The organism is Frankia casuarinae (genome assembly GCF_000013345.1).
GTDB classification, from domain to species: domain Bacteria; phylum Actinomycetota; class Actinomycetes; order Frankiales; family Frankiaceae; genus Frankia; species Frankia casuarinae.
Window position 1 is genome coordinate 2,065,155 of the sequence record NC_007777.1, and the last position, 57,079, is coordinate 2,122,233.

55 protein-coding genes and 3 pseudogenes (2 of these 58 only partly in view) are annotated in these 57,079 nt (G+C 68.7%); 13 read left to right on the top strand and 45 right to left on the bottom strand.

Annotation, left to right across the window (positions count from 1 at the left end):
* From FRANCCI3_RS28690 to FRANCCI3_RS26785, 12 genes are all read right to left on the bottom strand, one after another.
* Positions 1 to 1,753, bottom strand: the 5' portion of a protein-coding gene (locus FRANCCI3_RS28690; protein WP_011436168.1) for a BTAD domain-containing putative transcriptional regulator. It extends 1,214 nt beyond the left edge of the window; 1,753 of the gene's 2,967 nt are visible here — the first part of the coding sequence; its start codon is at positions 1,751 to 1,753; the stop codon falls past the left edge of the window.
* Positions 1,750 to 2,136, bottom strand: coding sequence for a pilus assembly protein TadG-related protein (locus FRANCCI3_RS08725; protein WP_108913816.1), 387 nt, complete (start codon positions 2,134 to 2,136; stop codon positions 1,750 to 1,752). Before FRANCCI3_RS08725 ends, FRANCCI3_RS28690 begins: the two co-directional genes overlap by 4 nt.
* Before the next feature lie 41 nt (positions 2,137 to 2,177).
* On the bottom strand, positions 2,178 to 2,624 hold the full coding sequence (locus FRANCCI3_RS08730) for a TadE/TadG family type IV pilus assembly protein (protein WP_011436170.1): 447 nt from the start codon (positions 2,622 to 2,624) through the stop codon (positions 2,178 to 2,180).
* The gene (locus tag FRANCCI3_RS08735) at positions 2,621 to 2,977 is read right to left on the bottom strand and encodes a TadE family protein (protein ID WP_258165191.1); all 357 of its coding nucleotides are present in this window, start codon (positions 2,975 to 2,977) and stop codon (positions 2,621 to 2,623) included. The genes FRANCCI3_RS08730 and FRANCCI3_RS08735 overlap by 4 nt, the downstream gene beginning before the upstream one ends.
* A gap of 587 nt (positions 2,978 to 3,564) precedes the next feature.
* On the bottom strand, positions 3,565 to 3,759 hold the full coding sequence (locus FRANCCI3_RS08740; RefSeq protein ID WP_035958833.1) for a hypothetical protein: 195 nt from the start codon (positions 3,757 to 3,759) through the stop codon (positions 3,565 to 3,567).
* Between the two features lie 23 nt (positions 3,760 to 3,782).
* Positions 3,783 to 4,688: a type II secretion system F family protein gene (locus FRANCCI3_RS08745; protein ID WP_011436172.1), complete on the bottom strand. Its 906-nt coding sequence runs from the start codon at positions 4,686 to 4,688 to the stop codon at positions 3,783 to 3,785.
* Positions 4,685 to 5,593 (bottom strand): type II secretion system F family protein, encoded by a 909-nt coding sequence (locus tag FRANCCI3_RS08750; RefSeq protein ID WP_011436173.1) that lies wholly within the window; start codon positions 5,591 to 5,593, stop codon positions 4,685 to 4,687. The genes FRANCCI3_RS08745 and FRANCCI3_RS08750 overlap by 4 nt, the downstream gene beginning before the upstream one ends.
* On the bottom strand, positions 5,590 to 7,035 hold the full coding sequence (locus tag FRANCCI3_RS08755) for a CpaF family protein (RefSeq protein ID WP_011436174.1): 1,446 nt from the start codon (positions 7,033 to 7,035) through the stop codon (positions 5,590 to 5,592). Before FRANCCI3_RS08755 ends, FRANCCI3_RS08750 begins: the two co-directional genes overlap by 4 nt.
* On the bottom strand, positions 7,032 to 7,853 hold the full coding sequence (locus FRANCCI3_RS08760; RefSeq protein ID WP_011436175.1) for a MinD/ParA family ATP-binding protein: 822 nt from the start codon (positions 7,851 to 7,853) through the stop codon (positions 7,032 to 7,034). The genes FRANCCI3_RS08755 and FRANCCI3_RS08760 overlap by 4 nt, the downstream gene beginning before the upstream one ends.
* Positions 7,854 to 7,857: 4 nt before the next feature.
* Positions 7,858 to 8,547 (bottom strand): SAF domain-containing protein, encoded by a 690-nt coding sequence (locus tag FRANCCI3_RS08765; RefSeq protein WP_108913817.1) that lies wholly within the window; start codon positions 8,545 to 8,547, stop codon positions 7,858 to 7,860.
* Positions 8,548 to 8,626: 79 nt separating this feature from the next.
* Complete coding sequence (locus FRANCCI3_RS26045) at positions 8,627 to 9,385, bottom strand: ATP/GTP-binding protein (protein ID WP_236701512.1); 759 nt, start codon at positions 9,383 to 9,385, stop codon at positions 8,627 to 8,629.
* A 260-nt stretch (positions 9,386 to 9,645) separates the two neighbouring features.
* Positions 9,646 to 10,182, bottom strand: coding sequence for a hypothetical protein (locus FRANCCI3_RS26785; RefSeq protein ID WP_236701513.1), 537 nt, complete (start codon positions 10,180 to 10,182; stop codon positions 9,646 to 9,648).
* 527 nt (positions 10,183 to 10,709) lie between these two features.
* Here FRANCCI3_RS26785 and FRANCCI3_RS08780 point away from each other — a divergent pair.
* Both FRANCCI3_RS08780 and FRANCCI3_RS08785 read left to right on the top strand, forming a co-directional pair.
* A complete protein-coding gene (locus tag FRANCCI3_RS08780) occupies positions 10,710 to 10,934 on the top strand; it encodes a hypothetical protein (RefSeq protein WP_035958835.1) in 225 nt (74 codons plus the stop codon).
* Positions 10,931 to 11,581, top strand: coding sequence for a 2'-5' RNA ligase family protein (locus FRANCCI3_RS08785; protein WP_011436180.1), 651 nt, complete (start codon positions 10,931 to 10,933; stop codon positions 11,579 to 11,581). Before FRANCCI3_RS08780 ends, FRANCCI3_RS08785 begins: the two co-directional genes overlap by 4 nt.
* A 72-nt stretch (positions 11,582 to 11,653) precedes the next feature.
* On the opposite strand, the gene FRANCCI3_RS23310 is transcribed toward FRANCCI3_RS08785, so the two are convergent.
* The 21 genes and pseudogenes from FRANCCI3_RS23310 to FRANCCI3_RS08880 all read right to left on the bottom strand — a co-directional run bounded on the left by FRANCCI3_RS23310 (position 11,654) and on the right by FRANCCI3_RS08880 (position 29,563).
* Positions 11,654 to 12,346 (bottom strand): hypothetical protein, encoded by a 693-nt coding sequence (locus tag FRANCCI3_RS23310; protein WP_051569483.1) that lies wholly within the window; start codon positions 12,344 to 12,346, stop codon positions 11,654 to 11,656.
* A gap of 2 nt (positions 12,347 to 12,348) precedes the next feature.
* Positions 12,349 to 13,080 carry a hypothetical protein gene (locus tag FRANCCI3_RS08795; RefSeq protein ID WP_011436182.1) on the bottom strand — a complete coding sequence of 244 codons (732 nt, stop codon included), beginning with the start codon at positions 13,078 to 13,080 and terminating at the stop codon, positions 12,349 to 12,351.
* Positions 13,081 to 13,193: 113 nt separating this feature from the next.
* Positions 13,194 to 13,679, bottom strand: coding sequence for an SAM-dependent methyltransferase (locus FRANCCI3_RS08800; protein WP_236701514.1), 486 nt, complete (start codon positions 13,677 to 13,679; stop codon positions 13,194 to 13,196).
* Complete coding sequence (locus tag FRANCCI3_RS27900; protein ID WP_157858574.1) at positions 13,640 to 14,017, bottom strand: transposase; 378 nt, start codon at positions 14,015 to 14,017, stop codon at positions 13,640 to 13,642. Before FRANCCI3_RS27900 ends, FRANCCI3_RS08800 begins: the two co-directional genes overlap by 40 nt.
* A gap of 77 nt (positions 14,018 to 14,094) precedes the next feature.
* A complete protein-coding gene (locus tag FRANCCI3_RS24315; protein WP_201783650.1) occupies positions 14,095 to 14,526 on the bottom strand; it encodes a helix-turn-helix domain-containing protein in 432 nt (143 codons plus the stop codon).
* Positions 14,527 to 14,698: 172 nt separating this feature from the next.
* On the bottom strand, positions 14,699 to 15,430 hold the full coding sequence (locus FRANCCI3_RS08810; protein ID WP_011436185.1) for an HAD family hydrolase: 732 nt from the start codon (positions 15,428 to 15,430) through the stop codon (positions 14,699 to 14,701).
* Complete coding sequence (gene folE, locus FRANCCI3_RS08815) at positions 15,427 to 16,005, bottom strand: GTP cyclohydrolase I (RefSeq protein WP_011436186.1); 579 nt, start codon at positions 16,003 to 16,005, stop codon at positions 15,427 to 15,429. The genes FRANCCI3_RS08810 and folE overlap by 4 nt, the downstream gene beginning before the upstream one ends.
* Positions 15,996 to 16,559 carry an NUDIX hydrolase gene (locus FRANCCI3_RS08820; RefSeq protein ID WP_308726845.1) on the bottom strand — a complete coding sequence of 188 codons (564 nt, stop codon included), beginning with the start codon at positions 16,557 to 16,559 and terminating at the stop codon, positions 15,996 to 15,998. The genes folE and FRANCCI3_RS08820 overlap by 10 nt, the downstream gene beginning before the upstream one ends.
* 20 nt (positions 16,560 to 16,579) lie before the next feature.
* Complete coding sequence (locus FRANCCI3_RS27905; protein WP_011436188.1) at positions 16,580 to 17,842, bottom strand: UbiD family decarboxylase; 1,263 nt, start codon at positions 17,840 to 17,842, stop codon at positions 16,580 to 16,582.
* Complete coding sequence (locus FRANCCI3_RS23315; RefSeq protein WP_011436189.1) at positions 17,839 to 18,375, bottom strand: phosphoribosyltransferase; 537 nt, start codon at positions 18,373 to 18,375, stop codon at positions 17,839 to 17,841. Before FRANCCI3_RS23315 ends, FRANCCI3_RS27905 begins: the two co-directional genes overlap by 4 nt.
* A complete protein-coding gene (locus FRANCCI3_RS08835) occupies positions 18,372 to 19,529 on the bottom strand; it encodes an IMP dehydrogenase (protein WP_011436190.1) in 1,158 nt (385 codons plus the stop codon). The genes FRANCCI3_RS23315 and FRANCCI3_RS08835 overlap by 4 nt, the downstream gene beginning before the upstream one ends.
* A gap of 36 nt (positions 19,530 to 19,565) precedes the next feature.
* Positions 19,566 to 20,321, bottom strand: coding sequence for a 7-carboxy-7-deazaguanine synthase QueE (locus FRANCCI3_RS08840; protein WP_011436191.1), 756 nt, complete (start codon positions 20,319 to 20,321; stop codon positions 19,566 to 19,568).
* Positions 20,318 to 21,265: a carbohydrate kinase family protein gene (locus tag FRANCCI3_RS23320; RefSeq protein WP_011436192.1), complete on the bottom strand. Its 948-nt coding sequence runs from the start codon at positions 21,263 to 21,265 to the stop codon at positions 20,318 to 20,320. The genes FRANCCI3_RS08840 and FRANCCI3_RS23320 overlap by 4 nt, the downstream gene beginning before the upstream one ends.
* 1 nt (position 21,266) lies before the next feature.
* Entirely contained in the window at positions 21,267 to 21,638 is a 372-nt protein-coding gene (locus FRANCCI3_RS08850; protein ID WP_035958845.1) for a 6-pyruvoyl trahydropterin synthase family protein, read from the bottom strand.
* A 337-nt stretch (positions 21,639 to 21,975) separates the two neighbouring features.
* Entirely contained in the window at positions 21,976 to 23,400 is a 1,425-nt protein-coding gene (locus FRANCCI3_RS08855) for a sulfatase-like hydrolase/transferase (protein WP_011436194.1), read from the bottom strand.
* 288 nt (positions 23,401 to 23,688) lie between these two features.
* Positions 23,689 to 23,965, bottom strand: a pseudogene (locus FRANCCI3_RS28985) (ATP-binding protein); the annotation flags it as partial.
* A gap of 302 nt (positions 23,966 to 24,267) precedes the next feature.
* A pseudogene (locus FRANCCI3_RS26790) lies at positions 24,268 to 24,639 on the bottom strand (IS21 family transposase); the annotation flags it as partial.
* A gap of 159 nt (positions 24,640 to 24,798) precedes the next feature.
* Positions 24,799 to 25,548, bottom strand: coding sequence for a dimethylarginine dimethylaminohydrolase family protein (locus FRANCCI3_RS08865; RefSeq protein WP_201783652.1), 750 nt, complete (start codon positions 25,546 to 25,548; stop codon positions 24,799 to 24,801).
* Positions 25,549 to 25,735: 187 nt separating this feature from the next.
* Positions 25,736 to 27,115 carry a sulfotransferase family protein gene (locus FRANCCI3_RS08870; RefSeq protein ID WP_201783653.1) on the bottom strand — a complete coding sequence of 460 codons (1,380 nt, stop codon included), beginning with the start codon at positions 27,113 to 27,115 and terminating at the stop codon, positions 25,736 to 25,738.
* Positions 27,073 to 29,079: a methyltransferase domain-containing protein gene (locus FRANCCI3_RS08875; protein WP_202795707.1), complete on the bottom strand. Its 2,007-nt coding sequence runs from the start codon at positions 29,077 to 29,079 to the stop codon at positions 27,073 to 27,075. The genes FRANCCI3_RS08870 and FRANCCI3_RS08875 overlap by 43 nt, the downstream gene beginning before the upstream one ends.
* Positions 29,080 to 29,089: 10 nt before the next feature.
* A complete protein-coding gene (locus FRANCCI3_RS08880) occupies positions 29,090 to 29,563 on the bottom strand; it encodes a rubrerythrin family protein (protein WP_011436200.1) in 474 nt (157 codons plus the stop codon).
* A 1,309-nt stretch (positions 29,564 to 30,872) separates the two neighbouring features.
* Between FRANCCI3_RS08880 and FRANCCI3_RS08885 the strand changes: the two genes are divergently transcribed.
* Positions 30,873 to 32,138, top strand: a complete 1,266-nt coding sequence (locus tag FRANCCI3_RS08885; RefSeq protein WP_373420612.1) for an IS701 family transposase — start codon at positions 30,873 to 30,875, stop codon at positions 32,136 to 32,138.
* Positions 32,139 to 32,638: 500 nt separating this feature from the next.
* Here the strand turns inward: FRANCCI3_RS08885 and FRANCCI3_RS08890 are convergent, their stop codons facing one another.
* Complete coding sequence (locus FRANCCI3_RS08890; RefSeq protein ID WP_235463413.1) at positions 32,639 to 33,952, bottom strand: IS701 family transposase; 1,314 nt, start codon at positions 33,950 to 33,952, stop codon at positions 32,639 to 32,641.
* 481 nt (positions 33,953 to 34,433) lie between these two features.
* Here FRANCCI3_RS08890 and FRANCCI3_RS08895 point away from each other — a divergent pair, with 481 nt between their 5' ends.
* The 6 genes from FRANCCI3_RS08895 (at position 34,434) to add (ending at position 41,545) form a co-directional block, all read left to right on the top strand.
* Positions 34,434 to 35,621, top strand: a complete 1,188-nt coding sequence (locus FRANCCI3_RS08895) for a sulfatase (RefSeq protein ID WP_011436203.1) — start codon at positions 34,434 to 34,436, stop codon at positions 35,619 to 35,621.
* Positions 35,611 to 36,024, top strand: coding sequence for a DUF6027 family protein (locus FRANCCI3_RS08900; protein ID WP_011436204.1), 414 nt, complete (start codon positions 35,611 to 35,613; stop codon positions 36,022 to 36,024). Before FRANCCI3_RS08895 ends, FRANCCI3_RS08900 begins: the two co-directional genes overlap by 11 nt.
* A 461-nt stretch (positions 36,025 to 36,485) precedes the next feature.
* The gene (locus FRANCCI3_RS08905; protein ID WP_011436205.1) at positions 36,486 to 37,598 is read left to right on the top strand and encodes a LacI family DNA-binding transcriptional regulator; all 1,113 of its coding nucleotides are present in this window, start codon (positions 36,486 to 36,488) and stop codon (positions 37,596 to 37,598) included.
* Positions 37,599 to 37,646: 48 nt separating this feature from the next.
* Entirely contained in the window at positions 37,647 to 38,960 is a 1,314-nt protein-coding gene (locus FRANCCI3_RS08910) for an MFS transporter (RefSeq protein WP_011436206.1), read from the top strand.
* A 45-nt stretch (positions 38,961 to 39,005) separates the two neighbouring features.
* Entirely contained in the window at positions 39,006 to 40,193 is a 1,188-nt protein-coding gene (locus FRANCCI3_RS08915; RefSeq protein WP_011436207.1) for a cytochrome P450, read from the top strand.
* A 353-nt stretch (positions 40,194 to 40,546) separates the two neighbouring features.
* Positions 40,547 to 41,545, top strand: a complete 999-nt coding sequence (gene add / locus FRANCCI3_RS08920) for an adenosine deaminase (RefSeq protein ID WP_011436208.1) — start codon at positions 40,547 to 40,549, stop codon at positions 41,543 to 41,545.
* A 224-nt stretch (positions 41,546 to 41,769) separates the two neighbouring features.
* Here add and FRANCCI3_RS08925 read toward each other — a convergent pair whose 3' ends face one another.
* The 7 genes from FRANCCI3_RS08925 to FRANCCI3_RS25575 form a co-directional block, all read right to left on the bottom strand.
* Complete coding sequence (locus tag FRANCCI3_RS08925; RefSeq protein WP_023841609.1) at positions 41,770 to 42,645, bottom strand: phosphotransferase; 876 nt, start codon at positions 42,643 to 42,645, stop codon at positions 41,770 to 41,772.
* 134 nt (positions 42,646 to 42,779) lie between these two features.
* A complete protein-coding gene (locus FRANCCI3_RS08930; protein WP_011436210.1) occupies positions 42,780 to 44,243 on the bottom strand; it encodes an MFS transporter in 1,464 nt (487 codons plus the stop codon).
* A gap of 125 nt (positions 44,244 to 44,368) precedes the next feature.
* Entirely contained in the window at positions 44,369 to 45,166 is a 798-nt protein-coding gene (locus FRANCCI3_RS08935; RefSeq protein ID WP_011436211.1) for a class I SAM-dependent methyltransferase, read from the bottom strand.
* Positions 45,167 to 45,180: 14 nt separating this feature from the next.
* The gene (locus tag FRANCCI3_RS08940; protein ID WP_201783446.1) at positions 45,181 to 46,266 is read right to left on the bottom strand and encodes a sulfotransferase family protein; all 1,086 of its coding nucleotides are present in this window, start codon (positions 46,264 to 46,266) and stop codon (positions 45,181 to 45,183) included.
* A gap of 6 nt (positions 46,267 to 46,272) precedes the next feature.
* A complete protein-coding gene (locus FRANCCI3_RS08945; RefSeq protein WP_011436213.1) occupies positions 46,273 to 47,451 on the bottom strand; it encodes a B12-binding domain-containing radical SAM protein in 1,179 nt (392 codons plus the stop codon).
* The gene (locus FRANCCI3_RS08950; protein WP_049760812.1) at positions 47,448 to 48,731 is read right to left on the bottom strand and encodes an ISAs1 family transposase; all 1,284 of its coding nucleotides are present in this window, start codon (positions 48,729 to 48,731) and stop codon (positions 47,448 to 47,450) included. The genes FRANCCI3_RS08945 and FRANCCI3_RS08950 overlap by 4 nt, the downstream gene beginning before the upstream one ends.
* A 326-nt stretch (positions 48,732 to 49,057) precedes the next feature.
* Entirely contained in the window at positions 49,058 to 49,606 is a 549-nt protein-coding gene (locus FRANCCI3_RS25575) for a cobalamin-dependent protein (RefSeq protein ID WP_011436214.1), read from the bottom strand.
* A 559-nt stretch (positions 49,607 to 50,165) separates the two neighbouring features.
* Here FRANCCI3_RS25575 and FRANCCI3_RS24340 point away from each other — a divergent pair.
* A pseudogene (locus FRANCCI3_RS24340) lies at positions 50,166 to 50,706 on the top strand (IS6 family transposase); the annotation flags it as partial.
* A gap of 100 nt (positions 50,707 to 50,806) precedes the next feature.
* Here FRANCCI3_RS24340 and FRANCCI3_RS23325 read toward each other — a convergent pair.
* Entirely contained in the window at positions 50,807 to 51,421 is a 615-nt protein-coding gene (locus tag FRANCCI3_RS23325; RefSeq protein WP_236701556.1) for an ATP-binding protein, read from the bottom strand.
* Between FRANCCI3_RS23325 and FRANCCI3_RS27915 the strand changes: the two genes are divergently transcribed.
* From FRANCCI3_RS27915 to FRANCCI3_RS08975, 3 genes are all read left to right on the top strand, one after another.
* Positions 51,312 to 51,593 (top strand): hypothetical protein, encoded by a 282-nt coding sequence (locus tag FRANCCI3_RS27915; protein WP_235609218.1) that lies wholly within the window; start codon positions 51,312 to 51,314, stop codon positions 51,591 to 51,593. The two genes, FRANCCI3_RS23325 and FRANCCI3_RS27915, sit on opposite strands and share 110 nt — an antisense overlap.
* A gap of 201 nt (positions 51,594 to 51,794) precedes the next feature.
* Complete coding sequence (locus FRANCCI3_RS08970; RefSeq protein WP_011436217.1) at positions 51,795 to 52,673, top strand: helix-turn-helix domain-containing protein; 879 nt, start codon at positions 51,795 to 51,797, stop codon at positions 52,671 to 52,673.
* Positions 52,657 to 52,866 carry a DUF397 domain-containing protein gene (locus tag FRANCCI3_RS08975; RefSeq protein WP_011436218.1) on the top strand — a complete coding sequence of 70 codons (210 nt, stop codon included), beginning with the start codon at positions 52,657 to 52,659 and terminating at the stop codon, positions 52,864 to 52,866. Before FRANCCI3_RS08970 ends, FRANCCI3_RS08975 begins: the two co-directional genes overlap by 17 nt.
* A gap of 273 nt (positions 52,867 to 53,139) precedes the next feature.
* Here FRANCCI3_RS08975 and FRANCCI3_RS08980 read toward each other — a convergent pair whose 3' ends face one another.
* The 3 genes from FRANCCI3_RS08980 to FRANCCI3_RS08990 all read right to left on the bottom strand — a co-directional run.
* Positions 53,140 to 53,934: a hypothetical protein gene (locus FRANCCI3_RS08980; protein WP_011436219.1), complete on the bottom strand. Its 795-nt coding sequence runs from the start codon at positions 53,932 to 53,934 to the stop codon at positions 53,140 to 53,142.
* An 86-nt stretch (positions 53,935 to 54,020) separates the two neighbouring features.
* On the bottom strand, positions 54,021 to 54,794 hold the full coding sequence (locus FRANCCI3_RS08985) for an IS5/IS1182 family transposase (protein WP_011434618.1): 774 nt from the start codon (positions 54,792 to 54,794) through the stop codon (positions 54,021 to 54,023).
* 1,399 nt (positions 54,795 to 56,193) lie between these two features.
* Positions 56,194 to 57,079, bottom strand: the 3' portion of a protein-coding gene (locus FRANCCI3_RS08990) for a hypothetical protein (protein ID WP_035941819.1). Its footprint extends 140 nt past the window's final position; only the last 886 of its 1,026 coding nucleotides appear in the window; its start codon lies beyond the right edge, outside the window; it ends in the stop codon at positions 56,194 to 56,196.

The window sequence follows — 57,079 nt, forward strand, 5'->3', positions numbered from 1 at the left end:
AGAGGATGCCGACGAGACCGAGCGGGGAGCCGTTGTCGAGCACGGCTTGTAGCCGGCGATCCGAGGTCTGGTCGGGGGCCGCGACGACGACCAGGGCGGAACGGCTCGGGTCCTCGCCGGCCGCGGCTCGCCGTGCCCGGGTGACGACGTCGGCTTCGAGGCGGTCCAGCAGCGTGGCCAGGTCGGCGACGACGTGCAGCCGCTGCGGCGCTGCGGCGGTGCTGTCCTCCCCCAGCAGCCGCCGCACGTCGGCGGCCGGGATGAGGATCTCGACGGGGGCGGCGGCGGGCTGGTGACGGTCGGCGAGCACCGCGACGAGCAGAGCGCGGATCGCGGCGTCCGCACCGGGCCCGATTAGCCCGAGGCCGCGGGTGGCGGCCAGGTCGAGCGCGAGCGGCTGGCTGTCGCCGGTCGTGCCAACAACCCGGGTGCCGGGTGGGGCGGCGTGGGCGTTGGCGGTGGCCGCCGCGTGGCGGCGGCCCATGATGTGCGGGTCGCCCGGCGGGCGGACAACGACCAGCTCGCCGTCGGCGTCGCGTTCGGCGGTGGCCGTGTTGTAGGCGACGGCGAGCTGGCGGATGACCGGCGCCTCCTCCAGGTCGTCGCGTCGGCCGCTGCCAGGGATGTAGTGCCGGCGGCGCCACAGCCGCACAGTGAACAGCGCGACGACCAGCAGCGCGACCGCGCCCAACCCGAGGTAGCCGCCCGAGGGGAACTGCACCCCCGGCCGCTGGGCCGGCGCGGGCGGGCGCGGGGCGGGCACAGCCGATGTGGTCGGCGGAGCTGTGGGAGCCGGCGAGGTCGGAACGGTTGTCGGGCCGCCGGCTGCGGATGACGGGCCGGGTGTTGGCGGGCCCGGCGAGGTCGTGGAGGGCGCGGGGGTCGTGGGTGCGGCCGGCGGGGTCGTCGTCGGTCCTGGGGCAGTCGAGGACGGTCCCGGCACGGGCGGCGCCGAGGGCAGCGGGCTGGAGCGGGGCGGGTCCGTCGGCGGGGCCTCAGGTGCGGGCTGGGTGGGCAGGGTCAGGACCCAGCCGGGGCGGATCAGGCCCGGCTGGGTCAGCGCACGGCCGTCGGCCTGCACGACGCCCTGGTTGAGCGCCCAGATCTCGGGCCAGCGGGCGCCGTCGCCCAGACAGCGGTCCGCGATCCGCCACAGCGAGTCGTAGACGCCATTGGCCGGCAGCTGGACCACGACGGTGCCCGGTGCCGCCGTGGGCAGCGCCGCGTCGATCGGGGTGGCCGCGGCGACGGTGACGAAGCTGGGGCTGACGGGCGCGGTGGCCGCCGCCGCGGCGGCGGCGGGACCGCTGGACGGAGTGAGCGGGCCGCGGGACTGGGCTGCGGTCAGGAGAATCGCGCCGAGCAGGAACGTGGCGAACCCGCGCATCCCCCGGGCGGGCAGCGCGACGCCGTGGCCGGGCCAGCGGGCCTGGCGCACCACCTCGGGCACGGCCAGCGTGACCGAGACCGCGAAGGCGAACCACAGCGGCCACAGCAGCACCGCGAGGACGTCGAGCAGCAGGGTGTCGTCCATCGGCCCGGTCAGCCTCGCCGAGACCTCTGCCCAGGACGGCACGTGGTGGGGTAGGGGCCAGCCGACGAAGTGCCACAGCGCCCAGGGCAGCCCGCCGACCAGGGCGACCAGCGCGGCCAGGGCGACCAGGGCGCGCAGCAGCCGGCCGACCAGCAGCAGACCCGCGGTGCCCCTGCGCCGGGCGGGACGGGGCCGGCGGCGCGCGGGCGGCCGGCTCACGGGACGGCTCCGACCGGTGGGGCCGGGTGGGCGCTGCCGGTTGCGGTGACCGTGAGGGTGTCGAGCCCGACGACGCCGAGCAGCAGGTTGTCGTGCACGGCGGTGACGGTGACGGTGACCGTGTTGTCGACGATGGTCACGGTGCCGGTGGCACCGGCCTGGGCGAGGTAGGACTGGGCGGCGGCGACCGCCTGGTCCGGCAGCAGCCGGACCGTGCCGCCCTGACGCAGCACGGTGAGATCGAGCTGCTGGGCACCGGCGCGGGCGGCTTCCTGCGCGATTCCCATGGCCTCTGTCTTGTCGGCGAGTGCGCCGCCGGCGTCGACGATCAGCCCGCCGAACATGACGAACGCGGCGAACAGCACCACGACGAACGCGGTCACCGTTCCCTCGTCCCGCCCGCGGCGATCGGGCCGTCGGCGGCTCACGGCGCCTGTCCCAGCTGATCGCCATAGATGTCCACCGGTGAGGTGGAGCTCGCATGCAGGGTTGCGCTGCCCGGGGTGCCTAGCATCGCGAGATCGTCCAGCCGGGCCGTGCACGTCACGGTCACCCGCACCAGCGCGCCCGGCGCCAACCCGGCCGTGTCAGTGTCGACCGTCAGGTCCTGGCAGGTGACCCCGGCGCTGGCCAGCGCGGTCTGCGCGGTGCTGCGCGCGTCGGTGACCGCCTGGGCGGGGGTGCGGGCGATGGAGGCCGCGCGGGCGGCTTGGTGGGCGACGTCGGCGATGCGCAGCTTCGCGTCCGAGACCCGGTAGCAGAGCACGAGGAACAGCAGCATGAGCAGCAGGGCCGGTAGGATCAGCACGAGCTCGGCAGTGGCCGACCCCCGGTCAGGGCCACGACGGGCACACGTGGGTTCGCCGGTCACGGGGCCTCCGGCCGCCGCTGCTCGACGGGCCCGGCCGCGTCGGCGTCGATCCCGAGGCGAAGCCCAGGGATGACGCTCGCGGCGGTGCCGTGGACATGGACAGTCGCCTGCTCGCCCTCGCGGGTGACGGTGACCTCGGGACCGGTGAGGCTGGACCGGCCAAGCTGATCGAGGGTCGCCTGCGCCTGTTCTTCGCCGGCGGCGGCGCTGCCGCCGTCGGCGCGGGCGGCGACCAGCGCACGGCTGGCGGTGGCCTGCGCGATGTGACGGGCGTGCGCCCAGACCGTGACCTGCGCGAGCAGCAGCACGACCGTGAACAGCAGCGGCAGCACGAATATCATCTCGACGGTCAGCGCCCCGGCGTCCCGGCGACGACGAGGCGTCGGCGTGGGTCGTGTGCACCGCCGCCCTCGGTCCGGTCGGACGCCGCGAGATCTCGGGAGCGCCCGTCGCGACATGCTGGGACTGCCCCCAGCGGGCCGGCGCGCCGATCCAAGGCGGCCGGGGTGGGGGCGGCGGCGGTTGTAGGAACGCCAGAGAAGATGTCCACTCGGGCGGCGTGTCGCGCGGTGTACCTGTCCACCCGAGGCGTGTCGAGGACGTGATGCGCTTTCCTGCGCGCCGGAGTCGTTGTCCATTTCTTCGCAATACCTGATCGTTCTTCCGTCGGTCGTGGGTTCGTGGAGTTGGCGAGCAGTCGATCCTTGGCGCGGTCCGGACGCGGGGAGAGGCCGTCGAAATCTGCGGAACAGGGGCGGCGTGATGGAGCACCGTCGGCGCCGTTCTGGCGCGGCCTGGCGTAGCCTGAGCCTGCGGCAGTGGACAGACAGCCGGCCGTTGGACACCGAGTGGACAGGTAGCCGGCTCGGTGGACATGTTTACCGAACTCCCTACAGCGGTCCCTGACCGGACGGAGCCGGGCTGCCATCGTCGGGTCCTGCTACTGGAAGACCACGCTGCGCGCGGCGTCCAATATCTGCGGGCCGAAGATACCGATCACGGTCAGCGCGAGCGCCGCCAGGAACGCGATCCAGATGACGTTCTCGGTGGTGTTCCCCGCGTCGCGCCTATCGGGCGGCGCCTTCGTGTAGCGGTCACGGATATGTGACCACCAGGTATGGAGACGACCGAGCACGGCTCCTCCAACAGTCGAAATAGTTATAGGGATCGGGTGATCTGGGTCAGGGCCGGGTAGAAGACAAACAGGATGAAACCGATCGCGATCAGGACACCGGGAATGCTCATCCGTTCGGTCGCGGCGTTGGCGTCGGCTTCGGCGTCCTGGGCCTGGCGGACCCGCAGCGCGGCGGCCTTCGCGTCCAGAGACTGGCGGACGCGGGCTCCTTCGGTCCCGGCGAGCGCGACCGCGTCGGCAAGCTCGGTCAGTTCGGAGATCTGAAGCTCCGCACCCAGCTGGCCGAGTGCCACCCAGGGGCTGATCCGGGTTTCGCGGGCGGTGCGCAGCGCGCGGCGGATCGCCGCGAACGGCCAGCCGTTGCCCACGTTCGCCGCGTCGGTCAGCGCGGTCTCGACCCCGGCGCCGCCGGCGAGCAGCACCTGGATCAGCGACAGGTACGCCGACAGGGCGTACCGGAAGGCCCGGCGCTGCCGGTCGGCCTCCGCTTTCACGGTCAGGTCGGGCAGCAAAAACCCGACAACGCCGAGCAGCAGGGCGACCGCGACCGGCACCGCCCACGGAAACGGCCGGCCGCCCGCCGCGAACGCCAGCCCCACCACCGAGGGAAACAGCAGGCCGGCCACCGCGGCGGTGGCTTTCTCCGCGAGATGGGCCTCGGGGGAACGACCCAGCGTGGCCAGGTCCCGGCGCAGTGCCACGGTGGGCAGGCCGGCGGCGCGCAGCAGGCCGACGAACGGCCGGCCCATCCGCACGGCCCACCCGTCCTGCTCCGCCGGCACCGTCGTCGGGGCGGCAGGCGGTGCGGGGGTGGGGTTGAGCCGGGCGAGGACCTCGTCCAGGGAAGGCCGAGGCGGGAACAGCCAGACCACCAGCGCCCACAGGCCGACCCCGGCCCCGACGCCGAGCAGCATCAGCAGCACACTCATCGGGACTCCCGCCCCACCGTCGCGGGGATCATTCCCGCGGCCTGCGGCGCCGGATCGTCCTGGTCAAGGAATCGGCCAGTGTTCTCGATCCGTGCCATGCGGCGAAGCCAGACAAACCCCGCAGCGAAAATCGCGCCGATGGCGAGTAGGACCAGCTGGCCCGCGGCCGTGCTGTAGGGGTCCAGGAAGGGCCGGTTGAACACGACCAGCCCGCCGGCGAACACGATGCTGGTCACGACGACGACCCGCATCGTGGTGCGCATCCGGGCCCGGCCGACCTCGATGCGGCCCAGCATGTCGACCTGGGCTCGGGCGGTAGCGGCGAGCTGGCCGAGCAGTCCGGACAGTTGGCGGGCCTGGTGCTCGCTGGCGAGGATCAGCGCGCCGATCACCAGGTCGGCCAGCGGGTCGTCCAGGTCGTCGGCGAGGCCGCGCAGCGCCGGGCCGAGGCGTTCGCGGCGTTCGATCCGCGCGGCCAGCAGCGCGATCTCGCTGCGGATCGCGGCCGGCGCGGTCTGCGCGGTGGCCAGGATCGCCTGCTCCAGACCGGCCGCAGCCGCGAGGGTGTCGCGTAGCTGCTCGGCCCAGACCGCGATGCCCTGGGTGCGGGCGACCTGGCGGGCCTGGTCCCGGTCCGGGCCCAGCATCCGCGGCAGCCCGTATACCGCCAGGGCGATCAGCAGCCCGCCGACGACCCAGCCGGTGACCGCCCCGGCCACGATCCCCGCGGCGACCGACGCGGCGGCCCACCGGCCGAACCGCGGATCGGTCCGCCACGGCCACGCCCACGGCCTGCGCGCCGGGCGGGGCGCCTCCTCCTCGTCGGACACGCCGCGCCAGCCGTAGACGATCAGCAGCAGACCGGCGCCGACACCCAGACCGAGCAGCCCGAACACGCCGGTCATCCCCACCACCCCCGGGACAGCACGTCCGGGTCGAACCCCACGTCGATCAGGTCGTCGAGCAGTTCCCCGGTCGGCGGTGCCGCCGGCAGGGCGCGCCGGTCGGGTCCCGGTCGGTACAGCTCGTTGGTGATCACCTGGGTGCCGTCGGCGTCGACGACCTCCCGGACGCTGGACACGACCCGTCGGCCGCGTTCGCCTCGGGGTTCGGCGAGGTGCACCACCACGTGGATCGCGCTGGCGATCAGCAGGTTCGTCGCCTCGACGGGAAGTCGTTCCGGGCCCTGGACGGCGTAGCTGGCCAACCTCGTGAAGACGCCGCGGCTGGTCGAGGAGTGCAGCGTGGTCATCGAACCGTCGTTGCCCTGGGACATCGCGTTGAGCATCGGAATGACCTCAGGCCCGCGGACCTCCCCGACGATCACCCGGTCCGGAGACATCCGCAGCGCGGCCCGGACCAGGTCGGACGCGGAGATCGCGCCTTCGCCTTCGGTGTTGGGTTCGCGGACCTGCATCGCGACCACGTCCGGATGGGCCTGCGCGTCGGTGTCCAGCCCGAGCTCGTAGACGTCCTCGACGGTCACCAGCCGCTCGTGCGGTGGGATCTGGTCGGCCAATGCGAGCAGCATCGTGGTCTTCCCGATCGCCGTGCCCCCGGCGACCACGATGTTCTTCCGCGCCGCTACCAGCGCGGCCAGCAGCGCTTCCAGCCCGTAGTCGATCGTGCCGTTCGCGCGCAGCGCCGCGAGGGTGACGTGGCGGAACCGGTGCCGGCGAATACTCACTGACGGCCGCTGGGTGACCGCCATGACCGCGAACACGCGGCTCTTGTCGGCCAGGTGGAAGTTGACCATGGGGGCGCCGCGGTCCCAGCGCCGTTCCTCGACCCCGGCGTGCGCGGCCAGGTCCCGGATCAGGCCGACCAGCTGGGCGTCCGAGTCGGTGATCGCTGGTAGCCGGTGTCGGCTGCCGTCGGCCCGGCGGATGAACACCCGATCCCCGTTGATGTTGATGTTCTCGATCGACGGGTCGGCGAGCAACGGTTCGAGGCCGCCGAGTCCGAGGACTTCGGCGAGGACCTCGTGGAGGACGCGCTGCTCGTCCTCGGGTGACAGGACCCCCGCACCGCGGGCCAGCTCGGCGGTGGTGTGCGCCTCGGTCAGATCCACAAGCACGGACAGCGCGAACGCCTCCCGCGCCTGCGCGGTCAGCGGCGGGGAGCCTGCCTCCTCGTCCGCGCGCAGCCGGCGGGCGAGCGCGGCCCGCAGCCCGTCCCGGAGCCGGACACGCAGGGCGTCGGCCGCCGACCCCGAGGCACGGCCCGGAAGATCGGTCGGCGCGGACGGACCCCCACCGCCACCGGTCCAGGGAAGAAACGGACCGGGCCTGCCCGCGCCGTTACCGGACGCCGGGCGGCGGGGGTCGGGCCAGGACGGGACGGTCATCGCCGCACCGCCCTCGTCGGCGGCAACGCGGCCCGGCCGTCGAACCCGCCCGGCACCAGTGCCGGGCGCTCCGGGCCGACCGGCACCGTGGCGGCGAGATAGTCCGCCATGCCCGCCACCGTCCGGCCAAGCTTCGACCGGCCGATCCCGGTGCGGGTCTGGCGACGGCCGGCGAGCACCCCCGCGGCCGTGGCGTCATACGGCACCGGGCCCAGCACCCGCGAACCCAGCACCCGGGCAATCTCACGGACCCGGTAGTCCGCGGACCGGTGCGGCTGGGCGACGACGACCACATACCAGGCCGGCACCGCCCAGCCCTGCACCACGTGCATCCGCGCCGCCAGATGCGCCAGCTCGTCATCTCGCGCGCGCACGACGAGCAACAGCACATCGGCCGCCCGCAGCGCCGGCCCCGCGGGCGACCGCGGATCGAGCCGACCGCAGTCCACAATCACCGTCCGTACGCCGGACCGCGCCGCCGACCACAGCAGCGACCAGCCCCCACCGTCGAGCTCGCCGAGCACGTGGCTGGCCTGCTCGGCGCCCGCCGGCGCGGGGATGACCGCAAGACCACCGGGCAGCTCGTGGGCGTGGTCCGCCGCGGAGCGCTGCCCGCCGCCGCGACGGCCGGCAGCGGCGAGCGTGACCAGCCCACGGCTGCCCGCCAGCAGTCCGAACCGCGCGCCCAGATCGCCGCCAGCGGGATCGGCCTCTACCAGAAGGGGGTCTCCGGCGTCCGCGGGCCAACGGTCCGCCAGCGCGAGTGCCAGCGTCGTCGCACCCGGCGACGCCTTCAACGACCCCACAGCGATGATCACAGGATCACCCGCCGGTTCCGTTGATCGTGACGACGCCGATCTGTCCGGCCGGGGCCGCCGCCAACGCGTGGGCGTCGGCCTCGGCGAGCTGGAGAGAGACCACCGTCGTCTGCTCGGTGTCCGCCGCCACCACGGCCACGACCGTCGCCGGCCACGACCGGGCGCTGCCGGCGGGCGCGGTCGCTACCGCGCTAGTGGCGGGAGCGACCACGACCGTCACCCGCGAGCCGGGTGCCAGACCGGTGGGGAACTGGCCGGCCTTCAACGCGACCGCCGCGATCGCCTCCCCGGGCGGCGGGACCTGCGCGGCCCCGACCGCCGCGCGGCTGAGCACGGTGCCGGCGGGCAGGCTGTAGGCGACCGGCTTACCGAGGACGCTGTCCCGGTCGCCGGCCGGGATGGTGTCGACGCCGTCGGCGGAGATCCGCACCTCCCGCACGTCCTCGGCGGCCAGGACATGGCCGACCGTCACGGGCCGGGCCAGCACCAGCACCGGCTCCCGCGACCCCACCCGCGCACCCGCGACCAGACCGGCGGCGGCGCAGCCCACCACCAGCACCACACCCAGCAGTAGATACGGAACCCGGCGGCGGCGCCGCGGACCGCCCGTCAGCCGGGCAGCCGGAGCACCACCTGTCCGCCGGCCGGCGCGGTCCGGACCCGCCGCACGCGGCGTCGAGGACGGAGCCGTCACCACCGGACACCGCCCAGCAGACTGTCGACGGGAGGGCTGCCCGTCCCGGTCACCTCGGTCGTGCCAGTCACGGTCGTCATCAGCCACCGCCCGTCGTCAGCGCGGGAACATCGATCACCCGGGCCGCCGTTGTCGACACGGTCGTCAGCCCCGGGAACACCCCTGTCTGGCCGGCGCCGGCCCAGGTCACGTCCCAGCGCACCGCCGCCGTCACCGCAAACGTCCCACCCGCCTCGTCCAGCGACCGGCGGGTATAGGTGTAGCCGCAGTCCGGCGAAGCGCTCTTCGGATCGGCCCCGGCCGGAAACGGCGTACCTGGACCCGTGCAGGTCACCGTCCCGCCATCCCCCAGCGACCAGACCACCGCCACGGGCTTGGCAACCGCGGTCACCGACACCCCACCCGCCGCTGCCGTCGCCGCCACCTGCTGCCACCCAGCGGGGTCCAGCCACAGCCATGTCGGTAGCCGCACCATCTGATCGGCAACCGGGCTCATCCCGATCGCCGGGCCAGCCAGCCGCAGCTGGTTACGCGCCTGCTCCGCCAACGCCTCCGGGTCCGGGGCAGGCCCCGTGCCCGGCGCCGCGTCCGGAATCCACACCGGCGCCCGATACAACGCGTCCCGCTCACCGCCCGACGCGCACCGGTAGATGTACCAAGCACCCGGCCCCTGCCCTGGCTGAGACGCCACCGGACGCACCGACAACCCCGATGAACCGAGCACCGCCGGCCGCACCACCAGCCCACCCGCTGACGGCGGCTGATAGGAGGCGGGCCGCACGCCGCCCGCGGGCGGCTGATAGTCGCTGCGGACATACGCGCAATCCGCTATCGGCAATGCGGGCGGGTCCAAAGCCCTGTCACCGGGTGGCGCGGTCCGTCCTGAACCGCTACCTCCGTTGGCCTCGGAGCCTGCGGACGGCGGTTCTGCTTCGGGAGCTGGCGATGGCCCCCCTGGGATTCCTGCCCAAAGCTCGCATCCTGGAGAGGGATTCTGGCTGCACCCCGTGCCGCCAAGTGGGTCTATGGCGGCTGCCGGAACAGCGAGGCATCCGATCATCGCCAGCGCGAGTACAGCGAGGAAGGTGAGCCGGCGCTTCAGCATGATCCCAGGTCCCCAACTCCGAACCGGGTGACGCGCCACAATCCGTCCGTATGCAGCCGCGCTTCCGCGAGAATTCGACGCATGCCACCCGGCTTGTCGTCCAGCAACGAGCCGTCGGCCCGATACACCAGCCAGTTCCGGGTATCGGCGCAGTCGTCGATCATCACCGACTTCGGCGCGTCCTCCGGGCTTACCGACGTCACCTTCGGGTTGTTGACCGGCTCGCCCTTCGAGATCAGGCCGTTGTAATGGTCGGCGTAGAGATTTCCGGTCATGACCTGCAAAGCGTCACCCGAGGCATATTGCGACAGATACGGCGCCTGCCAATCGGAGGTGTGGCTGGCCTGCGCGTACGCCTTCCACATCCCGACATACGCGGCGAGCGCATCCCGACGGGCGAGGTCCGCCGGAGACGTCGGCGTCGGCGACGGCGTCCCGCTCGACGAGGCGGGCGAGGAGACAGGGCCGCTGCTGGCGGCCGGGTCGGGCGTGGAACCGCCGTCCGAACTACACGCCGCGAGGAGCAGCACGACGGCGGCCAGGACGCTGACGCCGGCCGTGCCCAGCCGCGCCCGGCAACGCTGTCCTGATGTACGAGCCCGGACCTCCACAGCGCCCACCTCGCAGGAAATCCCAACAGACGGCCAACCCGTCCTGGAAAGGGAAAACCCCTCTATCTAGGACTACCCCCGCCGTGCCGAATTCCGGCGTTCTAACTTCGCAGTCGGACCGGCGACCCAGCGGGAAATGACTCGGCAGGACTAGCTATCACCCTCTGATCGGGCTATCCCGCTAGATCGCTGGCACCACCCGAACGGGGGGTATGAGGCGTGCAGAGGCCGCCGTCGAGCCGTGGCGGCAGGCGGACAGCATGCCGCCGATGTCGCGCGTCGCGTTCATGGACGCCCTTCGGTTGCCGCGAACGCACCTGTCAGGTCTCAGTGGACCTAGCCGAACAGTCGAGCGACCTCGCCGAAGGGGTGCCCGAGTCTCAGACGGCCTGTCCTCCCGCAGGCCCCTCCGACCCCTGGGGAGCGGGTGCATTAGGACAGAACAGATGAGACGCGCTGAATGGCGACCGAGGGGCGTCCTGATCATCCTCGATGTCGCCACCGTGCTCGGCCTCGAACCGCTCGCTCGCGCTGGTGCCGCGTCGATCGAGTCGATCCGCCAGCGCGGCCGGGAACTCGCCCGCCGCACCGCGCCCTGGCGGGCCCTGCCCGCTGTCGCCGAACTGGCCGAGGTGTCCCAGGCACTGACAACCCGCGGCGCGCCGCGGTGAGCGAGCACGACCCGGTCCACGACGACTGGGAACGCTTCCGCGTCCTGCCCTCCATGACCAACCACTGGGACCGGCCCGGCTGGACCCCAGGTCGGCGCAGCTTCCACTGGTTCCTGACGTTCGACAGCGCCGCGCTGCGTGACCTCGCCGCGACCTGCCAACAACAGCTACGCGACCTCGACTGTCTCGACCCGGTGCCCGCCGGCGGGCTGCACCTCACCGTGCGTCGGCTCGCGTTCACCGACGAGATCGCCCCCGCCACCCTCGCCACGGTCACCCGCCGGGTCGCCGAACGGTGCCGTGACCGGCCGGCGTTCCGGCTAAGGGTCGGACCGCTGGCTGGATCGAGCGGCGCGGTCCGCTTCACCGTCACCCCCTGGGAAGCCCTGGTCCGACTGCGGGACGCCGTCGACGACTCGTCAGCCGCCTGTGGCCTGCCCGCCGTCAAGCAGCCTTTCCGTCCACACGTTGGCATCGCCTACTGCAACCGCGACACGCCCGCAGAGCCGATCATCCGCCGGGTCGCGGGGCTGCGTGACCTGCCCCCGGCCGAGGTCTCCGTGGCCGATCTTCGGCTGGTGCGGCTGTACCGCGACGGCCGGACCTATCGGTGGGACACCGTCACCGTCGTCCCGCTGAGCGCGTAGCGCCGGAGTCGGACGGCGCAGGAGGGCAGCGGACTTTGATCCTTCCCAGGGTGCGGGCCGCTGGCCGGCGACTCAGGGCCGGGTGAGGGCCAGTTGAGCGAGGCCGACCAGGATGCGCGAGATCTCGGCAAGATCTGCCGGCACCCGCCGGGTTGCATCCGCCGGCGGTTCGGCTCCGGACGGTTCTGATGGCGGGCCGGGCTCGACGGTTCTCCCCAGCGTGTTGACGAGGTTTGCCCAGATCGCGAGGAACTCCTCAACCCCGCGCAGAATGTCGCTGCGGACCTGCTCGGCGCTGGACGCCGCGTAGGCGGCGATGTCCGTGACAGCCGTACCCGCCGGCGTCTGCTGATCGAGGCTTCGCTGGAGCGCTCGGGCGGCGTGGGCGGCGCCGTCCAGCGTGTCCGCGGCGTCAACGAGAACGCCACTCAGGAGGCCACGTAGCTCGGGGTCGCGGGCGAGCTCATCGAGGCGCAGCGCGTGGTAGGCCAGCCGGCATCCCGGTGGCGCCAGCGGCAGGCGGTCCAACAGCAGCAGAAACCGCCGGCTGGCGAGCACCAGGCCGACGCCCATGGTCCCGACAAACCAGGTCCCGAACAGCGCCACCCAGCTGGTACTGAGGCCGGTACGGACCAGCTGGACCCACAGCCAGAACCCTGGGGCGCAGACCAGCACGGGGACACCGACCCGGACGGCTCGGCGGCGTCGACCAAAACGTAACGCTGCCGCCCGCAGCTGCCGGTCGACCGAGCAGGATTCGGACACGATCACAGTCTCGCCTTAACGGCGCCGGCCGCGGTAGCTCGGGGTGACGTGGACGACGGCGCCGGGACGATCTGCGGGGCGTCGAGCGTGAGTGTCCAGGCGCCAGGGGGCGGCGAGGTCGGTTCCGCGGCGAGGAAGGCCGCGGCAGCGGAGGCCAGCCGGCCGACCGGCAGGCCCGCGTCGAGCACCAGGCGCCGGTCGTCGGGCAGCGCGTCCAGGTAGCGCAGGAAGGCACGGTCAGCGGCGGCGAGGAAGCGTGGGTCGACAAGGTGCGGGTGCACCGGTCCGCGGCGGCGTTGCCGCACGGCGACCGCGGCGTGGGACAGCCGCAGATACAGGTAGCGGCCGGGGCGCAGCGTGATCCCCGCGCTGGCTGCGGCGGTGAACGTCTGGGCGGCGTAGCCAGGGTCGGCGGGCACGCCGAGCTGCGCGACGGCGTGCTGGTGGGCGATGTGCGACAGCGGGCTGCGGTCGAACAGCACGAGGCCGGTGCGTGCCCGGCGGGCGACCTCGGCGCGTTGCCACTCCACCCGGCACAGATGATCGAGGCCGGAGTGGACGTCGCCGAGGGTCCTCGGTGGGTACGGCAGTGGTGAGGAGAGGTCGGCCGGGTCGGGGATGACGGTGGCGCCGAGCTGGCTGGCGAGCACGATCGCCAGCGTGGTCGTCCCCGTGCAGCGCAGGCCCTCGACGGCGACAAGCCCTGGTTGGGATGGCTGGTCGGATCGGGTCATGGAAGCCTCCAGGAGCCGGTCGAGCACACGGTGGTCGGTGCGGACGCTAGCGGCAGCTACCGACATCTAGCCTGCGGGCAAGCACGCGGGGCTGAGACGGTGCGGTGGCGAGGCTAGGTGGCTGGCTTGCGGGCGACGCCGGCCCACATCGCGGACACCTTCTCGCTGGTCGTGCGCCAGGCGGGCGCGGGGACGAGGCCGGGGTCGATCAGCTCCCAGCCGTCGAAGAAGCCGGCCACCTGGTCGCGGGTCCGCGGGAACAGGGTGCCGGGGGCGGCGGCGTTGACCTGGTCGACGCCCACCTTCAGGTGGGTCTTGTCCGGGTAGACATCGAGCCCGAGGTGCGACAGCACCAGGTAGCTGCCCGGCGGCAGCGCGTCGCGCAACGTGCGCACAGCGGCGTGCGGGTCGTGGTCGTCCGGGATCGCATGCATGATCGCGACGAGCATCAGGGCGACGGGCTGGGTGAGGTCGAGGGTCTCGGCGGCGTGTTCGAGGATGCGGGCCGGGTCGCGCACGTCGCCGTCCAGGTAGGCCGTGCGACCCTCGGGGGTGCTGGTCAGCAGCGCTCGCGCGTGCACGAGGACAAGCGGTACCACCCCAAGGTTGCACACGTATACCGAGAGATCGGTTTGAGTGTTGCTCCGAAGCAAGCATGGCGCTGCCGCCTTGAAAGGGCGAGGATGATGTGAATTTCTTTGCCGTTGTGGGGTTTCACGGCTTTCTTGACGAACTCCAGGAAGTCGTCGCCGGTGCGGGTGGGGCGGCATTCACCGAAGACCTTGCCTGTTCCGACTTCGATTGTCGCGAAGAGGTTGGTGGTGCCGTGGCGGACGTAGTCGTGGGTACGCTTCTCGGTGGCGTCGAACGTGATCGGCAGCAACGGCTGGGTACGGTCCAGTGCTTGGACCTGCGTCTTCTCGTCGAAGCTGAGCACCACCGCGCCCGTCGGCGGGGAGGTAGGGGCCGACGATATCCATGACATTGTCGGCGAACTCCGGGTCACGAGAAAGCTTAAAGGTGCCTTGCCGCCAGGGTTGGAGGTGGTTCTCCCGCCAGAGTTTTGCGACGAAGTGCCAGGAGATCGAAACCCCCGTGGTCCGCGTGACGTACTTCGCCAGCTCCCGCGACGACCAGTGCGTCAGTCCTGTTTCCGCCGGCGGAGTGGCCCGCGTGAGAGCAAGGACGCGGCTGCGAATGTTCGCCGGCACCTGTTCCCGCGGCGCGCGATCGGTCGAGGAGTCCTTGGACCCCCTCGGATTCGCACCGCGAGATCCACTGATTCACGGTCGGCAACGAGACACCGGCCAGTGCGACGATGTCCTTCTTCAGCCGGTGTTCGGCATGCAAGAGGATGATCCGCGCCCGCGTGGCGACATTCACGGGAACGTCTCGATCATTTATCATGCCTCGCAGTTCCGCAAGATCTTCTGCCGAAAGCTCCATGCCACCATTCTAGCGCGCAGCGCTTCATATAAACGAAGCGGAATCACGCTCCACTAGCCGCGATCGGCGGCGTAGTGGAGGCCTCCGCAGTGCTATCATGGGTCTTGCATGGCACGACCAGGCCGCGAAACTGCGAAACACAAGTACTACCCAGCTGTCCGAGAAACGGCGCTCAACTCACACCTTCAACCGGTACCCCGGGAGCGTTCCAGCCGTCGATGATTGCCAACAGATCGTCCAAGCGGTAGATCACCGCATCCGGAGTGGTGTCCTCGATGGCCACCAACTCCTTCTCCGGCACCTCGCTGTGAGGGATGAGGATCGCGCGAAGACCCGCCACCCGCGCGCCGTACACGTCCTCGTAGAGCCGATCTCCGACGTATACGGCATTTTCCGGTGGCACATCCCCCACCGCACGCAGGGCGCAACGGAAGGCCTCCGGGTGCGGCTTGGCCCAGGGGATCTCGCTGCTGTAGACGGCCCCATCGAACAGGTCCAGCACACCGTCGCGGGCGAAGATGGCCTCGTGCCGCTCGCGCGGCCACGTGGTGTTCGATAGCAGGCCCACCCGCAGACCGCGCTCGCGCAACTCGGTCAGCAGCCTGGGAGCCAGCGGGTCGAGTAGCGTGTGAGGTGTCCAAGCGTCCAGATACGCGGCGGCGGCCTGCTCGGTGTGCGGCACTCCCGCGAGGGAGAACAGCTCGGCCAGTGTGGCCGAGCTGTGTCGCTCACGGGCACGGACCGACAGCTCGCGCTCTGCCGCCAGCAATGCTGCCGCGGTCTTTTCGGGGTTCCGTCCCACCACGTAGGCCGCAGCCAAGGCCCAGAATCCGGCGACGTCCACGTTCGCCCATGGGGTGAGCGTACCCGCCCAGTCGAACAGAACCGCCTCTACCCTCCTCACGACAGCAGGTTCCGCATGTGCGGGTCATCCTTAAATACCCCGCGTAGCACCAGAGTGGACATCGTCGCCGGGCTGCGTATACCGCGCATCGTCATACACAGATGCTCGCCCTTGGCTCGTACCGCGACGTCGGGCACACCGCACAGGGCCTCGATCGCGTCGGCGATGGCGCCGGTCAGCCGTTCCTGCACCTGAAGCCGGTGGGCGTGGTGGTGGGCGATTCTGGCGAACTTCGACAGCCCCAGCAGCTTGTCCTTGGCCAGGTAAGCGATGGAGATGTCGCACCAGAATGGCAGTAGGTGGTGCTCACACAGGGACCACACCCTGATGTCGTTGACCTGCACCAGCTGTCCGTGGTTAACCTGCTCGAAGGCTGTCTCGGTGTTGCCGGGGTCAAACCCGACGAACTCCCGCCACCAGCGAGCATAGCGGGCCGGAGTCTCACGCAGACCGTCACGGCCGGGGTCCTCACCGATCTCCACCAGCAATTGCCTGGCCAGACCTTCCAACGGGTCCGTTCCGTCCGCCACCTCATCGGCGAGGCCCGCGCGTCCGTCGGGATAGGTCAGCGACATGAATCTATTCCTCCCTCGGTGCGCCCAGGGGCCATCGTCGTCGACCCCGCGATGGCGTGCGCCACCATGGTGATCCTGTCGGCGGACAGCGCCCGGTTGATGTCGTCTCGACCGAACGCTGCGAAGCCGGCGTCGGTCAGGATCTGCAGGTCCGTACTGTGTAACTGGATCTCATCGATCCGAGCCTGGATGATCCGGCCTACCCCGTCACCGCGGAAGCCCCGCGGCACCGTCACCGGCTCCGCTGCGGCGAAAGCGAACATCAGCAGGTGATAATCGCCGTTCCGCCACCGGCCGAAGAACTCGTAGACCGCGACCGGGCGCAGCGATTCCACCTGGCACCCGGTCTCCTCCAACGCTTCTCGGCGCGCCGCCGCCTCGGCCGTCTCACCGGGCTCGATCCCACCGCCAGGCAGCAACCAGTTCCCGGCGTAGGGCCCCTTCTGCTGATGCACGAACGTAACGGTGCCGTTCGTGCCGGGGATGACCACCAGCGCAGCGGGAAGCGGTCGGGTGAATCGGTCTGTCGTCCGGGGCTCAGCAGGCGGCTCCACGGGCCGTTTCCCGTTCACGATTAATACTCCACCGGGCGTCCGGTCGGCGGAATGTCGAGCAGCAGCCCGAGTCGCTCGCCCTCCACTCTGCCCTTGCGCAGGTACGGCTCCACCCGGCTCGAGAAGCCGTGGGTGGCCAGCGCCTGCCATATCGATTTCAGGTCAGGGCCGCAGACGACCACCTTGCTGCGCACGTCGAAGCGCATCGCCTCAGCGAGCACCTCCCGTGTAGGCTCGTCGGTCTCTACTAGGGCCAGAAATTCCCCACGGGCGGGGAGCGGGTAGTGCACCGTCCGCACCGGTACGCCGATCTCGGTCAGATGGGCGTACATGAGGTACTCGTTCTGCATGCTCATCAGGGTCAGACCGCTCTCCCCGCCCGCCAGGATCGTGGGCATCGGCGCACCCGGCGCCGCCAGTACCTCCCACACGTCGAGGACGTTACTCATCCGCTCTTCGGCGTAGTAGCCCTTGAACTCCCCGAACGGGCCCTCGCGGGCCAGCTCCGGGCGCACCGTCGCGTGTAGCACGTGTGTAGCCGACTCCGGCACCGGCGGTGAACCGTGTGTACGCACAGCTCTGCCCAGCAGCATCCCCGCCACGCGGTAATCATCCTCCACGTTATCGAGAGCCGCGCCGTCGCGGGCGGGCAGCCGGGATGCAGCGACCATCATGTGCACCGGGTCCGCGCCCAGGAACACGGAGATCGGCATAGGCTCGCCCACATCGGTCCAGGCGCCGAGGTTGGCGTGGCCGTCGGTACGTGGGTCGAGGAAGATCCGAGCCTCGTGCTCGCCGACCACCTGGATGCGATAGATGCCCAGATTTACTCCGTCTCTATCCGGACGTGTAGTTACCCCGACGCCTGCGGTGACGTAGCGGCCTACGTCTCCCGGTCGATGCCGGATGATCGGCAGCGCCGAAAGCCCCGGCAGTTCGGTGAGTGCAGGCCGGGCACCCGCGGCGGGGGCCGGGGCGGGCCCAGCCAGACGCGCGGCCACCTCGTCGAGCCAGTGCCCTTCGTCAGTGCCCAGCGCCGCCAGCAGGACCGCACGCGGGTAGGGATGGCCGAGCAATACCGTGCCCGGCCGGTCGGTGAGCTGGGTGAACAGCGTCGTCGGCCGTCTGCCGAGTAGGCGCTCGAACTCGGCGAGCCTGCGCATGACCTCCACATCTGTACTCAGCGGTTCGGCACACATACGCACCTTGGTTGCAGCGTAGTGCGGACCGAGCCCGAACTGGGGCAGGTCGATCGGGGCAAGATGATCAAGGGTGCTGGTCACTGCTCCTCCGTCCACGGTATCTGCCGCCAGTCGCTCGGCCGTTTCCGGTAGCCCCGCTCCCACGGGAAGACCACCCAATCGTCGGCGGTGAAGCCGCAGTAGTGGATCGGTACCGGGCATAGATGGTTGCGGGCCAACACCGCGAATCGATGTTCGGCGACCCCGACCAACTTCCGGGAGACGGCCTCGGCCGTGACCCCGGTGCCCGCGATGTCGTCGACCACCAGCACCCGGTCTTCCGGGTCCAGTTCCACCGAGCTCTCCACCACCGGCGTCTGCTTGGCCGCGTACCGCTCGTCGGAGACGGTGCGCCGCGCCCTCACCGACACCAGGCGCGGGACCTCGAGCGCAGAGTACAGGTAGGCTGCGGTGACTAGTCCACCTCTGGCCACGCCGTAGACGACGGTGGGGGCGAACCCGTCGGCGAGCACGGACGCGCGCAGCCTTTCGCAGGCGCGGCCGACGTCGGCCCATTCAAACACGTAGGGACCGCGCCGGGTCCACATCGGAGTGGCGTCAGTCTGCTGGATCATATCTGGGCCACCGCCTCGGCGCGGAAGTCGGGCGCCGGCTGGGGCGCCCGCTCGGCCGCGTGCGGGGCGTTCTCTGCACGCCCGGCGGGCGTGACCCGGATGAACTCGGCCAGTCGGCGGAACTCGGCCATGTCGGCAGCGCCCGTGTAGCTCATCGCCGAGCGCAGGCCGCCGACGAGCTGGTACACGGTGTCGGCTACTGGGCCGCTGGGTGCAAAGGTCATCTCCACGCCCTCGGGTATGTAACCGACCACGTCATCGCGAGTGAGTCGCCCGCCTGCGGCGGCCCGTAGGGTGTTGGCCATGCCGAGGGTCGCAAAGCCGCGGCTGCAGCGATACCGGCTGCCATCAGGTAGGTCGACCACACCCGCCTCGCTCTCGTCGGCCCCCGCCAGGGCCGAGCCGAGCATCACTGCGGCCGCACCCGCAGCCAGCGCCTTGGCTAGGTCGCCGGACTGGCGCACCCCACCGTCGGCGATGACTGTCGCGTCCCGCTGCGCCGCAGCGTGCGCGCAGTCGATGATCGCGGTCAGTTGGGGCACGCCGCTGCCCGCTACCAGCCGGGTGGTGCACACCCCCCCGGGGCCGATACCGACCTTGACCACATCGGCGCCCGCATCCAGCAGATCGTTGGTGCCCCCCGCGGTCGCCACGTTGCCTGCCACGATCGGCACTCTGGGGTGGCGCGCGTGCAGTTTCCCGACAGTGTCGATCACCTGGTCGCTGTGCCCGTGCGCGACGTCAACCAGCAGCAGATCCGCACCGTGCTCCACCATCAGTGCGGCCCGGTCCAAGTAATCACCCTTGGTGCCCACCGCCGCGCCGACCAGCAACCTACCCACCGGGTCGACGGTGGCCGGGCCGGTGCCCACCGGGCCTGATTTCACTGAGGCGATGTGCGTTGCCTGCCTCTCGACGGTCTGCATCCGATGGACGAAGCCCAGCCCGCCCACCCTGGCCAGCGCCGCTGCCATGGCTCCACCGGTGCACCACTGGGTGTTGGCGCCAATCACCGGGACCCACAGCCGGACCCCCGGTGCAAGGTCCACAGTGGTGTCGACGTCGGCGCGGCTGCGCACCCGAGTCCGGTGTGGGACCAACAGCACGTCGTCGAAGCTGAGCCCGGTCCGGATCGGCTGCCCGAAAATGGTCATCTTCTGCCTTCTCCTCACGGTCGGTCGGCTTGTGGCTCAGCGCCCGCGTTCGTCACCCCACACCAGCACGTGCAACCGGGTGCAGACGTTCCACCCCCTGGCCACTGCGGCATCGGTCAGCATGGCGAGACCGGTGAGCACGGCACTGGGAGTGGCGCCTTTCGGCATGATCCACACCGGGGCCAGGTTGAACCGGTCCACCAACGTGCCGACCTCGTCCAGGTCGTCGCGGTCGGCGCACACGAATTTGAACCGGGCGGACGGGTTACCCGCGAACGCGGCCAGCGCCTCAGGGACCAGCCGTCGCGGCTCGGCCACGCCGGAGTGGGCGAGCTTGACGGAGACGTTGAAGGCCACCCCCGACTCCGCCAGCTCCTCCAACGGCGCCACGGTCCCGTTGGTCTCTATCTCCACCTCGATTCCGTCGTCGACGAGTCCGGTCACCAGCCCCAGCAACCTGCGCTGCTGTGACAGCGGCTCACCGCCGGAGATCACCACCAGGCCCGAGCCAAGCCCGCGTAGCCGGTCACCGACCTGGGCGGCGGACATCGCGTGCAGCTCGCGGCCGGGGTCGAAGCGTCTACCGGTGTCGCTGACGCCCCACCAGTCCCAGGTGTATGGTGTGTCGCACCAGGAGCAGGTCAGGTTGCACCCACCCAGGCGCAGGAAGACGCATCGCCGTCCCGTTGACGGGCCCTCGCCCTGCACGGTCGGACCGAAGATCTCGTTAACCACTAGAACGTCGTGCCCGGTGGGACTGGTGTTTGGGCGGCAGGATTCCTTGGCCGTCATATCGGGTCCTTATCCAGCCGCGACAGACGCGCGCAGGTCGAGCGGCCGCAACCGACGATTACCGCGGCCGCCGCCATCGCGTGGTCCACCGCGGCGATCCACGGCTCGCCCCGGGCCAGGGCAACGGCCAGGCCGGCGACGAACGCGTCGCCTGCACCGGTAGCGTCAACGCAGGAGACTTGGCGCGCCGGGTAGGTCGACCAGGAACCGTCCGCCGCCGCGCACACGGCACCGCGCGCCCCGGTCGTTACCACCACAGCGGGCAGCCCGCGGGCTGTCAGAGCCAGCGCGTCAGTCACCGGGTCGCCCGTGCCGCCACCGAGCAGCTCGGCAGCCTCGAACTGGTTGAGTACCATGAGGGCCAGAGAGCGAAACAGCTCCCAGCGCGGGCCCGAGGCCGCGATGTCGGTCGGTAGCCCCCACAGCGGGACACCTCGCCGGTTGGCCCACACCCGCAGCCGAGTCAGAGTCGCCAGCGGCGACCCGGTCTCCACTAGGACGGCGCGCGCGCCGCGGAGCCAGCCGGTCGCGGCCGCCACCACTGGCCATGAGAGTTCGTCGGCCGCGGGCAGGTGGATACCTGCCCACACCGGGTCGCCTTCGGTGGAGATCTCGCAGTCGAACTGGCCGATGCTCCGAGCCACCGGCGCGGTCAGCACCGCCGCGCCCAACCCGGTCAGTCGCCGCTCGAAGGCCGCGCCTACCGGCCCCGGCTCGCCCAACCCGACAAATCCGGCCTCCGCGCCGAGCCTGGCCAGGTTCTCCGCCACGTTGCGGGCGATCCCACCGTGACCACTGAGGACAGTCCATACCGGCAGGCCGGACATCGAGCCTGACCGGGACCAGCGCCGGTCGAGCACCATGGAGCCGAGAACACCGACCCGCTCGGGTCGGGCCGCACGCCCTGGTCCGAGCGGGGCGAGTAGCCTCGCCGAGTCGAGCATGTCAGTCAACCCTTGGCCGGAACTCTGCCCAGGTCTTGGGGGTTTCGCTTACTGAGACGGCCACCAGCTCGGGCAGCTTCTCTCGCCATGTCGTAAAGATCCAGCGGGCTAGTTGCTCGGCGGATGGGTTGAGATCAATGATGACGTCATTGAGGTGTCGGTGGTCGAGGGTGTCATCCGTCCATGCTTTGAACTCTCCGAGGTCGCGGTAGTCTCGCACGAATCCGGCCTCGTTGAGGCCGGATTCCTGCGCCTTTAGCTCCAAGACCACGGTGTAGTTGTGCCCGTGCATCCGCGAACACGGGTGATCGGCGGGCAGGTGATCGAGGACGTGGCTCGCCGAGAAGCCGAATTCCTTGCGTATGGCGAACACGGGCTGTCCTTTCCACGCGAGTCCGACCGCGAGTGCGGCGAACCAGTTCGCGCACGAACCCACGGACAGTGGGTGGAGACGCGGTCGACCGGCGATCGTTGGATAACTTGATCCTGCATGACTGATCGTGCACTGTCCGGCGGCCGGTGACAACCCGGCCGAGCCGCTCTGGAAGGGACTGTGCGCCAGCGGATTGCGGATAGTTCCAGCTCAGCGGGCGTCCAATACGGGGGGTGGGGCGGCAAAAAAATTTTTTATCCCCACCGTGCTACGCGCGTAGATCTCCGCACGTCGGTGCGGCAACGGGTACGGCGGCCGGAGGTCGGCACGACGACGTTCAGATGTTGTAACCGAGGCTGCGCAACTGGCCGCGAATTGCGGTGCTGGCGGGCACCGGCTCGGCGGGGCTGTGCGCGGCGTTGTAGCCCGCCAGCGCCGCCACCAGATCCGCGGTCTCCGCGCCGGGGTCCAGCCGGGGGACCAGGTCGTCGCCGAATCGCTCGACCCAGTGCTCCTCAACTGCCTCGATCCGGAATTGCTTGCCATAGCGGTGATGCATACGCACGAGCCTGCGGTCACCCAGGTACACACTCTCGCCGAGCAGCACGTGCCTGAGCGGCTCCTGGCTCTCACCGCGTAGCTGCCGCTGCTGGAAGGCCACGAACTCCCGGGTATCGGCGCCGTAGGTCTGGCTGAACGCGATAGCGTGGCCGTCCAACGCGCGTTCGCCGCGCACCACCGGCGCCAGCGTCTCGCCGTCGAACCCGGGCGAGCCGGGCGCAGGGGAGATATCTGCTAGCTCCAGCACGGTCGGTACGATATCGACCGTGCGCACCCTGTGCGCGTGCAGCCCGGGAGCCACACCGTCGCCCCAGAAGATCAGCGGCACCCGCAATACCCCTTCGGACAGGGAGTTGTGGTGGCCGTAGGACTCCGCGTCCAGCTCATGCCCATGGTCGCCGAAAATCACCACGAGCATGCTGGCCCCGCTCGCCTCGAGCCTTGCCCGCAGCCGCTCCAGGAACGGCTCGAACCGCTCGCGCAGGAAGAACTCGATGCCCTCCAGGTATAGCTCGAACAGACGATCGTAGGCTCCGGTGTCGTAGAGATGATTGGTGATCCGCTTGTACCGCAGGAACAGTTGGTGGTCCTCGGCCTCGCGGAAGGTCTCGGTAATCTGGTCGGTGGGTATCGGCAAGTCCTCGGGCAGCTCAGCCTCCAGCTCGGTGATCTTAGCCCGGTAGGCTTCGCCACCGAAACGCAGGTTGTGGAACCCATAGGGCAGGTGGACACCGCCGAAGTGCGCAAACGACATGCTCGAGTCCGCCTCGACAACCTCCTCGATGAACCGGTCGTCGTCTTCGCGCAGGTAGACGTCCACGTCGTTGGTGAAACCCAGCTCCGGGCCCAGGATGATTGGGAAGTCGACCTTCATCACGGTGCGCCTGCCCGCAGTTCGGCCATGGCCGAACACCGACGGCCCGGCCAGCCTGCCGTTGTAGAATTCGAACAAACCGTTGTGCAGCGGGAACCGGCCGGTCAGGATCGCACCGTGGGACGCGGCGGTGTAGGGTGCGGCTGAGATCGTGTTCGGGAAGTAGGCGCCCTCGGCCACCAAACGGTCAAGTACTGGAGTTGCGGGGGCGCGCAGTCCTGGGTACTTCGCGGGCCACAGTGGGAACGGGCTGGCCCCGACGCAGTCGCTGCGCAGAGTATCTATCGAGACGAGGATAATGTGATCATACCGGGACGCAGCCGTCATGGCGGGGAATTCCTCTCTGGCGGGGTGTCATCCGAGCGAGCCGGCGATGGCACCGAGCTCGTTGAGGGGCCTGTCAAGCATTATGATCTAGCCGCGGCGCCGATTGCGCGGATTTCCGCAAAGCCCCTGGCTCGGCCCCGATCCATCGAGAATTCTCTGCGATCTTCGATTGACCCCTCGGCTTATAGTGGATCAAGTGCTGACCAGATGCGATCTTTGGCCTCGTTGCTGAATTCGACCAGGAGCCCTGGTTCTACGGTGAGGACCGCTTCCGAGCCGGCTCCCGTCCAGCTGGGGCAGATGGTCGGGGTTGAAGTCCTCCAACGTCTTGACCTGGGGAAAGTGGCGGTGCGGATCCGCATGACGGTGTCCTTGGAATCGCGCGGTCGGCGACCTGGCGCTGCAGGACGGCGGCGAGATATACCTCGTGGGACCAGCTCTCGTCGCGGGCCTGGTCGACAAGCTGCCAGAACTGACCGATCGTCGGGGGCTTCAATACTCGGGCCAGGTGGGCGATCACCGCGGGCGTCCCGTCCCTGGCCCAGGGCTTCGGCGTGTTCGCGATCTGTCCGGGTTTGCCACAGTGGAAGCCATGGTGAGTGAGCGCGTCGGTTGGTGTGGGCGCGCCGGCCGGTCGGGATGAACGCGTGACCGGCGCGGCGTAGGGCGTTGGTGACGGCGGAGCGGATTGTTGCGAGGTTTCGCGGGCGCGTGCCGCTGGAGTCGCAGCCGTGAGGAACTCCCCGGCGTAAGGGGCGCGGAACGCGACCAGCAACCCTCACAATCAGTACCAATCCGACAGACGGAACGAACACAGCCAACCCTCAAAAATGCCAAAGCCCTGGTCCCTGGCCGGGGCGGTCGTGGTCATGGCTGGCTCTCCGTTCCGGTGGGGTCGAAGTCGACGCCGAACAGGGCGTCGTAGTCGGGCAGCGCCCGCAGCGCGACCCGGTGGCCGTCGGCATACCGGCGGGTCGCCGCTCGGCCTGGCGGTCGGCGGCCAACGCATGGCGCATCGCCTTCGTGGTGGCGGCGTGCGTCGGGTCGGTCAGGAGGGCGTGCGGCACCCGCTGCGCGGATGGCTGGCGACGACCTGGCCGTCACAAACCGCGGTGAGACGCTCTCGAGGGTGGCGGTGACGTCGACGAACCGGCCGATCATCCGCGGGTCCACTGAGTAGTCGCAGGCGTCGACGCGCATGTAGTAGTCCCGGCCGAGGCTGGCCGCTGGCTGGTGCTGGTCGTTGCGGGGAGGCCTTGGTACTGGTTGGACGCTGCGGTGATCCGGAGATCAGTGGTGGTAGGGAGTGCCCAGCCGGTGTGGGCCTGGGTGAGTCCAAGGGTGACGAGGCGGCGGAAGTTGACGGCGGCGGCGCGGTGGTGAAGCCAGGTGATGCGATCAACTGCGGTGCAGTATCCCTGTGACGCAACCCAACCCCCCAGCGGCCTTGACGTAATCTCCCATCTCGACCTCCTCCGCCTGCACCCCCGCGGCCCCGAGTGCACGCCGGATCCCGGGCGCGCCCGAAGGCATGAGCACCAGCCCCGGCTCCACCACGACCAGATTCAACCCGCGCCGCAGCACCAGCTCCTCGGTCGGATCAAAGTCGAGCAGCCGGAAGCCAAGCCCGTGCAACACCGCTCGCAACGGCGGGGTCGCGGCCGCCGCGTGCACGGCGGCGAGCCGGTGGTCGAGGAACACCACCGTGCCGAGCAGATGCTGCACTCCCGGGCCAAGTGGGATTCGCTCCGTCCGTGCGCCACAGCCGCGCAGCGCGCCGCCGACTTTACGGGCGCCCGCAGTGTTCGTCCGGAACCCGGTACCCACCAGCACCAGCTCCGGGTCTGCCCACAGCGCGTCGGCCCCCTCGAAGGTGGCCCGGCCGGTAAGGGTACGCAGAATCGGGTAGCCCGCCGAAGCCAGTACCGCCGCAGTGTGCCGTTCCTCCCCAGCCCGCTGCCGCGACGCGGGTCTGCCCAGCACCGCGCCGTCCGGAGTCATGAGGAACAGATCGCGTTGGAATACGACGTTGGGCGGGCATTCGTCCGGCACCATCCCTACCAGCACGTCAACCGCGAGTCGCCTGAAAGCGGCGATAATGGCCTCGCACTGGTCGCGTAACGCGGACAAGTCAACCTTCTCGAGCATCAGCCTGCTGTTCGGTTCCGCGTCGACGGAAAGGCTGCATGGGGGCCGGACGAGCAGAACCCGCCGCAGCCTGGCGTATTCGGATCGGTAGCCACAGCGGGTCCAAAGTCGCCCCTCAGCGACCTCGGCGCCGTGCGAGGCTACCCGAGCATGCCAACCGGGGCCTGCGAGTGTGCTCGGCAGCCTTTCAGATCCAGGTGTCTGGGCTGTCATAGCCTAGTCTCCTTGCCGTCTCTGCCACCTCACCTCCCAGCACCGGCCGCACCTCCCCTGCTCGGTCCAGCCACCGCCGCGGGCGAGGCGCCCGGGTGGCCACCACCGGGTCAATGCCCGAGTAGGCGGCCCTGCCTAACGATCCCTCGAATGGGATTCCCAACCAGCTGGAGATGCGCCGCAGCTCGGTTACCCTGGAGTCCGCGTCCCGCGTCAGGTCCTCGAAACGCACGCGCAGGCAGTCGATGGCGCTGCGGTCCAGCTCCGCCATGATTGCCTCGTGGCTGGAACGCCATTGGAAAGCGCATACTCGGGCCAGAGGCTCGGCGATGTGGTCCGCCCAGCCCGGCGGCAGGTCGAACTTCCACCAGTGCCGGTCAGCGGGACGATAATCGACGTAACCGGCGATGCGTAGCGGTACGGGCAGCCGATAGGAGTGAAAGCCGTGGTGACGCCAGCCATCGATGAGACCGTTGACCGAGGCGGCGGGATTGCGGGTCAGGTGCAGCACACGAAGCCGAGCGTTGGGGAACAGGGCACGCAGGAAGTCGAACCGGTGCACGTTACTAGGGGTCTTGACAATCAGCGGCATGGTCTCCAACGCATGCGGGTCGGCGGGCCGCCACGGCTGGGTCAGCACGAACGGCGGTTCCTCGACCAGGATACGCCCGGGGGGCCGCATCGGCGGCTGGGAAGTGGGCATGTCGTAAAACCCCTCTTCCATGTAAATACCGCGGCTGGCCAACTCCGCCAGCAGACGGCGATGGAATCGCTCGGTGTTCCAGTCCCCTGCTCCACTCCGGGGGAGCACCGCGCAGGCCGCGTCGGCCAGCATGAACGGATCAATGTCCATCTCAGGCCACTGCACCGACAGCCGCCAGGCGACGTCGAGGGCGAATCGGTCCACTGCCTCCTCATCGACCTGCGCAGCAGGGGTGCCCACGTCCAAGGCTAGGTCGTGCTCCAGCGCCAGACGCACAGCCGGGTTCAGAGCGTACAGGTGCGCGGCATCTAGTCGGTCGGAACCGGTGCCGCTGTTGGGATGACCCAATCCAGCCAGGCGAAGGAACGGGTTGATCTCCGCGCGGAAGTGCAGGGCGTGCGGACTCAGCCGCAGTAACTCGGCGAGCATGCTGGACCCACCACGGGAGCCCGAGGCAATCATAATAAGCTCGCTCACCCGCTCAGTAAATCGCGGCGGCGCAGGGCCCCGAGCGGCGCGCAACTGGTGCAGCCGCGCGGCGAGCCCTGCCGCGCCCGACTCCACGACGCCCCTGGCCGTGGCATGGTCGCTGGCCATCACGGCCCAGCTCACGGCAAGAGTTTGCGCATCGAGTAGACGCACCAGCGCCACCGATCGCGTACCGAGCCGTCCTGGCTGACCTCGAATGGGTGGACCGCCCGGACCTCCCTCGGGGCGTCGTAGTACAGCCGGTAGATCTCCTGCCTGTGCGCGGGCGTGGTCTCATGCGTATCGATCCACAGGTCGATCGACTCCCACAGGAAGTACTCGGTCATTTTCAGGTCGATGAACCCCACGCCCTGCAGCAGGGACCGGAACTCTGGTTCGCGGAACATCTGGAAGAGCAACGGTTGCTTCTTCTTGAATATGCGGAACATCCAGTAGGCGTCCTCATCGGCGTAGGGCATGATCTGGCCGACGATGAACTGGCCACCGGGCCGTAGTACTCGGTAGATCTCAGCGAGCGGAAGTTCGGGCTGCGGTAGCAGATGTAGCACTTCGCGGTTGACGACCAGGTCGAAGGATGCGTCCGGGTACGGCAGGTCGTACACGGTGCCCCGGTCCACCCGGTCCAGTCGCTGGGAGGCGAGTTCAACCATCTCCGGGGTGATGTCCAGGCCGATCATCTCCCCGACCTTGCCGCGGAAGGAGTCGCCGACGACACCACTGCCGCAACAGACGTCGAGCATCCGCGCATCCGCAGGCACATCGCACAGCGCGGCGTGCTCGGCGAGCAGGCCCTCGTCTGCGAGCCACGAGCAGGAGTCGTGCCAGTTGCGCGACCGGATGCCGAACTGTCGCCTGTAGACCTCGTAATCGATCTCCAGCTTGCGCCGCTGGTAGCGTACTGCCCTGCCGGCCAGGCGGGCGGCGAGCCTGGCACGTGTGGCGTCCAGCGCCCTGGCCACCACGCGTGCGCCCAGTCCCGGCTCGCGGCGCAACGTGGCCGCGACGGTCTCGGCCACGGCCCTACGCACGAACGGCCCGACCTCCGGGCTCTGCAACCGCCGTTTGGTCTGGCCGTCGAACCGGGGCGAGTCCATCCGCAACGACACCACCGCAGTCAGGCCCTCAAGGATGTCGTTGGTGGTGATCCGTTCGCCGGCGAACGAGTCGAGCATCCGATTCATGCTGGCATGGTCGTTGATCGCCGAGGCCAGACCCGTGCGCAGCGCGTCGACGTGCGCGCCGCCCTGGTCGGTGCGCACGGCGTTGACGAAGCTGGACATCTCCTCGGCGTACCCCTCGGTCCACTGGAGAGCAACGTCCAACACCAGATCGCTGCGCTCGGCGGTGATAATGATCGGTTCCGGGTGCACCACCTCTGCGTCGCGATTCCGTTGGGTGAGGAACCCCTTCACGCCCTCGACGTAGTCGAACGTCTCCTCGGTGTCTGTGCGCTCATCCACCAGCCGCAGCACCAGCCCGGGGTGCAGGAACGCCAGTTCAGCCATCCGGGCGGCGAGAACGCCCGTCACGAAGGCAGCAGCATCGAAGATCATCATATCGGGACGAAAACGCACCAGCGTACCGTGCCTGTCGCTGGTCCCCACCATGTCCACGGTGGTGGTCGGTTCCCCCCGGCCATAGCTCTGGGTGTACATGCCGCCATCGCGGTGCACCTCGACCCTCAGCCATTCCGACAGCGCGTTGACACAGGACAGGCCGACACCGTGCAGGCCTGCCGAGCGCCGGTAGGTGTCACCCTGGAACTTGCCGCCGGAGTGCAGGGTCGTCATCACGACCTGCAGCGCCGGGACGCGGAGGTCGGGGTGTTCGTCGACCGGAATACCCCGACCGTCATCGCTTACCGAGCAGGAACCGTCGGCGTGCAGCACGACCTCGATCAGCCCGCACGTGCCCACCGCGAACTCGTCGACCGCGTTGTCGATCAGTTCGAAGACCAGGTGGTGCAGGCCCTCGGTGCCGGTCGAACCGATGTACATCGACGGATTGCGCCGAACCGCAGTAAGCCCGGAGAAGAGCACGATGGACCGCGCGGTGTATTCTGGGGCGCGCGCGGGTCGCGCAGCGATCCGTGCCATCGGTTTAGTTCCCCCTGCCGTATCGGTCATATCGACTCCCTCATCCGGCCTCGGCAGGCGCGGCGGCCCGACCGGTCAACTCGGACAGTGCGGCCCCCAGACGCTGCACATGTGCGTTCTTCAGCGCGCACAACGTGGTCAGCCAACTCGCCGCGTCGGCTATCCCCTCGGTGTGCGCCAGCGCAACTAGCCGAGGATAGTGCTTGGTGGCCGCCTCGGCCGCGCCCGCGACTGCGGCCGCAAGGTTGAGCGGAGTATCACCCATCGGCATCTCAGTGCTCGGATCACCGACCTGCTGAAGGAAGTCGATGTGTCCGTGGGCGACACAGGCTACGCTCTCGGCCATCTCAGTGAATAGCCTCGCCACCTCCATGTGGCCCTCGATCTCGGCCACCTGGGCGAAATAGGTATAGCGCTGCACCGCCGTCGCCTCACTGGCGAACGCCGCCCGCAGATCAGCGAACAAGAAACCTCGGGCCTGCTCGTCAACCGGTTCTCCGGTCGGTTCGCTCATCAATTCACCCACCAATTCGTCGGTACTGTTCCATGATCCAGGCCGAACCCGGCCCCGGATCCGAAAGAGGCGGTCCGCTGTCTCCGTGCGGCGCGCCGTGCCCACCAGTCGAGTCCAGCGAGGTCCTAGGAGCCCTCTGAGCACAGTGGACCGTCGTGCTGCATCCCGGCCCCGGTAAGCGCGTCCAACCCCAGGCTTGCAGCAATCCTCTGGCAGACGAGACGGAAACTGGAAAGTACGCCTGAGCTGGGACGATTGAGCTTGCCGAGGGCCTACGTCCGTCCGACTCCTCCAACTACACCATGAAAGACCTGAGCTAACCAGTGTTTCGGTAAATTTGCCGGCCAGCAGATCACGATGGGCGGAGGGATCCGCCGGATCGGCAGGCTATGGATCGTGGTCCCCTCGGTGATGCCGGCGGCGCAGAGGATGCTGACGGTGAGATTGCAGCCAGGCACAACCCGTGGTCGAGCGCCACAACGAGCGCCGAGGGCTTGCCGCCGCGGTCGCATGAGCCCGGCACGGCCCTGCCACCGAGGGCGATGCGCTGGCTGGCCGGGCCGCGGCGTGGTCCGGCCAGCGGCCCAGGCGCCGATCCCCACATCATAGAAGTCAGCGGAAGGTTGCTACTCCTGCTGGTGAACTCACCAATAGTCGGCGGCCACTCTCACGGCCGCCGCGAAGAAATGCACACCCGTCAGCAGCGCGCCAGGATGGCGCCATAGGCACCGGTCCCCTCGGCCCCAACCCGCACTAGCGTGCCGAAGCCGCGCAGCCAGTCGAGCAGCTGGCCGTAGCCGGCCGCGGTGCCGACACGAGCAGCCGCCCGGTGCTGTCGAGCGCCGCCGGGGTATGGCTGTCCTTGTGAGTGTTGACGTCACCTGTGACCTCGACCGTCTGCTGGTGCTGTGTCAGCGTGGAACAGCTGTCCCTTCACCTCGGCTGGCAGGGGCGGCACGCACCAGCCAGGCGACGGAAAAGGCAGTGAAGGGGCCTCTGGCCAGGCTCCTATAAGGTCACCCGCCCGTCCGGTGAGGCACACCTAGCCCCGCACCGACACAGCCTCAGATCCGAGTGAGGACACCAAGGTCAGTCGGGCGTTGGGCTAGGACTACAACAACAGGTGTCGTGATCAACAGATGCGCCAGTGCCGCGACCTGCGTCTTTGTGATGGATCTTCAGTCTCGGCCGAGCGCCATCTCGGCGTGTCGCCGCCGACACGCCGAGAGGTTCCGCTGTAGTAGGACTTTGTTAGGTTGTTGATCGTGTGGTTGTGGGGTGGGGATCCGGGTCTGGTTGGCTGCTTGCTGTGACGCCGGAGGAGATGGCGGTGGTGCGTCCGGTCGTGGAGGAGTTCGCGGCGCGGATGTTCGTGGATCTGCCGCGTAGGGATCAGCGGGCCAAGGGTGAGCTGTATCTGCGGGGGCTGCTGTTGGACGGGAAGCGCAAGAGCGTGCAGCCGATGGCGGAGCGCCTCGGGGTGGATCATCAGCAGTTGCAGCAGTTGCAGCAGTTCCTGCGGAACTCGACGTGGGACTACGCCGAGGTTCGCGCCCGGCTGGCCGGCTGGGCGGTCGGGTTCGTCCGCCCGGAGGCGCTGGTCATCGATGACACGGGCTTCGTGAAGGACGGGGCGGCGTCGCCTGGGGTGGCCCGGATGTACTCGGGGACGTTGGGCAAGGTCGGGAACTGTCAGATCGGGGTGTCCGTGCACGCGGCGACGGACTGGGCGTCGGCGGCGCTGGACTGGCGGCTGTTCCTGCCTGCCAGCTGGGACGACACCGGCCTCGACGACCCGGACGAGGCCGCGGTGGTGCGTGCCCGCCGCGAGAAGGCAGGTGTTCCCGACGGTGCGCGGCATCGGGAGAAGTGGCGTCTGGCGCTGGACATGCTCGACGAGATCGCCGGCTGGGGTGTGCCCGCCCGGCCGGTACTCGCCGACGCCGGCTACGGCGACTGCGCGCAGTTCCGCCAGGGCCTGACCGACCGCGGCCTGGTCTACACGGTCGGGGTCACCCCGACCGCCACCGCCCACCCGGGGGCCGCCGAACCCGTGACCGCGCCGTACACGGGCAGCGGTCGCCCGCCGCTGCCTGCCTACCCGGACCCGCCGGCGACCTTGAAAGCCCTGGTCCTGGCCGCCGGCCGCGGTGCGCTGCGGTGGGTGACCTGGCGGCGCGGCACCCACAAGACCCCCGGCAACACGGCCGCGCTGATGCGCTCCAGGTTCCTGGCCCTGCGGGTCCGCCCCGCCGCCAAAGCCCTGACCCGAGACGATGACCGCAGCCTGCCCGCCTGCTGGCTGCTCGCCGAATGGCCCCCTGGCAAGAACGAACCCACCGACTACTGGCTGTCCACCCTGCCCCCGGACATCCCCCTGCGCCGACTCGTCCGGCTCGCGAAGCTGCGCTGGCGCGTCGAGCACGACTACCGCGAACTCAAAGACGGCCTCGGCCTGGACCACTACGAAGGCCGATCCTTCGACGGCTGGCACCGCCACGTCACCCTCACCTGCCTCGCCCAAGCCCTCTGCACCCAGCTGCGCCGCACCCCAAAAGCCCCTGCGCCGGCCTGACCCTCTACGGAGTCCTCCGCATGCTCCAGACCCTGCTCGCCGTCTGGACCGGCGCCTGCCACACCTGCCACCGCCCCTACGAACCGCTACCAGCCAAGCCAGCCAGAGTCACCTAACAAAGTCCTAGTAGTACTAGCAACCGAGGGTCGTTAGGCCGACCGGTGCGGGGCTCACGTACATCCTCACTGTCAGCCGTGGTCACGGGCTGGTCAAGAACGCTGTCGATCGATCGAAAATGATGTCGCGGCAGGGATGGCGTCTCGGACAGCGGTCAGGCTGGCGCATGAACCCCATGATCAGGGGAGTGCCATGCCCGAACGAGTTACCTCTCGACTTTCGCGGTTTTCTTGATCTCCAATTTTATGGTTGACGTCGCGTGAGACGTGTTCTGTGCGTGTTTGGTGTGCTGGTTCGTGGTGGGGTGTTTGAGCTGGTTTGCGGTCTCGGGTCGATGTCTGTTTTGTCTGGTTCCCGGGCTGTGGGGCCGGGATGGGGGCTGGTCAGGCCGCGAGGGCGCTGTCGGTGGTGGCCCAGGCGAGGCGGAGGGTGTGGATTTCCGCGTCGGTCGGGTTCGCGGGCCGTGTGGGCTGATATTGGGTGGTGATCAGGACGCGGCGGAGCTTGACGGCGAGGTCGGCGGTGCAGGGGCGGGTCTTGGTGGTGTACCAGGGGGTGCGGGCGCGGTGGTCGGCGGCGTCGCCGTGGTGGTGGCCGGTGGTGAGGTACCAGGCGAAGGCGAGGGTCTGGCAGGTCAGGCCGAACGGGACGGTGCGTTCGACGGCGGCGGTGAGTCGGTTGCGGGCCTGGCCGACCCCGAAGATCTGCTTCGCGTCCGCGATCGCGACCTCGATCGACCAGCGGGCCGCATAGCGGGCGACGAGCTCGGCGGGCCTGGTCAGGGTGTCGGTCGTGACGAGCGCGAGGTCGTAGGTCCCGGGCCGGTCGGTGTCGCGGACGAGGACGACGGTGACGGGGCGGGGGCCGAACACTCCGTACCACAGGCAGCGGATGACCGCCGTGTGCACGGTCCCGGCGCGGCCGTAGCGGGTCACGGCCGTCGGGCGGAACGTCGCGGCCGCGGCGAGCTGGGCGAGGGAGGGCAACCGGTCGCCCTTGAGTCGGGGCCGGCCACGTCTCCCGGTGCGGGGTGGGGCGGGGGCGAACAGGGCGGCGTCGCGGCGGAGCCGGGTCGTCCAGGTCACCGAGGCCGGCAGTCCCCTGAGCTCGTCGCCGGCGTAGGCGGCATCCGCGACGACGTGGACCCGGCGGGCGGGGAACGCCCCGGCCAGCTGTTCGACCGCGCGGGCGGCCAGCCAGAGCCGCGAGGCCGAGACGGTGTCCTTGCGGACCAGGCGGGCCAGGACCGGCAGGCAGACCGGCCGGCCGAGCAGCGGCGCCGGCACGACGAGGCCGACGATCACCCAGTTGTTGCCGAACCCGACCTGGTCTGGCCCCTTCGCGGATCCGTCGTGGAACCAGCCCACCGCCCACACCTTCTTCCCCGCCCGGTGGAACAGGGTGTCATCGACGACGACGTGCAGCGGCCCGGCCGGGACGAGGCGGTCGACGACGAGCCGGGCGAGCGCCAGGCCGACCTTCTCCGGCGACCAGACCGCCCGCGCGAAAAACCGGTGCGCCCGGTCGTGCGGCCACAGCGTGGACAGGCCCGCGCCGACGAGCATCCCGCACACCGTGCGCCGCCCGCCGGTGGCGAGCATCCCCACGACGAGCGCCCGGAACGTCCGGAACGACGGCGCGGTGAAACACGGCCGGAAACCCTCCAGCAGCACCGCCAGAGAAACCGGTATCGTCACGTCCGGGAGCATCGGCGTCCAACTTTCGGGTTGGTACAGGAAACGCTGATGCTCCCGCCACCAGCCCCTCGCGCTGGCCTTCCACCCCTCCGCCACGCACCGCGATACCACCGGCAGGCACCAGGGAATCATCCACCCGAAAGCAATCGGGAAAATTATCCAGCCGTTGCCAGACACTGATCTGGATCAAGAAAACTGCGAAACTCTAGTTACCTGCCCGTCTCGTTATCGGTACTGCCACCTGATCCATCCTCTTCCCCGCGACCCACCAGGGATCAATTTATGATCTGCTCGAAAGCAGCTTCATGTAGGTCTACCAGGCCAACCACGAGCGGCTCCCCGCAGCCGATGAAGGACGCGCGCCTCGACAGACAGGGGAGTCAGTCGTATATATGGCCTGGGCCTTGCTACCGAGCGCCGACCGCCCTAGACTCGACTGAGCGAGAGGTCATCTTCGGCGCGCGAGGGGAACTCCATCTGCATGTCACAAAAGAGCACATCGCGCAAAAATGTTCTGCTTATTTCCCTGGACACGCTGCGCGCCGACGTCGCATACTCAGGAATCTTCCCGACGTTGCGCGGACTCAGCGAGTCCAGCGTCATGTTCAGTCAGGCGATATCCTCTTCACCGTTAACCCCGGTCAGCCATGCCACGGTGCTGTCGGGCAGGCAGCCACCGGTACACGGGGTGCGACACCTGTTCCAGGAATCGATGAACTCTGAGGTGACGACACTCGCCGAGGTGCTGCGAGAGCAGGGGTACGCCACCGGCGCGGTCGTCGCCTCACCTGGAATGAACGCCTGGTACGGTCTCGGCCGCGGCTTCGACCACTATGACGATTGGGTTCCCCCGTTGGCCGACGGTGGTGACGCGCTGCGGGTGGTCGACGTCGAACTGCGCGGCACCGCGATGAAGCGGGCGCCGATGGTCACCGAACGGGCGTTGCGGTGGTTCGAGCGCCAAGGGCCGAGGCCGGTGCTGCTGTTCGCGCACTATTTCGACTCCCACTGGCCCTATGAACCACCGGAGGACGTGGGCATTCCCGTGCGCAACCCTTACGAGGGCGAAGTCGCCTACATGGACCGCAGCGTCGGACACCTGCTCGACGGGCTGGTCGAGCGCGGCCTTGTCCTCGAGGACACCGCTGTCGTGCTGTTCTCCGACCACGGCGAGGACCTCGGCGGCTGGTACCCCGACGACCATGCGGGCGAGCTGGGCCATCCTGAGGAGCGTGGGCACGGCACCCTGCTGTTCGACGTGACCCAACGAGTCCCGCTGATCGTGCGTGCGTCGTGGGCAGGCTCGCCGGGCACTGTGGTGGACAGCCAGGTTCGGCTGGCCGACGTGATGAGCACAATCCTGGAACTAGTGGACGTTCCCGCGCCGGAGACCGACGGGGTGTCGCTGGTGCCAATGATGAAGTCGGGCACCACCGCCGAGGACCTGCCCGCCTACTGCGAGACGTTCTACCGGCTCGAACTCGCCAAGGCAGACCCGCGCTGGCGCCACCTCAAGGCGCTCACCGCGGTCCGCAAACCCGACCACAAGATCATCTGGGAACGCGGAACCGAGAACGTGGAGCTCTACGATCTGGTTAACGACCCGGCGGAACGCTCGCCCTACGGGTTCTTCGGCCAGGCCCCGCGAAGGGGTTCGGATGAGTCTTGACGCATCCTCGTGGACCGACGCCGAGGGCGTGCCGGTGGTACGGCTGCTGCGCTGGCGCGGGGAGTGGTCCGCGGAAGACCCGGATGCCAACTTCCGTGCCGAGGTCGCCGACTACACCCGGCTCGAACCGCTGACCACGGTGAGCACCCTGGCGAGCAGGCTGGAGATCCCGGTCGGCGCGCTGGTGCGCTACGTGCTGGCGAGATGGGCCACCGGCGGCAGCGCGGGGCTACTGGAACTGGGGCCCACAATGGTGCGCAGGATGTGGGAGCCGGTACGCACCGCCGAGGAGGCCGACTCCGACGAACATCGGCTCGCCGCCTACCATCAGCTGCGGCAGATGCTCTCCTGGCTCAAGGTTCCCTTGGACGATCCAACGGTCTACCCGGTGGCCGGTGAGTGAGGCGGGCGGGCTCCCACCCGCGGCGAGGGTGGCCGGCGGAGCGTCAGGGGCACGCTGTTGCGCCATTCACCTGCACCCCGCGGCTGCAGCTCTACGGGTTCGCTCGACGGTCGTAGACTGGCCCCGGACACGATCATCCTCGCCCTCGACGATCAGCGTCGGCTGCCCACCGCGCTGCGCGCGGAACTCGGGCGGCACGTACCCGACTAACGTGCGGCGGGCACGCTGCCTGCGGTGGACGACGCAGGCTGGGTGGCCGGCGAGCGGTGCGGAATGGTCGACGGCCCGCGCCCGCAGGTGGCCCGGACCTGGTTGGGCCTAATGGTCGCTGACCGCAGGCGCCCCCCGAGCCGGTTCAGTCGCTGCTGGAGGGTGGTCCGGCAACGCCGCCGGCTGCCGGTGGCGGTCGTCGAGCAGGTGCGCGCCCCGCGTCGTAGCAGCCTGTCGAGAGCAGCGCAACCATGACGATCAGGACTCAAGCCACTGAACTGGCCGCTCGGCTGCCGGCCGGCCCGACTGTGCGCGAGCGTGAGCCGGTGGCGGGCGGGCGGGTCACCCGCGACGACGTGGCGCGGTTGGCGGGCACCTCGACGGCAGTGGTCAGCTACGTGGTCAACGGTGGCCCGCGACCGGTCGCGGGCGCCACGAGGGCCAGAGTGCTAGCTGCGATTGAGCAACTGGGGTACCGGCCCAACGCCCTGGCCCGAGGGCTGAGCATGCGCGGGGTAATGCTGCTGGGGCTGGTGGTGCCCGACGCAGCCAACCCGTTCTTCGCACGGTTAGTCCACGCGGTCGAGCGGGCAGCGGCCCGCCGGGGACACCTGTTGCTGGTAGGCAACACGGCGTTTTCCCCTAGCGCGGAAGAGCACTACCTTGACGCATTCTCACGGCTCTCCCCCGCCGCGCTCATCGTAGTCAACTCCGCGGATACCCCCGGGATCCGACACGTCCTGTCGATGCTGGACTGCCGAGTGGTGCTGCTCCACAAGCGAGTCATCGGCTTCCACGGGCCGCTGGTCATCGGCGACGACTACCGAGGGGGCTGGCTGGCCGCCGAGCACCTGGTCGGCCATGGCCGTAAGAGGCCGCTGTGTCTGAGCGGTCCGGACCGGGAGTCCCCGGTGGCCGACCGCGAGCGGGGGTTCTCCGCCGCGCTGCGGGCTGCGGGCGCCCCCGTCACCTCGGTGCTGCGCAGCGGCTTCCTCCGTGCCGAGGCCATGCGCGCTACGCTGGCGGCCATAGCGGGCAGCTACCAGCCGGACGCGATCTTCGCTACCACCGAGGAGCATGCGCACGGGGTGCTCGCTGCGGCGCGGGCTGCGGGGGTGCGGGTGCCCGACGACCTGGCCGTGCTGGCCATGGACGGGCTACCGGAAGGTGAGTTCGCCGCGCCGCCGTTGTCGACCGTGGCGGTAGACATCGCGGGCTTCGCCGATATGGCGGTAAACGAGGCCCTGAACCCCGGACCGGGCGACACCCGGGTAACCGTCTTCGGCGTGCGGCTGGTTCCGCGTCTCAGCTGCGGGTGCGCCCCGGCGCCCGCTCGGACCAGTACGTCCACTACGGACGTCTGATCCGGGCTCACCCACATGAACCCGTCCCCGATGTTGAGGAGCAGACATTTGCCGACCCCCCATAACCGGGACCGGTCGGCGCTACGGATCCTGCTGACGAGCATGATCGGCAGCGCCATCGAATGGTACGACTTCTACCTGTACTCCACCGCGTCGGCGCTGGTACTGGGGCCGCTGTTCTTCCCTAAGAGCTCGCCTCAGGCCCAGATCCTGGCTGTGTTCGCGACCTACGCAGCCGGCTTTCTGGCCCGGCCAATCGGTGGCCTGCTTGCCGGACACCTCGGCGACCGGGTCGGGCGCAAGTCGATCCTGGTGCTGACTCTCGGCGTGATGGGGATGGCCACGTTTCTCGTCGGCCTGCTGCCTACCAGCAACCAGGTCGGGGTGCTGGCCCCCGCGCTGCTGATCGTGCTGCGCGTGTTGCAGGGGATCGGCATCGGCGGCGAGTGGGGCGGCGGGGTGCTGCTGGCGGTGGAGAACGCCCCACCGGGCCGGGGCGGATGGTACAGCAGCTGGCCGCTGCTGGGGTTCCCGGTCGGCCTCGCGTTGAGCACCCTCACCTGGACGGCGCTGGCCCAGCTGCCCAGGCAGGAGCTACTGTCCTGGGGCTGGCGTCTCCCGTTCCTGGCCTCTGTGGTGCTGGTGGGCATCGGACTGTACGTGCGACTGGGCATCGCCGAGACCCCTGAGTTCAGCCAGGCCAGGGCCGCGGGCGAGGTGGTGCGGCTACCGGTGGCACAGGTCCTGCGCGAGCAGCCGCGCCACGTGCTGTGCGGGCTACTGGCGGCGCTCGGAGTGGGCAGCACGGTCTCGCTCTACAGCGTCTTCCTGCTGTCCACCGTGGCCACAGGAGGTGGTCGCCACGATGTCGCGCTGACTGCACTGGTCATCAGCGCCGCGTTGCAGTGTCTCTCGATACCGCTGTTCGCCACACTGTCGGATCGGATCGGGCGCAAACCATTGATGGTGTTCGGTTACGCGGTCGCCGCAGCGACCACCGTCCCGGCGCTGCTGTGGTTCGACAGTGGAAACCTACTCGCGGTGAGCGCAATCTACGTCATGGCCATATCGATCGGGCACGGCGGCTGCTATGGTAATCTCGCGGCATTCCTCTCCGAGCTGTTCCCGCCTACCCGGCGATTCTCCGCGCTTGCGGTGACGTACCAAGTTGGTGTCACCGTCGCCAGCTTCCTCCCGTTGGCCGCCACAGCGATTGCCTCCGGCACGCGCATGACCGTCGATGTCGCACTGCTGTTCTGCGGTGTCGCCACCGTCGCCGCGATCGCGACTTCCCTGGCACCCCAACCTTTCATGCCATCCACCACCACCCCCGTAGGCGATCATGTAGCTACCGTGAGCTAATCACACTCGTCGCTCCCCTTTGCTGATCTGAGAGAGGACATCCACATGGCGACCCTACCCGACCTCGGTGATGCCGACGCCCTGCGGGACTGGCACACCTCCTTCCGTGCGATCCGCGAACACCAACGGATGTACTGGGATGACGCCGTCGGCGCGTGGCTGGTAACTCGGCACGCCGACGTCGAGATGGGCCTGTACGACCACCGGCTGTCCTCACAGGGCCCGACGTCATTCATGGCCCAACTGTCCGCCGAAGACCTGGCGAAATTCGCCGACCTGCAACGATTCTACGAAAGCTGGATGGTCTTCTCCAACGAGCCTTACCACACCGTTGTGCGCGGGTCGGTGCAACGCGTGCTGACCCCGAGAGCGGTGCAGAAACGCCAAGAGGCGGTCCGCGCCGCGGCGCGGTCACTGTTGGACCGGGCCAGAGCGGAGGTCGTCGACGTCAACAGCGACTTCGCCAGACCGCTGGCCACGGCGGTGATCTCGGAGGTGCTCGGTGTTCCAGAGCAGGAGTGGGACAACTGCTCCCGCTGGTCGCACCACATCATCGACTTCATCAGTGCGCCGCAGCCGGATGCGTCGCGGGCCATGGCTGCGGCGGAGTCCTACGACCAGATGTGCGACTATGTCTACCACCTGGTGGAGGAACATCGCCGCACCGGCCGCGACGACTCGCCGATGCTGGCCGTGGCCGACGTCGGCGCGCACGCGGTGGTGGGCACGTTCGCGCAGTTCATGACCGGCGGCTGCGACCCGATCTCGGCCGCGATCGCCAACGCGGTGGCCACGTTGCTCGCCCACCCCGACCAGATGCAGAGACTGGAGCGCGACCGCTCACTGATCCCGACCGCGATAGAGGAGTTCATCCGTTACGAGTCCCCATTCACCCTCGTGCCCAGAGTGGTGACCGAGCCGATGACCGTGGCCGGGCAGCACCTCCACGAAGGCTCTCGGGTACTGTTCATGCTGCTGGCCGCCAATCGCGACCCTGGTGTGTTTGAACGTCCGGACGAGGTGGACGTCGGCCGTTCACCCAATCCGCACCTGGGCTTCGGCAAAGGCAGCCATTACTGCATCGGCGCGGGCTTGGCCCGGCTGGAGATGACCGAGTCGATCGAGGCGATCATCGACATGGCGCCGAACCTGGAGTTGGCAGGCCAGGTGGAATGGTCCAGCAGCTTGGGTCTGCGGTCTGCGGTGAAACTCCCGGTATCGGTGTCCCGATAGCGCCCACCACGTGACGGTCAATTCGGATACTGGCCGCTGACCGCGGTCACGCTGACGTCCGCCACCGTGTTCGAATAGCCGGCGTGCGCGGGCGACAACACTTCTGGCGCGACGCATGCTGCTCGCGCAGGTGGTTCGCAGGGCGCCATGCATACCTGGATTTGGCTCAAGCCACGCCTTTTCAGTTCGATCAATATAGCCGTCCCCAGGCATCACACTGGGGTGCGGGCTGGAGAGGCTCATGCGCAGATGACGCTGGACGAGCGGGTGGGTGAAGGGCGTGTGCTCGTTGACCGACAACGAAGCGGCCACTCCGCTTGCGTGGCCCTGGTAGGAAGGGCTGAAGGGCCTCGGTGCCTATTTTCCACCAGTCGCTTTCGGAACGCGGATCCGATGCCGTGAACCGGTGCGAACTGCACTGCCATCTCGACGGCTCGGTCCGGCTGAACACACTGGCCAACATGGCCGCAGCAGCACGACTGACCCTCGTCGCGCCCATCGAGCGTCTGGCCGTCGCACCGGAGGACGTGGGAGATCTGCCCTCCTTCCTGACATACATCGACATTGCCCTGGACGTGCTGCAGACCCCGGATGCGCTGCGCCGGACCGCCGCTGAACTGGTCGCGGACTGGGCCGCCGATGGGGTCGACTATGGTGAAGCCCGCTTCGCTCCGCAGCTGCACACCCGCGCGGACATGGCGATCGACGATGCGATTATCGCGGTGGCCGACGGCTTGGCGGAGGGAACGCGCGCACATGGAGTCGGCTCCGCGCTGATCGTATGTTGCCTACGCCAGCAGTCTCCGGAGATCAGTCTCATGGTCGCCGACGCCGCCGCGCGGCTACGGCACGTCGTCGCTGGTCTGGATCTGGCGGGCGACGAGCGGGTCCTTGGCGCGCGACACGTCGAGGCATTCAACCTGGCGCACAGCCAAGGTATCCCGGTGACCGTTCACGCGGGCGAGGCGGTCGGTCCCGAGAGCGTGTGGGAAGCGTTGGACGTGCTCGGCGCCTGGCGTATCGGGCATGGGGTACGCAGCGTCGAGGAAGCGGCGCTACTGGATCGTCTGCGCCGGGATCAGATCGTGCTGGAAACTTGTCCACGCTCCAATGTGCTGACGCGGGCCGTGCCCGCGCTGGCGGCACATCCAGTGGCGCGTTTCCTGAACGAGGACATCCGCGCAACGGTCAACACCGACGCGCGCACCACCGCTGCTACCACTCTCACCGCCGAGCTGGATTCGCTCGCCCGGGAGTTCGGCTGGAGCGATGACGAACCCGAACTGCTATGCCGCAACGCCGCCAAGGGCGCCTTCGGTCCGCTGCTACCGACATGGCCGAAAGTCTCATAACCATCCTGCTCACTGCGGGGATGTGTGACGAGTCGACCAATGCCTGGTACAGGACAATCTGTCCGGCGACGTTGCGCTCGGGCAGCAGTGCCAGGCAGACGCTGCCAGACGCGGGCCTCGGCCCAGCCGTGTCGCCGCCGCCAGAGGTCGCTCTCCACACCCCGAACAAACCCGTCGGCGAACATCTGCCCGCAGTGGCACCGCGAGCACCGGGTCGCGGCAGGTCAGGTCAGAGCCGGCAGGCCCAGCACACGCGCGGCCCAGGGCAGGGCGATGCGTAGCTGAACCAGCTGGATGCCGCGGACCCCCGGTGCGTCGGGGATAGGCGGCTGGCCTGCGCGCGCGGCGAAGAAACCCGCCACGTGCGCGGCCATAGCCGGGTCGAGGTCGGCTACGACCCGCTCGGGTAGCGGACCGCCCTCGGCACGCAGGCTCGGCAGCCAAAACGCGATGTCAAACTCAGGATTGCCGATGGCGGCGTGGTTCCAGTCGAACAGGACCGCACGGCCTTTGCGTAGGAAGACGTTGTCGCTGCGTACGTCGAGATGGAGGGTGGAACGCCCGGCGAGCGTCTGGCTGTCGGCCGCGCCGAGCAGAGCAGGCAGCGCCCGGTCCAGCCAGCCGTGCGTGCACAGGCCGAGCGAGAGGAAAGGGCCGGGGTCTTCTGCGACCAGCCGCCAGCCCTGCTGGCAGTAGGGGCTGGCCTCGATAGCCGGCAGGTCGGCGGGGGCGGGCACCCGGTGCAGCTCGGCCAGGCTTGTCTGCACTGCCTCGATCGCCTCGGGAGTCCACGGCGGCGGCCACTCGCCGTCGGAGAGGTTCTCCAGCACCAGCATCGGAGTCGCGCCGTCGTCGTCCCACCCTAGCGATTCAGGCAGGAACGACCCACCCAGTGAGGAGTAGACCGCGTGCTCGGTACGTAGCCAGGCCCCTGTCTCCTCATTGACCGCCTGCTTGACGAAGACAGAACGGCCCCCGGCCAGCTCGACGACCCAACGACGGTTCGGGGTGTAGCCTCTGTCGGTGATCGCGCGGGCGGCAACCACACGATCACCCAAGATCCGACGCAGCCGCTCGGCATCGGCCAAACTGAGTTCCACGACGGCATCATACTGACCATGAGTCAGCCACCCGCATCTGGATGAAGTGACGTGGGGCAACCTGCAGCGTCGGTGCTGCATAGCCAGACGAACCGATCACACGGTGACGGCACCCCCGGGCACGTCCGCCGGCATCAGCCTGCGTGGACCGATTCGACTCGGCCCGGTCCCGACCGCAGCAGCACCCCGCACACCAGCAGTCCCACGACCACGATCGCGGCGATGGCCAGAAAAGCGCCGTGCAAACCCTGGTTGTTCGCCTCGGCCTGGCCCGCCCCGCCGTCGAGGGCGGCAGTGGACCGCCAGGTGACAATCGCGGCGAGCACGGCGGGACCGATCGACTGCCCAATGTTCATGCCAACGTTGAGTAGTCCGGACGCAACACCCTGCCGCTCAGCTGCGACGGTGGCCGTGGCAGCAACGGTGATCGCGACGAACGCGATGCCCTGGCCCAGACCGAGCAGGATCATCGCGGGAACCAGCAACGGCACGCCACCACCGGTGGGCAAGAACGCCATCGCCACCTCGGCCACCGCAGCAATTGCCAGCCCGACAGGCAGGCTGCGGATGGGGCCGATTCTAGCGATCAGCAGGACTCCGACCTTGTTGCCTACGACCATGAAAAGCGTAACCGGAATAAACATCAGTCCGGCGACGAGCGCGGACATTCCGCTCACTGCCTGCAGATACAGGGTGATAGCGAAGAACTGCCCTCCGAGGGCGGCACCGAAAAACACCGACATCAGGTCGGCGACAGCCACCGGACGGACGCGCAAGATATCGCGGTGCATCAGCCGATCTGTGCTCCGCCGCTCCATAAGCACGAATGCTCCCAGTAGCACCACTACGGCCGTTGCCCGGACCAGGGTATCCGCAGCGGCAGAGACCGGACCCTCGGCGACCGTCCATACCAGAAGACCCATCGCCGCGCCTGCCGTTAGGACCGCGGGAAGACGGAACCGGGGCCCAGCCTCGGTCTCCCTGGTCGCGTCGACGGCGATCAGCCGTGGCGCCAAGACCAAGCACAGCAACCCAATCGGGACATTGACCAGCAGGACAGCCCGCCAGTCCAGTGCCCAGGTCAGTACCCCTGCGGCCGGTCCCCCCAGGGCCAGGCCGCCCGCACCGGTGACACCCCACCAACTCAGCGCCCTCGTACGCTGTTTCCCCTCGGGGTATCGCGTGACGACCAAGGCTTGGGCGGCCGGGGTGATGAGGCCCGCGGCGGCACCCTGCATGCTGCGGCCAACCAGCAACGCGGCGGCCGAGCCTGACACCGCGACTACCGAGGCGACGACGAATAGCGCGAGTCCCACCAAGAGCACCCGGCGCCGCCCGAACACGTCCGCGGCTCGGCCACCCAACAGCAGGAACGCAGCGAAGGCCAGCCCGTAAGTCGCGGTGACGTAGGTCAGCCCACGATCAGTGAGACCGAGGTCGTCCCCCATTGTTGGCAGCGCCACGAAGACGACGGTGAAGTCCATCGCGATCAGCAGGTGTTGGATGTTCAGCAGAAGGAGCGCACCAGTCGGGCTGGATTTATCAGCGTCAAGGTCGCGCCCGCCGCGAATCGCCCGACTCCCCCTCTTATTAACCATTTCACCCGATTCCTGATTGGATAAAGATTGCCTGACACTGGGCCTCGGTGGGCTACCGAGGCCCAGGCAGGCCGGCGAACGCGGCGGCTTCCAGGGTCAGCCGGCAGATGAAGCGTTTACCGCGGTCATGCAACGTCACCGCCAGGTTTGCAGCCGGAGGCGATCACGAAGAGCATGTGATCGACAAACAGGCCGTTTCGCTGGTGCACCGAGTGCAGGCGGCTGAACTCAGGCGAGGCAGAGCGGTACACCTCGCGGATGGCCTCTCGGGCGGACTCGTCGATAGCGCCGTTGTCCGACCAGACATCGACGTCCTCGATCGAGACATACCGCTCGGTCCGCAGATCGGTGCACCCCGAGCTGGCAACCAGCTTCGCCATGTCCTCGGGTAGGAAAAAGTGGCGCCGTACCGGATTGCGCAGACGCAGCACCTCGAAGTATTCGTCGCGGTCGTCCGGTCCGTAGGCACACAGGTTGATCAGTATGAGCCGCCCGCCCGGCCGCAGTACCCGCACCATCTCGCGCACCGCATCGGGCAGGCGCATGAACTGCACGCCCTGCCTGCACACCACGACGTCGAAGCTGGCATTGGGCCAGGGCAGTTCCTCCGCAGGGCTGATGACCAGCTCGTCGAGGTGTGGCCGGGCCTGAGCAGCCATGTCCTCGGTGATATCGACCCCGATGACTGCGCCAACCCTGCCGTGAAACAGTCGCGATACCAATCCGGTCCCGCAGGCAACGTCCAGCACGCGGTCGGTCGGACCCGCATTGGCGACACGCACGATCACTGCGCCTAGCTCGTCGTCGGTACACCAGGAACTGGACATGTCATAGGTGCGAGCGCGGGCACTGAAGTGGCCGACGACGTTTTCACGGTCGATCCCGGTCCCTTCCCGGCCGAGCTCCAGCCTGTTGATTTTCACGCGTCTCCCATTCATCACCGGGTTCTCAACTGGGGCAGTTCCATTGGCACCCGGGTGCGCGCCCACGCTGTCAGCCGCAGCGAGCGCACCGTCGCGTCGCGCCGGAGCCTACGGGTGTAGTTACGGTCCCGGCACAACGAACGCACCTCGATCACGGTGCGCAGTCCAGCCGAGCGCAGCGCCATGGCGACCATCGAAGGCGCCACCTCCTCCGGCGCGGCGTCGGCGTCCGAGCCATGGTCGTAGCCCAGCCGCCGGGCCAGCGGTGCAGCCACCGCAGCCACCTGCCTACGCTCGGCGGCGGTCAGGCCGGTGCGGTGCGCGCCGATCCGGTCGGCGCCGACCGGCTGCGCGGCCCGTCTCCAAGACTCGGCGAGCGCGCCGATCCGACGCGCCCCCGATGTGAGATGATGGTGCAACATCCCGGCATGCATGGGCTCGCCGAGAAAGGAGCAGAGTTCGTTCAACGCGCCCTCTGGCTCGGTCACCAAGTCCTCGTAGCGAAGCAGGTATACCACCGCGGGCCCGTGCCGCGCCAGCGCCGCGTCCGCGCACCGCTGCTCGCGTAGCCATAGCCGGGCCATCCGATAGGGCATGCTTGGGCCGAAGACCGCACGCTTGGCCGAGGCAGCGACGTCTAGGGGATCCCGGACCAGCCAGACGAACCGGGCGTCGGGATAGCGGCGTAGCACCTCGTCGATGTGGTCGACCATGAACGTGCTCTTGCACCCCCACCGCGGCTTGTCCTCGGCCTCGCGGTACTGTTCGTAGATCGCGGCTACAACGCCGAACGTGGAGGCGTCGGACTCGCGGACCACGCGTGCGAGATCTACCGGATGCGGCCAAGGATGCAGGTGAGCACGCACGATCCGCAGCGCGTCGCGGGCCAGCCGTGTGCGGTTGGCCGCAACACCGAGGTCTCCGTAGGACGCTGCCAGCGGGGCCAGGTACCTCATCAGGTGCGGCGGGTGCGGGACCGCGATGGCGGGGTGTGCGTCGAGCATGAGCCGCAGAAGATTCGACCCGGATCGCTCAGTACCAATAATCAGGACAGGGCGCGCCGACCCAGGTGGTGGAACGGCGGCGCTCACCACAACCACCGCCGCTCAAGCCGATGCGGCCGCGACATGCGCCGGGGCGGCCTTAACCATCCGCGCGGCCCCGCTGGGGATCAGGCTACTACCCAGGGCGGCCACATCCGGGCTGGCGCACCTGTCCAGGGTGAATCGCTCCGAGCCGGGGGCCAACGGGCCTGCCGCAGAGCTGAACTCCCGCCGCCAGTTGCGGCCCGCGTATGACGTCGACCGCTCCAGGCCGTCGTCGGGCTGCGGATGAAAGTACTGGAAGTTCTCGGGGAAGTGCTTGAAGTTCATCACCGGCCCCGGCTCGTAGGAGTCATAGATGCGCTTGTAGGCATCGCGGCAGACCTGCTCGGGCAGGCCACTGACGTTGAGAAACTCGTCCTCATACAGCGCCTGCTCGGTCGAGAGCCAATTCAGGTGGTCAATCTCGGAGCGGATAAGACCGGAGGCGATGGCCTGTTGGTAGACCGTGGTTCCCGGCATGGCCGACAGGTACTTGACTCGGGTGACATGGTTGTAGGTCTCGGCGAACTCCACCATGTGTCTCAGCGATTCCTCGCTCTCGTTGGCCAGTCCGACGATGAGCAGGGACCCGAAGCGCACGCCAGCGTCGAAGGTGGTGTTCATCGCCCGGATAGTCAGGTTCTCGCTGCTGCCCTTGCGGGCCTCACGGAGCACGTCCTTGCCCAGCGACTCCACGCCGTAGAGGATGATATCGGCGCCCGAATCACGCATGGCATCGGCCCTTGGCTTGTCCATGTCCGCACACCGCGTCAGGCACGTCCAGCCGATGTTGTATGGCTTGATGACGTCGCACATCTCGATGGTCTGGCCGCGGTGCGAGCTGAAGGTCAGATCGACAAAGAAGCAGAAGTCAATGCCATAGCGAGTCTTCAGCCAAGCCATGTCCCGATCCATCTTTTCCGGGGATTTGGCCCGTACTTGCGGAGTGGTGCGATAGCAGAAGGAGCAGTCCATCTTGCAGCCGCGGCTGTAGGAGGAGATGATCTGAGGCTGGAGGCCATTGTGACCCTGAGACTGCGGCCACAGCTCCAGCCGCATCCTGGGCAGCGCGTCGAGATCCATCATTTGACCCCGAGCAGGCGTCCGCTTGACCTCACCCTCCTTGGTGCGGTAGCAGATCCCACGGATACTGGGCAGGTCGCGCTCCCAACGACCCGCCAGGGTGACCCGCAAAGTCATTGATGCAGGTCAGCGGGGTTGTCGAGAGTGAGGATGGCCAGGAGCAGGGCGTTGTCGTGTCGGATTCTGCGGATGGTCGGGGCGATGCGGTTATGGCCAGCGAGGCGAATCAGCCCGATGATCAGGTTACGGAGTGTGGTCATGATGCGGGGCAGTGGGCCGGTCCGAACCCGCGAGGCATCCTCACGGAACGTCACATCGCGCACCCAGTGGACCTTGTTCTCGATCGTCCAATGCCCTCGGGCGTAGCCCGCGAGATCAGCGGGTGTGACCGCGTCGAGGGTGAGGCTCGTCAGGACGTGGACCGTGACAGTGCTCGGGATCGTCCGGGTGACCCGGGCCCGGCCCGTGCCGGTGGTCACGGTCCGCCGGACATGACGGCGGATCCGCGCCACGGTGCGGGCATGGGGATAGCGGGCACGGATCGCCTCGCTGGCCTGGGCCAGCTGGATGGTGCGTCGTTCGAACCGTCCATGGGCCCTGCCCTCGGCGCTGTGCCCGATCGGGATCTTCGTCCAGTCGGTCGCCTGGTGGCAGTCGACCGACAACGCCGGGGTGTTCGCCTTCACCGTGAACACGAAGTGCGCTCCCAGCTCGGTGACGATCAGGTCGGCGTGGGCGCGGGTCGTGTGCAACGCATCAGCGGTCACCACCACCCCATCCAGCGGATCATGGGAATGCAGTTCGCGGAGCAGCGGTGCGAACGCGGTGACCTCGTTCGTCTTCGCGCCGACCTCATGCTCGGCGAGCACCACACCCGTGCCGTGTTCGGCGACCGCGAGCAGGTGCGGTGCCCGCCCCTCAGGCCCAGCCGCGCCACGCAGGGTCTTCCCGTCGACCGCGACCACCCGCCGCCCACCACCACGGGCCTGGCGGGCGCGGGCCGCGGCGAACATCCCGACCGCCCTCGCCAGCGCCGAGCTGTCCACCGCGGACAGGACCCGGATCATCGTGTCCACCGACGGTGCCTGCGGCTGCCCGGTCACCGGATGGACCCGCGCCCCGAGAGCGGTCAGGACCTGCGTCGGGGCGTGCGCAGCCCAGGCCGCGATCTCCTCCACCGACTTCTCCCCCGCGGCGACCGCTGCGGCGGACAGTCCCAGGATCACCGGGAGCCGGTGACGTATCCCTCGCGGGTCCCGCGGGTCAGGCACCCCGGCGAGTACGTCGGCGAGCCCCTGCACCTCACCGCCGTGCGCCCCCAGGACCCGCAGCGACCGCCGCATCCGGACCAGCTGCCCCGACCCGGCCTGTCCGAGATCGGTGGGAGTGACGGGCATGCGAGACTGGACCGGCAACGGGGCTCCCTACGGCTGGTGATCTAGGCAATCCCCGTCCTACCGGGACCCCGTTGCCTCACCGCAGCCACCCTCACCGTGGTGGCCCGCCGTTGTTCCCCCGGACCCCACGGCCCCACCGCCCCACCCACCCCACCGGCTGTCACAGAACGTCATCGGTGGCGTTTCCGCCGGCGCCGGAACCCACCCTCACACGCGCTACTCACAGCGACGAAACAGCAGCCGGGCCCGGATCCTCACACCACCACCGGCCCCAGCCCCCCGCACCCCGTCTCACACCGTCTACCTGCACAAACAGACTTTGCGGGTCACCCTGAACGACCCGCCGCGTAGCTCTCCATCAGCTCCAGGATTGTGATCTCGCCTTCGCTGATCACTGCGATGTCGCAGGCGGTGTCGTTCATGAACACGTGCGGCACCGAGGTGACCAGCGAGCCGCCGCAGATGATCGGCACGTCCGGTTCTGCTTCCTTCATCTTAGCCATAAGCTCGCGACAAAAGGGGAAGTTGTCCTCGAATGTGCACACGCCCAGCACGTCGGTCTGTCCGACGATGGCATTGTAGGCCTCGTTTAGCGGGTCCAGCGAGTACCGCACGTCGATAATGCGCACCGGATAGCCCGCGTTGTGCAGGACAGTGGAGATGTAGCTGGCGCCCTCGTACGGGGAGGTGAGGAAGAACTCCCACCCACGCGGCATACTGAAAGGAGAGGGGCCGACGACCAGTGTGAAGCGAGGCAGCGATGGGTTCGTCGCCACCGGAGTAGAATCCTGCTCTCGCATCTGAGCCATGTAGCGGTGGTCGACGGTGTCGTCGGCGTTGGTATAGAGCTCAAGTGCCAGGGACTTACGTGCCATTGCAGTGTCCTCCCTGAAGAAGTGATATCGGCGTGGCCACCGGAATACGATTCGGCCGACTACCAGGTGCATGGCGCTAGTCGTCGACGGGCGCCGGATGACCGATATCCCAATCGTAACACCGCAGCCCAATAGGTCACGACAGGAAAACCGAAACCACCCGGAATAACTAGTGCCAGACCGCCCGCGCGACACTCGAATGAAGTTGCTTTCAAGCAGATCATAAAATGTTTCCTGGTGCGCCGCGGCGAAGTGTCGGGGCAGGTGGCAGCGTCGATGCGCCGAGGCCAGGAGGTAACAGATACGGCATGGCCCTCGACTGTTCACGACAGTTCCCACACCAGGCTGGCCCTCACCCAAAGGTGCCATGGGCCGCCGGGTCGCAGCTTCCTGAAAACAGTCGCCCGCCGCTGCGCCTGTCTGGCAGAACCACCGGCCATCGGCGAGGTTGCGAACGACCCGCGGGGGCTCTGGTGCATCGGCGGAGTCCGCTGTCCGCGACCGCCGATCGGTCGTGATCGAGTGATGCGTCGACGTCGTGTCCGTCCACTGGTGACAACTGGTTCCGACGTCGGAGTGCGCCGGGTTCCGGTTCCCACCCGAGGTGATCACCCTGGCGGTCCGCTGGTACCTGCGGTTCGCCCTGTCGTACCGCGACGTGGCGGAACTCCTCGCCGAACGCGGCCTCGAGATTGATCACGTCACGGTCTACCGGTGGGTGCGCCGGTTCACCCCGCTGCTGATCGACGCGGCCCGGCCATGCCGGCACACACCGGATGATCGTTGGTTCGTCGACGAAACGTCGGTGAAGGTCGCCGGACGATGGACCTGTCTGTACCGGGCCGTCGACCAGGTCGGCCAGGTCATCGACGTGGTGGCCGGCGAGAAGCGGGATCTCGCCGCGGCCCGCCGGTTCTTTACCCGCGCCCTGTCCCACGGCCGGCGGCCCGTCGAGGTGACCACCGACCGGGCCGCCTCCTCCCCACGAGTCCTCGACGAACAGCTCCCTGCCGCTCCTCACATCGACGACCAGTACGCGAACAATCCGATCGAGGCCGACCACGGCCGGATCACGGCACGACTACAGCCGATGCGATCGCCGCGCGGGACGGAACGGGTATCGCTGGTCAAGCTCGCTGGCGATCTCCAGGTGGATCATCCCGTGGCCCGCAGGCCGCCGCGGATGTCTTCCATCACTGCTCATGGGACGGTCCGCAGGCCTGATCCCCGCTTCCTTCTCTGGGCTGCGAGGTGCTGGCCAGAGGTGACCGCCTCGGGTCGGCGGGGGTGCTGCCAGGGGTCCAGAGCGCGCAGCGCGTCCGCGACCCGCCGCAGGGTTTGCTGGTCGGTGCGGTAGGCCACCGGTTCCACCGGTTGCGGCCCTGCCACCGGCGTTCGTGTCGGCATCACCGGAGCCGTGATGGCCGTCGTCGGGCGCAATCCACCCGGAATCTGCGCCCAGACGACCTTTCCGCCGGTACGCGCCCGGAACCATCCCCATCGGGTGCTCAGCGCATCGACAAGGGTGAGACCGCGTCCGTGCTCGTCGAAGGCGTCGGGGCTGGTGAGCTGCGGACCCACCTCGCTGCTATCCCACACTTCGACGAGCACGTGTCCGCTCGCGGCGGTGAGCCGTATCGCCACCACGTCGCGCGGGTGGCTGGCCTTGACGGCATTGGACGCCAGTTCACAGGCGACGGCTTCGGTGATCGAGACTGCGGCGCGGCTCACGAACCATGCGGTCAGCGTGCGAACCGTGCTCGTGCGCACGTCGGTCACGGCGGCGTCGGTGGGTGGGAAGTGCGCCACGGCCACCCGGACAATGGGCGTCGGGTCACCGCTCATGCCCGCGGCCCTGGCCGTGTCGCCTCTGGCTGTCTACGGCACCACACAAGCTCATCCCCGCCTGTCGTTGCGGTTGGTGACGCTGACCCCGCCGGGCCTGGCCTGGCGGCGGTGCATCCGGCGGGGACAGCGGACGGTGTGAAGGACGTGCCCGCGCTGATGCGGCCTGCGTGACCTGATCTGCGCGGATCGTCCCCCTGGCAAGCCGATGATGGGCCTGTGGACTTCCGGATGCAAGTACGATCGGAAGTCCGTTCGGACTTGTTGTGGTCCTGTGTGGGCGGCGACGCACGCAGCGGTGCCAGACTGTGGCGCCAGCGGGGCAAGGCGGAGTGGAGGGGTCGTGGCGGCACGATCGGGGCCAACGGTTCGACGACGCAGGCTCGGGGTCGAGCTGCGCCGCCTGCGCGAAGCGGCCGGGCTCACCGCCGCCGAGGCGGCCAAGGCGATCCGCGGGTCGGAGGCGAAGATCAGCCGGATGGAGAACGGGCTCGTCTCGTTCCGGGCGATCGACGTCAGTGATCTTCTGCACGCCTACGGCATCACCGACGACGCCCGACGTGAGGCGGTCCTCGCGCTGGCCAAGGAGACCCGGCAGCAGGGCTGGTGGCACACCTACGGGGATGTGGTTCCGCGCTGGTTCGAGGTGTATGTCGGGCTCGAAGCCGAGGCGAGCCACATCGCGACATTCGAGATGTTGCTCGTTCCCGGGCTACTCCAGACCGCCGACTACGCCCGCGCGGTGATGCAGGCCGCCACGCCGCTGCTGGCTGATGCGGAGATCGATCGTGCCGTGGATCTCCGCCTCGGTCGTCAGAAGGCGCTGGCCGCCGACCCACCGCCGCAGCTCTGGGCGATCCTGGACGAAGCCGCGGTCCGCCGTGTGGTCGGTGGGCCCACGGTGACACGTGCCCAACTCGCCCACCTGATCGAGATGTCCCGCCGTCCCGAGATCACTATCCAGGTGCTGCCGTTCCGTCTCGGGGCCCACGCGGGCATGGGTGGATCGTTCATCCTGCTGGGCTTCCCCGACGGGGACAACACACCGGAGATCGTCTACATCGATCAGGCGACCGGCAGCCTGTACCTTGATCGCCCGGCGGACGTCAGTCAGTACCGGGAACGGATGGATAGGCTGCGGGCATCAGCCCACGATGAGGACGCATCACGCCGCCTGATCGTCGACGCGATGGAAGGTGTTGACGATGACCACAACCCGTGACACCCAGTTGCACTGGCGCAAGAGCAGCCATAGCAACGGCAACGGCGGGGCCTGCGTCGAAGTCGCCGAGCTGCCCGACGGTGGCCGTGCGGTCCGGGACTCCAAGGACCCCGGCGGGCCCGTCCTCGTGTTCACGGCGGCAGAGTGGACGGCGTTCCTCGCTGGCGCACGCGATGGCGAGTTCGGTTCCTGACAGCGACGTAGCGGCGTTGCTGATCTCCCAGTCGTGCGCCGTGGGTGAGACGGGCGCCTTCCGCCCGGTCTTCGTCTCCCGACGCCGACCGCTTCTGTGCGCCGTGCTCAGCCCGGCGTGATCTGCGCTACACCGATCGGGACACCGCCGGTCTCCCGTCTTCGATGATCAGGCGGGACGGCTTGACGGGACCAGGCGTCGCATCGGCCTACAAGGTGACCGGACATGGGTGGAGCCTCCGAGCCGTGGGCTCGGAGGCTCCAGGTGGCGCGGTCAGTCGTCGTTGCTGATGCGCCGATGCCGGTCCTGATAGGTGAGAGCGTCTCGGATCGTGTCGCAGCGCGAGGTGAGTTCGCGTGCTTCCGCGAGTGCGGCATCCCGAACCTTGATCACAGCGCGGCGTGATCCGTACTTTCCGCCGTAGATCTGCTGGGCGACGATGGCGAACACGCCGGTACGTCCAAGATCTTCAGCGCGGCGAGCGACAGCCATGATCCTCCGCAGCGTCGGGAAGTCGCGTCCGTCTCCCCATGCCGCCGCGAACACGACATCGGAGACGCCAGCGAGGAACGTCACCGCCGCGAGGTGATGCGCCTGCGACTCGATCTCTCCCGCGCTGGTCTCGCGGCGTGGGGGACGGTAGCCGTTGCGCTGGGCGGCGGACTTGACCGCCCACGCACGGACGGTGCCACGGTCAACGATGAACATCTCCCCGTCCTGGGGCTGGTACTGCCAGCGGTCGGGCTCTCGGGTGGCGACATTGACGGACGCGACGACGCAGTCCCGGACGATCACACCGAGCCTACGCGCGTAGATCAGGACGGCGTCGTGGGCGACGTCGTCGGACACGTCGTCCGTGCCATAGGGGGCGTAGCCGTTGCGGCTGATGGTGGCGCTGCGGTCGGCCCGCTTGCGGGAGCGGGACGCGTCGAGCTTCCGGCAGTAGCGGCGGGCGTGACCGACGATGGCCTCCCAGTCGGCTTGGGTGACGCGCGCCATGTCCTCGCGGGTGGCGGCCTCACCGGGAACGGTCGACGGAATCTCACGGGAAAAGAAGACATGCGACATGGAAAGACTCCACAGAAGGGTGAATTGGCGTCGCGCGCCGGGCGCAACGCGCCGATAACTAATGAGCCATTTCAAAGTTGGTTTTCCTAAAGGCCCTCGGTGGCGAGGACGAGGGCGGCCTGGGCGAAGGTGCCGACGCGGCGTGGGCAGCCACGGAAACGGTCGAATATGTGCCAGTTCTTGAGGACCGCGAATCCTCGTTCGCCTTGTGAGCGGGTGGTGGCGTGGGTCCGGTTGGCCTCCTTGTCACGGTCGGGGAGGTCGTTGTTCTTGGGTTTCTTGATCGGGACGAGGAGGCGGTCGCCCTCGCCGCCGACGTAGCCCTTGTCCGCGTAGAGGTAGAGCTCCGAGCGGTCGATCAGATCGAGAATGTCGTGCATCCGGGCCGCGGTGAGGTCATGGACGGAGCCGGGAAGCCCTTCGGAGATCCAGATCAGCCGGCCGTAGGGGTCGGTGAGGCCCTGCAGGTTGATGCCGTGGTACTTGTGCTTGCCCGAGTAGTACAGCTTGTTGTGCGCGCGGACACGGTTGGTACGCACGACGGTGCCGTCGAGGATGAGGAAGTTGCTCTGGGTCCACGCGAAGATCCAGACCGCGGCGAGCAGGGTCCGGCCGTGAGTGGCGAGCAGGCGGACGGCTTCGCGGATGTAGTTGTGGACGGTGCCGACACTGACCTGGAAGCCCTCGGCGAGCTGCTCGTAGCGTTCACCCTTGCGGAGGTGGACGAGCACCAGGAGTGCCTGCTCGGGTGGGGGCAGCTTGCGCCAGGTCCGACGCTGGGCGCGGTCCTCGGCCAGCAGCCCCGCGAGGAAGGTCAGGGTCGACTCGGGCAGGTCGACGACACCAGGGTAGGTTAGCAACGGAAGTCCTCGGTCAAGGGCACAGTGGGGTAGACACCCTGTGATCTACCGGGGACTTCTCTATTTACGGCACCCCTCCGGCCACCGCCCGAACAACTATCGCCGCCGCCAGATGACGGAACGACCGGAACCAGTGCCCGTTCAATTCGTCAATTGGTGATCCTCAACGGCCGAAAGAATCAGACAAACAGAGATTGAAAAGGCTCAATAATCCCCCACCGGTACCGAGAAATCAATATCCCCAGACCATCTTTTCTGGAATTTCCCAGGCATCGCGCGTCCATTTTTCGTCGACAAAGATGCACCCATCACGCCTACGGGGAGGGCGAAATAAGAATCGGACGAATAGCAGAAGAGGGCGGAAGGCGTGAAATCGTAGAATGGAAGATGTATAGAAAAGCGGGAGGGATGGAGGGATTCCTTTGCGGGGAAGTCTTCTATTCGGGAGGGCGTGCCGGTAGTGCCCGGAATTCCAGTCGACCGCCGCCAGCGAACGGCCAGTCCCCACAGGGTCCATCGATTATTAACAAAGCTCCGAGGAGCTAAAGTCGGGCTGTGTTCTGGTACTGCCAGCAGGCCGCTGACCTGCACCAGCGTGCGAGTGGGGGGTAGCGGCTCAAGCAGGCGACCGGATTGGCTGACGGACGGGCCCACCGTCGGGGTGCTGGTCGGGCTGAAGGGGCCAGGTATAGATGAGCAGCGGCCACCGAAGATGCGGACCGCATGAGCAGCGGTGGTCAGGTCTACTTGAGTAGCGCGCTGACCAGGGCAAACGCCTCGCTGGCAGTTCGCTGGGCACTGCCGCAGCCGGCGATCCGCTGCTTAAGTATCCCGGCCGCGCACCTCGGAGCGCTGCTCAGATAGACGCGAACTCCCAGGTCCGGCTGCTCATTCTCAGCCGATCCCCACAACGGCTGCGGGGAAGGGCCAGATGGGCAGCGCGACGAAAGCGAGCACTGCGCAGGAGCGGCGGGGGCCGGGTCCACCTTGAGTAGCGCGCTGACCAGGTTGGATGTCTCGCTGGGCACGCGGGCCGGCGTTCCGGTACCTGCCCATGCTGGCAGTGTCCGCGGGAACGTCGCCTCGGTGGGCAGCAGGGCCCGGGGCGTTTACTTGCGAGCTGTCCCTATCACGGGATGCGGGAAAGATGAGCGGCGGCGACCGGGTAGGGGCGCTGCGCGGGCAGTGGAGTTCCTACCTTGAGTATGGCATCTGGCTGGTACGTGTCTCGCTGGCGGCTTGGGCTGCCGCTGCTGCGGGACCTGCTCACCGATTCCGATTTCACTCTCGGATATGCGATTTCGGATTTGTCGCATTGTTTGAGGGTCGGTTTCTTATTCTCGATGGGCTGCTGCCCACGCTACTCGCTGCCCCGATGGGCAGGGGTCGCGGTTGGTGGTCAGCCTCCGCCGGTGGTCAGTGCGGGCACGGAGATGACGCTGACCTGGGCGGTGGAGATGGTGGTGAGCCCGTTGAAGGTGCCGTTCTGGCCGCCGCCGGCCCAGGTGACGTTCCAGGTGACGGTGGCGGACACGGGGAAGACGCCGCCGGGTTCGTCTTCGGAGTCGGTGGTGTAGGTGTGGCCGCAGTCGGGGGAGGCGGCCGTCGGGTCGACGGTGGGCTGGTAGGGGGTGCCGGGGCCGGTGCAGCGCACGTCGGTGCCGTCGCCCATGGACCATACGACCTGCGCGGGGGTGGCGACCGCTTGCACCGAGACTCCGCCGGCGGCGGCGGTGGCGGAGACGGGTCGCCAGCTGGCGGGGTCGAGCCACATCCAGGTTGGTAGTCGCACGAGCTGCCGTCTGGTTGGGCTGAAGGCGATGGCGGGGCCTTGGAGGCGCAGTTGGTTGCGGGCCTGCTCGGCGAGGGTGGCCGGGTCGGGTGCGGTGGCTGTGGGGCCGGCCTGCCCGTCCGCGATCCATACCGGTGGCCGGTAGAGCGCGTCGTGCCATCCGTCGCCCTGGCACTGGTATACGTACCAGGCTCCGGGCTGCCCGTCTGCCGCGGTGGCGACGGGTTGCACCTGTGGCGCGCCGAGGCGGTCCAGGGCGGCGACGACGCGCGGTCGGCTGCCCTGTGGAGCTGGGCGGAAGGCTACCGGCCGGATCGGGTCGCCCTCGGGCTGGAAGTCGCTGCGCGTGTAGGCGCAGCCCGCGAGTTCCGAGGGGTCGAGTGAGAGGTCACCGGGCGGACGTGCGCTCTTCTCCCCGCCGCCGCGGCCGGTCGAGGTGCCGCCCGGCGGCCCGGGCCGGACGTCACGGCGGGGTGGTGTGGGCGCGGTGCCG

What these genes read in the sequence shown, in the direction of transcription:
- FRANCCI3_RS08980 (WP_011436219.1), bottom strand. Translation starts at nt 53,934, where the DNA reads ATGTCGCATGTCTTCTTTTCCCGTGAGATTCCGTCGACCGTTCCCGGT.
- folE (WP_011436186.1), bottom strand. Translation starts at nt 16,005, where the DNA reads ATGTCGCTGACCTATCCCGACGGACGCGCGGGCCTCGCCGATGAGGTG.
- FRANCCI3_RS08840 (WP_011436191.1), bottom strand. Translation starts at nt 20,321, where the DNA reads ATGACGGCCAAGGAATCCTGCCGCCCAAACACCAGTCCCACCGGGCAC.
- FRANCCI3_RS08975 (WP_011436218.1), top strand. Translation starts at nt 52,657, where the DNA reads ATGACCACAACCCGTGACACCCAGTTGCACTGGCGCAAGAGCAGCCAT.
- FRANCCI3_RS23320 (WP_011436192.1), bottom strand. Translation starts at nt 21,265, where the DNA reads ATGCTCGACTCGGCGAGGCTACTCGCCCCGCTCGGACCAGGGCGTGCG.
- FRANCCI3_RS08875 (WP_202795707.1), bottom strand. Translation starts at nt 29,079, where the DNA reads ATGACCGATACGGCAGGGGGAACTAAACCGATGGCACGGATCGCTGCG.
- FRANCCI3_RS08750 (WP_011436173.1), bottom strand. Translation starts at nt 5,593, where the DNA reads ATGACCGGCGTGTTCGGGCTGCTCGGTCTGGGTGTCGGCGCCGGTCTG.
- FRANCCI3_RS08745 (WP_011436172.1), bottom strand. Translation starts at nt 4,688, where the DNA reads ATGAGTGTGCTGCTGATGCTGCTCGGCGTCGGGGCCGGGGTCGGCCTG.
- FRANCCI3_RS08905 (WP_011436205.1), top strand. Translation starts at nt 36,486, where the DNA reads ATGACGATCAGGACTCAAGCCACTGAACTGGCCGCTCGGCTGCCGGCC.
- FRANCCI3_RS23315 (WP_011436189.1), bottom strand. Translation starts at nt 18,375, where the DNA reads ATGATCCAGCAGACTGACGCCACTCCGATGTGGACCCGGCGCGGTCCC.
- FRANCCI3_RS08945 (WP_011436213.1), bottom strand. Translation starts at nt 47,451, where the DNA reads ATGACTTTGCGGGTCACCCTGGCGGGTCGTTGGGAGCGCGACCTGCCC.
- FRANCCI3_RS08930 (WP_011436210.1), bottom strand. Translation starts at nt 44,243, where the DNA reads ATGGTTAATAAGAGGGGGAGTCGGGCGATTCGCGGCGGGCGCGACCTT.
- FRANCCI3_RS08915 (WP_011436207.1), top strand. Translation starts at nt 39,006, where the DNA reads ATGGCGACCCTACCCGACCTCGGTGATGCCGACGCCCTGCGGGACTGG.
- FRANCCI3_RS08755 (WP_011436174.1), bottom strand. Translation starts at nt 7,035, where the DNA reads ATGACCGTCCCGTCCTGGCCCGACCCCCGCCGCCCGGCGTCCGGTAAC.
- FRANCCI3_RS08795 (WP_011436182.1), bottom strand. Translation starts at nt 13,080, where the DNA reads ATGACCCGATCCGACCAGCCATCCCAACCAGGGCTTGTCGCCGTCGAG.
- FRANCCI3_RS08835 (WP_011436190.1), bottom strand. Translation starts at nt 19,529, where the DNA reads ATGACCATTTTCGGGCAGCCGATCCGGACCGGGCTCAGCTTCGACGAC.
- FRANCCI3_RS08865 (WP_201783652.1), bottom strand. Translation starts at nt 25,548, where the DNA reads ATGCTCGAGAAGGTTGACTTGTCCGCGTTACGCGACCAGTGCGAGGCC.
- FRANCCI3_RS08950 (WP_049760812.1), bottom strand. Translation starts at nt 48,731, where the DNA reads ATGCCCGTCACTCCCACCGATCTCGGACAGGCCGGGTCGGGGCAGCTG.
- FRANCCI3_RS08780 (WP_035958835.1), top strand. Translation starts at nt 10,710, where the DNA reads ATGAGACGCGCTGAATGGCGACCGAGGGGCGTCCTGATCATCCTCGAT.
- FRANCCI3_RS08880 (WP_011436200.1), bottom strand. Translation starts at nt 29,563, where the DNA reads ATGAGCGAACCGACCGGAGAACCGGTTGACGAGCAGGCCCGAGGTTTC.
- FRANCCI3_RS08900 (WP_011436204.1), top strand. Translation starts at nt 35,611, where the DNA reads ATGAGTCTTGACGCATCCTCGTGGACCGACGCCGAGGGCGTGCCGGTG.
- FRANCCI3_RS08895 (WP_011436203.1), top strand. Translation starts at nt 34,434, where the DNA reads ATGTCACAAAAGAGCACATCGCGCAAAAATGTTCTGCTTATTTCCCTG.
- FRANCCI3_RS25575 (WP_011436214.1), bottom strand. Translation starts at nt 49,606, where the DNA reads ATGGCACGTAAGTCCCTGGCACTTGAGCTCTATACCAACGCCGACGAC.
- FRANCCI3_RS08855 (WP_011436194.1), bottom strand. Translation starts at nt 23,400, where the DNA reads ATGACGGCTGCGTCCCGGTATGATCACATTATCCTCGTCTCGATAGAT.
- FRANCCI3_RS24315 (WP_201783650.1), bottom strand. Translation starts at nt 14,526, where the DNA reads ATGGAGCTTTCGGCAGAAGATCTTGCGGAACTGCGAGGCATGATAAAT.